Genomic DNA, 57,671 nt, shown 5'->3' with positions numbered 1-57,671 from the left:
AAGTCAGACCCCAAAAATTTTGATCTTAAAAATGTAGTTCTAGCCACAGACCTAAGTGCACAAAGCGTTGCAGCTTATAAAAAGGCATTAGATATTTTTGATACTTTGGGCAGCTCTATCCAATTGGTTTATGTGAACAGACCACATCATAATTTTATAAGTACAAGAGAATTTAAGGAATTAACTCGCGAGTTTGCAAAAGCTGGCGGGACAGATCAGGTAGAATTTATAGCTGGTTATACTGTTGAAGATGGCCTATTTGAATATGCACATGATGTAAAATCTGATTGTGTGGCCGTAAGCACGCATGCTAGAAAAGGAATCTCACACTTCTTTAAAGGTAGTATATCTGAAGATGTCGCAAATCACTCAAAACTACCAGTGATGAGCTTTAAAATTTAGTAAATAAAGACCTTTCATATTATGGCGGCTATCAATACTATAATTGATAGCCGCTTTAAGCTTCTCTAAACATTAAAAAAGGAGCTAGCAATCTAGACAATTTATCACATCGACTGTCATACGTATTGGATTCTAGATAATTATTGATGTCATCAAGATCGTCAGTAGTTTTAACTATACTGAATTTGCTGTTATATTTTTTGAAAATGAGATTATCTGTTTTTTTATTAAAAACCTCGTAGATATTTTTATGTCTACTATCCTCTACAATCCTAGCATATAATGGATCAATCACTGCTTTATTACCTTCTAATATTTGAAGATATTTACCTGCAATATGTAAAAAAATACCATAAATATTATTTGCATTGTTAAAGCTACTACTCTGATTAAAAAGCGCTTCCATATCGTTCTTATTTAAGGAAGTAGTCTCATCACTAAAATAACATATAGTATAATAATTGCTCTCCATGTAAGTGGTTTTAAAAATCCAAAATAGACAATTATAAAAATAATAAATTATTTAAATTATTTGGACAAAAATTACTTTTATCGTAATTTAATTCTTAATTCTTAATTTTTTATGAATTAATCAAACCTTAGGATATAACCTATTTTGAAATTCTATCTTGTGTCTTTAAATTTCAACTATGTATTCACTAGCCATTGTAGGTTTAGGCCCGAGAGGATTATATGCACTTGAGAGTTTATTTGTAACGCTTTCGCGAAAGCGTCATAAAATCATTCCTAAAGTAGCTTTAATAGAATCCCAAACAGAGATAGGTTGCGGTAGCGCCTGGAGTATCCATCAACCTGATGCAAATACTATAAACATTTCTGACAGAGACCTCGTTGAGCTTCCTGAACGTGAAATAATAAACGGAAATGGATATCTTATCACTGCTTTTCCTTCTTTTATTGACTGGGTGCGCGATAATTACAATCATGAACTAGATGATAACAAAGACACCTATTTTGAGCGGAATGTCATGGGACGTTACTTGCATCAACGGGCTAGAACTATAATTGACCCTTTGATTAAACAAGACGTTGTAACGCTTATTAATGCTAGAGCAACAAGTTTAAAAATTGTAAATAAAATTACTGAAATCGATTTTGAAAACGATCAACACCAATCAATACATGTAAAACATACCCTATTAACCACTGGCCATTTACCTGAAGAAAAATCCAAACAAGACGAAGAATTTAGTCATCATGCTAACCAATTCAGCGACGTTTTTTTTATTCACAATCCTTATTCTAAAAAGGCTTATAACCAGTATAACCAATTACATTACGTTGCTATCAAAGGAATGGGATTAAGCATGATAGATATCGTTCATTTATGTGTTGCACGATTAAACGGTGAGTTTAAAACTTCAAATCAAGAACCATTTTTATCTTATGATCACCATTCTAAGTCAGATTTAAAGATATATCCGTTCTCGTTAGATGGGCTACCTGTAATTCCAAAACCTTTAGGAAAAAAAGTAGATCAACATTTTAATGTTGAAAAAGAAGTTATAGATAATTTAAAAAAGAAATTGCAAACATTGCAAGAAAGTCCGCAGTATCTCAAAATTGAGAATATACTAGCTCCTATTGCAGATATTATTCAGATAATTTATGAACGATTGGAGTATGATGATTCAAATAAAGATATTCATTCTCTAATACTCGACTGGCTGATGGGTAAAAAGGTGGATAGCTCTATATGGCTGGATAAAGAGTTAAGTACGGTTGATTATTTAAAACAAGCTTGTTTAATGGCTTGTGGCAATCAACCATTTACACTAGATTATACCATAGGCCAGGTATGGAGACAGCTACAACCAACACTTTATTCCATTTTCACTCATTCTAATTTGCCACCAGATTTACAAAGCGAGTTCATAAAGATCGATGAGTTTACTAAACGTTACTCCTATGGTCCACCAGTAGAACGAGTTTTACAATTAATCGCTTTATCAGAGTGTGGTATACTAGATTTCGGTTTAGCCTCTAACCCGACGATTATAGAAGATAAAAATGGGTGGATATTGAAAAATAAATCTACTGAAAAGAAGGTGCATGCCATGGTAAATGGTGTATTGGCCAGTCCAAACGTTAAAAAAATCAACGATCCATTAATCAATAGCTTGTTCTCTAGCAACTATCTAGAACCTTTTCATAAAGAACTTGGAATTAAAACAAATGAAAATGGATACGCTCTTACTGAGACAGAATCTACAATAGATATAGCAGTACTAGGTAGAAATGCAAAAGGATCAGTTTATGGTGTAGATGCGATTCTTGAATGCTTTAGTACAGAGACTGAAAAATGGTCCAATCATTTTGTTAATACTCATTTGTTGGAATAGTATGATTTCATTAAAATAAAAAAGCCAGTAATCATATTACTGGCTTTTTATTTAATCTGAAAATATTATTAATCTACTATATCTTCTAATCCTTTTATCGTTTGTAGTGTATTTTCTATTCCACTTAATTGATTGCGGACTACGTCCTTATACTCGTGCAAATAATCTTGGTTTTCTAACACATCCTTGTATTCTTGAACGGCAGCTTTATCTCCGCGTATGCATTCTTCTAAAATAGCTTCATCATTTTTACCAGTAAATGCTGTCTTGAAATCCATCCACGTGCGATGTGCTGCTGCTGTGGCACTTCCTTTTTCTACTGGTGTAGCATTTAAAAGTCTTAATGATGCGTCTAATTCATTTGCATATTGACTACGATGTGCTGCTTGTCGCATAAAATAAGTTTTCAAATTGTCACTCTTCACATCAGTGAGTGCATTTTTATAACCTTGTTCTGCATCATAATTTTTCTCAAGTAAAGCATTTAATGCATTTACAGTGGCATCATGTGATTTTCTGTGAGCTTCTTCTCTTGTAGTTTCCATAGTGGTTAATTTTATTTAGTTAGTGATTCGTTTAGTTGGCGTTTCATCTCTTTGACCTCTTTATTGCGCTTATGTTCCATATAGTAGTTGTAAGCTTGAAAAGCGAGCTGCGCGACGGTCAATACTTTAAAGAACTTTTTCATAGTTTTTATTTTAAAGATATTAACGAATTGTAATAAAATAAATGACTTTAGCACTATTTAACGACTTAATTATAATGGATTCACAAAAAAAGCTTGTTTACATTATTTTTTATGAATTAAATTAACAAATAAATCACTTTATAGGGAACTTTTCTCTAATATGACTCAATGATAAATTATGAATACTACCTATATGAGTATGGTGCTTTGATGTATCTGGAACATACGTTCCGTTTTCCACCTGCTCACCTATAGTTTTATACGCTTCTCTGAAAGATGTTCCATCTACCACTAGGTTATTAATATTATCTACAGTAAATAGATATTGATATTTCTCATCACTAAGGTCAATTTCCTTTACTATAATTTTCTTTATAGAGTAATTAAAGATTTCTAGAATATCATTTAATTCTATAAAAGAAGCGATCACATTCTCTTTGAGCAATTGAAAATCTCTGTGATAACCACTAGGTAAATTGTTTGTTATCAGTAACATTTCAGTTTGTAAAGCTTGTATTTTATTGCACTTACCACGTATCAATTCAAAGACATCTGGATTCTTTTTATGCGGCATGATGCTACTACCTGTCGTTAACTCATCTGGAAAACTTATAAACCCAAAATTCTGACTCATATACAAACAGATGTCCATCGCAAATCTAGAAAGTGTATTAGCCACGTTTGATAAAGAAGCAGCTATACTTCGTTCATTTTTACCTCTAGTGAGTTGTGCAGCAACTACATTATACTTTAACGCTGCAAAACCCATTTCTTGGGTAGTGAATTCTCTATCAATAGGAAAAGAACTTCCATAACCTGCAGCACTTCCTAACGGATTTTGATCTACAATACGCATCGTAGCGTCTAGAACATACACATCATCCACCAGCAACTCTGCATAAGAAGAGAACCACAAACCAAATGATGATGGCATCGCCACCTGTAAATGAGTGTAACCTGGCAACAATTGATTTTTATGTGTGTCGGCTAAATCTAATAATGTATCAAACAATGTCTTTACACTAGTTCTAGTTTGTCCGAGTGCCTCTTTATAATACAATTGTAACGCCACTAGAACTTGATCATTTCTAGATCTAGCCGTGTGAATCTTCTTCCCTACTTCTCCCAGTTGTAGAGTCAGTTCGTGTTCTATTTTAGAATGTACATCTTCAAACTGATCATCAATAATAAAAGTGCCTTCTTCTATTTGTAATGCAATCGCATCCAGTCCAGATTCTAATTGTTTTAACTCTTCGCTAGAAATGATATTAATCTTTGCAAGCATTCTAGCATGTGCGCGAGATGCTATTACATCATAAGGAGCTATATGTAGATCAATCTCGCGATCATTACCAACTGTAAATTGTTCCATTTTTTTATCTATTGCAATTCCTTTATCCCAAAGTTTCATAATTCTATCTTTAAAAAATACTCGTTAATAAATTGATGTATATATCGATGCCTTCTTCAATCTCTTCTAGATATATAAATTCATCTGCGCTGTGAGATCTCGTACTATCGCCAGGTCCTAATTTTAAAGAAGGACAACTTAAACACGCCTGATCTGATAAAGTAGGTGATCCATAAGTGGTTCTTCCCATCGCTATTCCTGCTTGCACCAACTCATGTTCTACAGGAATAGAAGAAGAATTTAATCGCAAACCTCGTGCAATAATTTCATCACAAGGCGACTGTTCTTTCAGTATTTCTGCGATCTCTTGATTGCTGTATTTATCATTGACTCTTACATCAATGACCAGTTCTACCTCTGACGGCACAGCATTATGCTGCACGCCAGCTTTAATTTGCGTAACCGTCATTTTTACATCACCTAATGCCTCAGATGATTTGTCAAACTTAAAATCTTGAAACCATTTTAAAACTTCTATAGAATTGTAAATCGCATTATTATCATTAGGGTGAGCCGCGTGTCCTGGCGTCCCTTTTATTTTAGCATCAAAAACGACCAATCCTTTTTCAGCGACTGCTAGATTCATTAAAGTAGGCTCGCCTACAATAGCAACATCTATATGTGGTATGATATCTAGCATACTATTTAAACCATTTGGGCCGCTACTTTCCTCTTCGGCGCTAGCGACTATGACTAGGTTATATTTTAGATCTTTTTGCTTATAAAAATGAGTAAACGTAGCGATTAAAGAAACCAGACAACCACCTGCGTCATTACTGCCTAGACCGTATAATTTACCATCTTCAACTATTGCTTTAAAAGGGTCTTTTGTGTAGGCTTTATTGGGTTGTACCGTATCGTGATGTGAGTTCAACAATAACGTAGGTTTCCCTTTTTCAAAATATTTGTTAGTCGCCCATATATTATGATGGTCTCTTTTAAATGGAATCTCATGATTATTGAACCATGATTCTATCATTACAGCAGTTCCTTCTTCTTCACTAGAAAACGATTGTGTTTCAATCATTTTTTTCAACAATTCTAGAGCCTCTTTTTTTAAATTTTGATGTTTCATAAGTTCGATATTGTAGTGAATAAACTGTTTGAATTTTGAAGCATATCTGGCAATCCTACACATACTTTTTGCACACCATTTTGAATAGCATGAAAACAATTTTGCATTTTAGGAAGCATTCCGTCGGCAATAATCCCTTGAGATTTTAAATCTTGATAATTTTCTAAATTGATATTCTTAATTACAGAATCTTCATCTGTAATATTCTGTAAGACTCCTTTTTTCTCAAAACAGTAATACAGTTCTGTTTCATAGTTTTTGGCTAGTTCGATAGCGAGTTCAGCCGCGAGAGTATCTGCATTTGTATTTAATAATTGACCATGTCCGTCGTGCGTTATGGCGCAAAATACTGGAGTACGCTTTCGCGAAAGCAACACCTCAACAATCTCTGTATCTACCTTTACAACATCTCCAACATAACCAAAATCTACCTCTTCTACATCTCGTTTTTTAGACAAAATAGTATTCCCATCAGCTCCTGTAAATCCTATAGCATTGCACTGTTTGGCTTGCAATTTTGCCACGATAGTTTTATTCACCTTACCAGCATAAACCATAGTGGCAATGTCCAGTGTTTCTGAATCGGTGATGCGGCGACCATCTATCATTTTTACTTCAAGATTCATTTTTTGAGCTAATTCTGTAGCTACTTTTCCACCTCCATGAATAAGAACTTTCAGCCCTTTTATCGCAGTAAATGTGGTTAAGAAATCATCTAGTGCTTGCTGGTCATTGATAATGTGCCCACCTATTTTTATAACTTTAAGTTGTTCCATTATTCTATGTTTTCTAAAATATTTTTTAAAACCACTTGAGCCGCATAGGTTCTATTATTAGCCTGGTGGATGACGATAGAGTTCTCACTATCTAGCACAGCATCTTCTACCACAACATTTCTTCTTACAGGAAGACAGTGCATAAATTTTGCTTTACCTAATTTTCCCTGAGTCATCATCCAGCTCGAGTCTTGACTTAAAACATTACCATAATCAGTATAACTGCTCCAGTTTTTCACATAGACAAAGTCGGCTTCTTTCAAAGCTTCTTCCTGATCATAAATCACCGGTGTATCTTTTACAATCGCATCAGATAATTCATATCCCTGCGGATGTGTAATCGTAAGATCTACGTTTGCCATTTGCATCACTTCAATAAATGAGTTTGCAACCGCTTGTGGCAATGCTTTAGGATGTGGCGCCCAAGAAATGACCACTTTGGGTTTTTTCTTGGTTTTCAATTCTTCCAGAGTAATAACATCTGCAAGAGCTTGTAAAGGATGAGCTGTTGCACTTTCCATATTTACAATAGGTACAGACGCATATTTTATAAAACCATTTAGGACTACTTCTTGAGCATCCTTTTCTTTATCCACTAAAGAAGGAAAAGCTCTTACCGCAATCACATCTGCATATTGAGAGATGACCTGAGCAGCTTCTTTTACATGTTCAGAAGTGTCTGCATTCATCACCGTTCCATCATCAAATTCTAGTTTCCAAGAATCATTCACATTTAATATTTGCACTTCTAACCCTAGATTCTTTGCTGCCTTTTCTGTGCTTAATCGCGTTCTTAAACTCGCATTAAAAAACAACATCACTAGAGTTTTGTTCTTACCTAGATGTTGAAAATCATATGGTGTTTGTTTTATTGCAATTGCCTCATCTACTAGTTGAGCAAGGTCTTTTATATCTTTAAGTTCAGTGTATTTCTTCATAATTCAGCTTTTAAAGCGTCAAAGAATAAATCGATATGAGATTCTTTAATCGTTAATGGCGGCAAAATTCTTATCACGTTAGGATTCTTTGCACTACCAGTAAAAATGTGATGATTAAAAAGAATGTTCTTTCTTATTGTCGCAATAGGAAAATCAAATTCTAGTCCTAACATTAATCCGCGTCCTTTTACATTTTTAACCTGCGGTAATTCTTGAGCTCTTTTTAAGAAGTGAGCAGATACTGCTTTTGCATTATCCATTAATTGCTCCTTTTCTATAACATCTAGCACCGTAGAAACTGCGATACATGCCAGATGATTACCGCCAAAAGTCGTACCCAGCAATCCATAAGAAGCCTTAATTTGTGGATGGATCAAAATACCACCTACAGGAAACCCATTTCCCATACCTTTTGCCATTGAAATAATATCTGGTTCTAGTCCATGTTTTTGAAATGCAAAAAAGTCACCAGTTCTACCAAAACCAGATTGCACCTCATCTGCAATAAAAGAAGTATTGTACTGACGACACAAAGCTTGTAAACCTTGATAAAACACAGTAGTATCTTCATCTAGACCACCTACTCCTTGAATACATTCTACAATTACCGCGCAAACATTATTCTTATCTAGTGCTTTTTCTACAGCTTCCAGATCTCCTAATTCAATAATTTCTACTTCTTGTTGTGCATTTAATGGTGCGATAATTTTTGCATTATCTGTAGCCGCCACCGCTGCAGATGTACGACCATGAAAACCATTTTTAAAAGCGATTACTTTATGCTTTCCATTATGAAAAGAAGCTAGTTTTAATGCGTTTTCATTTGCCTCTGCGCCAGAATTACACATGAATAGTTGGTAGTCTTTACAACCAGAAAAGTCAACTAATTTATGAGCAAGCGCTTCTTGCAATGGGTTTTGAACCGCATTACTGTAAAAGCCTATTTCAGAAACCTGTTCACTTATATTATTTACATATTCTGGATGAGAATGACCTATAGAAATAACCGCATGACCACCATATAAATCTAGATACTCGACATCATTATGATCATAAACATAAACATCTTGTGCACGCACTGGCGTCACATCAAAAAGTGGATAAACATCAAATAAACTCATATCTGTTTTTCTTTAATCGTATTAATTTTTTGAAAAGAAGCTATCATTCCTTGAATAAGCGAACTGCTCAATCCTTTATGTTCCATCTCGTTTAAACCTTCTATGGTGCAACCTTTGGGCGTGGTAACTTTATCGATCTCTTGTTCTGGGTGATTGCCTGTTGTTATTAATAAACTTGCAGCACCTTCGGCAGTATGCATTGCTAATAATTGTGCCTCGCTAGCGTCAAAACCTAACTGAATAGCGGCTTGTGTACTCGCTCTTATTAATCGCATCCAGAAAGCTATTCCACTAGCACATACCACGGTTGCAGCTTGCATTTGTGTTTCTGGAATAACTAGGGTGGTTCCCAAACGATTAAAAATAGCCTGAGCTACTTTTATTCTACGAGTCCCTTTTTCATTATGACACAGACAGGTCATCGATTTACCAACCGCGATCGCTGTATTGGGCATTGCTCTAATCACATGCTGATCTGAACCTACAATTGCCTCTATTTTATCAACGGTAAAACCAGTTATCGTCGATATCAACACATGGTTCTCGTTAAATAAATCTTTAGTTGTTTCTAGAATATCCGTAAAATGTGCTGGCTGTACCGCAAAAATGATAATGTCAGATTTCTTGATTGCTTCTTCATTATCTGCAGTTAAAAACACGCCAGAATAATCTTGAAAAAACTCTAGATCTTCTAGATTTCTTTTAGTTAAATACAATGTGGTGATTGCATTATTATGAATCAATCCCTTTGCGATGGAGCGGCCTAAATTACCAGTTCCTATAATAGCTATTTTCATGATTTTGAGTTTAAAAAAAGTTGGCTTTAAGTTGTAAACCTTGATCTTCTAGAAAACCGAACATCAAATTCATATTCTGTACTGCCTGTCCCGACGCTCCTTTCAATAAGTTATCGATGACACTCGTTATCAATAAAATGTCATTATGCTTATGTAGTTGAATAAGACACTTATTAGTATTAACTACTTGCTTTAAATGCACTTCTTTATCGGACACAAATACAAATGGCGAGTCTTTATAGTAGTCCTTATAAAGGTCTTTTATTTTTTCTAGTGATAGGTCTATTTTAGTATAAGCTGTCGCAAAAATTCCTCTACTGAAATCACCACGATTAGGCACAAATAACACATTAGAATTAAAATCTTGTTGTGACTGTTTTAAAGTCTGATTTATTTCTCCTAGATGCTGATGCGTAAAAGCTTTATAGTGTGAGAAATTATTATCTCTCCAAGTGAAATGCGTCGTAGGTGACAGACTTGTGCCTGCACCAGTTGCACCAGTAACCGCATTTACATGCACATCTTCTTTTATCAATTGTTGTGCTGCTAGTGGTAAAATGGCAAGTTGTATCGCTGTTGCAAAACATCCTGGATTTGCCACATGAGTAGCTTTTTTAATCTCTTCTTTTTGATACTCGCACAGTCCATATGTGAACTCGCTTTCGCGAAAGCGTGCATATTCTATCAACCTAAAATCATTACTTAAATCGATAATTTTTGTATTCTTTGAAAATTGATGCTTCTCTAAAAAAGATTTTGAATTGCCATGACCTAGACATAAAAACAAAACGTCCACATTGTTATTTAACTGGCTTGTAAACACCAAATCTGTAGTACCCAAAAGATCTTGATGAACATCGCTTACGGCATTACCAGCGTTTGAGGTTGAGTATATAAAATCTATGACTACCTCATCATGGTGAATTAAAAGTCTTATTAATTCTCCTGCTGTGTAACCTGCACCACCTATTATTCCTGCTTTAATCATGATTCTTGATGTATCTGGTTATAAATCTTATTGCTGTTTCCTATGATCTTGATAAAACCTTTGGCCTCACTTGCTGTCCATGCTTTATTCTCTTCTCCATAAGTACCGAATTTTGCATTCATTAAATCGTTTGCCGATTCTATACCGTCCAGAGTAAAGTGATAAGGTTGTAAAGTGACATAAACATCTCCAGTAACTTTGGCCTGACTACTTTCTAAGAAAGCCTCCATGTCACGCATTACAGGATCGAGGTACTGACCTTCATGCAGGTGCATACCGTAAAAACTAGACAGATAATCTTTGTGCTGTAACTGCCATTTAGTAAGTGTATGCTTTTCTAATAAATGATGTGCTTTGATAGTAATCAACGCTGCTGCGGCTTCAAAACCGACTCTACCTTTCATACCTACTATGGTATCGCCTACATGTATATCTCTACCTATAGCATATGAAGAAGCAAGATCATTGAGTTGTTGTATAGCCAGTTCTGAAGATTGCTCTTTCCCATTTACAGCAATTAACTCTCCTTTTTTAAAGGTCAATTTTACTTGTTCCTTTCCTTCTTTTTGAAGTTGTGATGGATAAGCTTCTTCTGGTAAAGCCTTGAGCGAGGTCAGAGTTTCTGCTCCACCGACACTAGTTCCCCACAGTCCTTTATTGACAGAATATTGAGACTTTTCCCAAGACATGGCTATTCCATTTTCTATTAGATAATCTATCTCTTGTTTACGTGATAGTTTACCATCTCTTATAGGTGTAATAATTTCTATATGTGGCGCTAGCGTTTGAAAAATCATATCAAAACGCACTTGATCATTTCCGGCGCCAGTACTTCCATGAGCGATAAATTGTGCATCTATGGTTTTTGCATATTCTATAATCTCAATGGCTTGCACAATACGCTCTGCACTTACCGATAGCGGATACGTATTGTTCTTCAACACGTTTCCATAAATCAAATACTTAACGACTTTATCATAAAAAGTGCTGACAGCGTCTATGGCTTTAAAAGTGCTCACGCCCATTTTATAAGCGTTAGATTCTATAGTTTTAAGGTCTTCTTGAGTAAAACCACCTGTATTCACACACACGGCATGCACTTCATAACCTAGATCTTGTGAAAGGTATACTGCACAATATGAGGTGTCAAGTCCGCCACTATAGGCTATTACTAATTTTTTATTATTGTTCATTTTGATCTTTTTTGAGGATAAGCGTTTGCTTAATTTGTTTTAATCTGTTGAAAACAGACTTTTTAATAGGTTTCTTTTCTTCGGTTGTTTTCTTAGAAGGATCATAGATCATTCCTGTACACAAACACATTTTTTGTTCTGTGCGTTGTAAGATGTCATAGTTCTTACAAGTCTGGCAACCGTTCCAGAATTGCTGGTCGTCTGTTAATTCAGAAAAAGTAACTGGCTTATAACCTAGGTCGCTATTCATTTTCATAACAGCAAGTCCAGTGGTGATGCTGAATATCTTTGCATCAGGAAACTTTTCTTTAGATAGTAAAAAGATGCGTTCTTTAATTTGTTTGGCCAGTCCTAGATTTCTATAATCTGGATGTACAATAAGGCCTGAGTTTGCGACAAACTTGCCGTGTCCCCATTTCTCTATGTAACAAAAACCTGCAAATTTTCCGTTATCCAGTGCGATTACCGCGTTTCCATTTTCCATTTTGGTAGTGACATATTCTGGCGTACGTTTTGCGATTCCTGTACCGCGTACTTTGGCAGCGTCGGCTATGGTATCACAAATGATATGCGCATATTTTGAATGCGATTTATGAGCAATAACAATTTCCATTGAGATTGATTTTATAAATTAAATAGTGTAAAGTGTAGTTGTGAAAAGAAGAACCGGACGCACCTAAATTCCCAAAAAGAAAGACCCCTTACGGGCGTCGGCGTCGTAAAGTAGGACGCACAGAAAAACCGTTCCTAGAAGGAGCAGTTAAAAAAGTAGTAAATAATAATGGAAGTGAATTCAATGTAAAAAAATAAAAATTATATCTAAATGCTAAGTGAGATTAAGCACAGCGGCGTCGCAACGTGTAGCGCACCGGTAATGATATATTTTTATTTCTAGATAAATTCATGCGGTAAAAGTAAGTATTTATTTGGACTAGCGATCAATTACTTACACAAACTTCTAAAATTTAGCATATTAGTAATTTGAGTGAGAATTGCTTGTTTTAATCTCAATTGAACAAGGATTTAATAATAAATTCTCATTTGAAAATATATTGCATCTTTTACATCTCAAAACGTAGACTTATTTGAAATAATGCCACTCAATTTCTTCAAAAAACTATCTTCGCGGCATGTGGATGTATTTAGGCTTACTTGCCGCTTTATTTTTAGGATTACACAATCTATGTAAGAAGCATGCTGTGCGTGGTAATGAGGTGTTCCCTGTTTTATTAGGCACATTGATCGCAGGTTTTTTATTAATCTTACCTTTTTACATTGGTTCTATCTATGCGCCTGAAGCAACTAAAGAAATAGGTTTTTATGTAGAATCTATACCATGGACGACGCATGGTTACATTATCATTAAATCTATGATAATGGCTGCTTCCTGGATACTGGCCTATCAAGCACTTAAACATTTACCACTCACCATTGTGACACCGATAAGGTCTGCAGGTCCATTTTTCACATTTATAGGTGCTATTTTTATATATAAAGAAGCCCCAAATAATTATCAATGGATAGGCTTCTTCTTAATCATATTATCGGTATTATTATATTCTAGAATAGGTAAAAAAGAAGGCATCCATTTTAAAAGTAATAAATGGGTTTTTGCGATTATAGGCGCCACATTTTTAGGAGCGTCAAGTGGATTATACGATAAGTTCTTAATACAAAGTTTAATGCTCAATCCGCAAACGCTACAATTTTGGTTCTGCTTTTACACTATTATAATCTTACTGATTATCTTATCCATCACATGGTTTCCATATGCACAAAAACGTAAAGATTTTAAATTTAGGTGGTCTATCCCTGCAGTTGGTATATTATTACAAACTGCAGACTATTTTTATTTCAAAGCACTGCAAGATCCCGACGCCATGATTATGCTACTGTCCGCAATAAAACGCAGTCAAATCATCATTGCGGTAGTTATAGGCGGTTTAATTTTTAAGGAACAAAATAAACGTCAAAAACTCATACCACTAGCAGGCATCATGATAGGTGTTTTTTTAATTCTATATTCTTAAGAATTGCTAGAAAGAGTAAACGACACCTAACCTATTACCAGAAAAGGTGAAATTTAGAGAAGTTAGATTATCCTTAGAGTCAGAATTATATTTTTGATCATACTTTTTATCTAAGTATTTATCGATACTCTCTACTACAAAGTAGCTTAAAACCCAACTTAAAAAAACATCACTTGCCCAGTGCTGTTCTTCATAGATACGTGTTAATCCAGGAGTCACACCGATGGCATATATAGGTCCTTTAATCCACCAACTATCAAATTGCTTTGCAATAACGTGTGCATTTGTAAAAGTGAGTACTGCATGTCCAGACGGAAAAGATCGATAACCAGCAGATCCACCAAATGGTTTAAAGTGATTTTTACCTAGATTAGTCTGTGGTCTAGCTCTTCCTGTTACTGACTTAGTTAATTGTTGTAAAAACCCTGTAGCAGTCGCTGATGATAATAGTAAAACTCCAGTTCTTCTTAATTTCTCATTGCGTGTAAACAAACCAGTTAGGTAAACTGCACCTGTAGCACCATAGTTATTTTGTGGACTACCAGCATACCATCCATAATCCAATATCAAATTAGGCACATTTTCTTTATGTTCTACAAAATAACGCCTTGATTGATCATCAATTGAATAAAGTCCCAACGTCACAGCTGTTGTCGCACCTAGTTTGTAAAAATCATCTTGTTGCCAGTAGATAGGTCTAGAGTACGCATATCCTACACCTTGAAAAACATTACCCATATCATAGGTAAAATCTCTCCATAAGGACTGATTTTCAGTGTTAAAACTATTACCATTAGATTGACCTTGAGAGACCCAAACACATAGAAAACACAAGCAATATATCAATTTTTTCATTTTGCAAAAATACTATAAAATCCACTTAACAACTTTTTAGGAACAACTATTGTATCTTTGTTATATGTTTTTAAAGATGGTTAAAAATATAGGTGTATTTATGATGGCGGTAATGGTATTATGCTCTACCCTATCATTCAGTGTGCATAAACATTTTTGCGGCCCGTTTTTAAAAGATGTTTCAATGATTATTCCATCCCATGGTTGTGGTATGGAGACTAATAACACGACGGAATCTTGTGCCGTGGTACTAGAAAAAAGTTGTTGTAATGATGTTGTGGAATTAGTAAAAGGGCAAGATGATTTAAAATTATCATGGGATCATTTTAATTTAGACCAGCAACAATTTATACTTCTATTTACTCATTCTTACATCTACTCGATCACTGGCGATGATCTTGTGGACACACCTTTTACATCTTACTCGCCGCCTCTGGTCACAAGGGACATACCAGTGTTGCACCAGTCTTTTCTTATCTAAGTAAAGTTGTTTTCTCAATTGCCATTAGGCATTAATTAAGAATACTAACTTTATTTTACTACACTATGAAACATATTATTATGGTGGCTTTGATAGTTTTCGCTTTCGCGAAAGCGTATGCTCAAGGTCCACCCATTACAGCAGATAAACCTATCATGCTAGGAGGCAATAGCTTCACCATGAAAACCCTAACTGAAATCAGAAACACCGAGCGTGGAACAGCCGTTTATGTTCCCGTAATGCTGCATTATTTACCTACTGCAAATTCACTAATCGCTTTGCACGTACCTTATGTCAACTATGACTTGAGTGACACTAGTGGCAGTGGACTAGCGGACATGAAAATTATGGGGAAATATCAATTTTACCGTAAAGATGGTACTGGAAGAACATTCCGTATGGTAGCAAAGACCTTACAAACTTTACCTACCGGTCAGGAAATTGATGTGATGGATATTTCTACAGGAAAGTACTCTGGATATTACGGTATTGTATCAGGTTTAGAAACTTTGAAATACGGTATTTCTACAGAGATAGGTTACAACTGGATGCCAGACGGCAGCTTAGATGAATTCAGAACTAAACTAGGTTTTGGCCTTCCATTATTAAAACCTCAGTATCCTAATAAGCAACTTAATCTATATTTTGAATACAACAGTGTATGGCTACATGAGCGCGATTGGTACCAGTTATTATATGCTCAAGGGATACAATATGCTCGTAAGAATATCACCTTTGATCTAGCGGTTCAATTACCTCTTATTCAAGATATAGCAGATGATCGCGCACTGAACTATTCTGTTTTTGTGGGAACGCGATATACTTTTTAATCACAAATAAACACAACAAATATCAACATGGATACTGCTATAACAGTCTCCTAATGAATAACATTAAAACAAGATGAAACAAATAACAATTATATTAAGCATAATGATAAGTCTACTTGCTTTAACCCAAGTAGATGCACAATCTAATAAAGATAGAGATCAATTTGAGGTACAGGTAGACGGTTTAGGCTGTCCATTCTGTGCTTATGGCCTAGAGAAAAAGTTTAAAGAATTTAAAGGGATTAAAGACATTGCAATTGATATAGAAACAGGAGATTTCTCATTCACTTATCCAGCAGCAAAAGAGTTAACTATGGAAGCTGTTGTAGCTCAAGTAGTAAAAGCGGGATACACACCTAACGACGCAAAAATCACACGCGCAAGTGGTACAGTTGAAACTAACAAAGAAGCTGAAAAAGAAACAGTCAATGAGGTGACTACATCTAAAATTTACGTCAATGGTATGTGCGGTATGTGCAAGGCACGTATAGAAAAAGCAACAACTGCTGTTGATGGTGTTGCTACAGCTATATGGAACGTAGACACAAAAATACTAACTGTAAGTTATGACCAGAATCAGACTAGTGAAAAAAATATTGAGAGCGCTGCGGCTGGTGTAGGTCATGACACTAATGGGACTAGAGCTACAGATACTAGTTATGATAACTTGCACCCATGTTGCAAATACGAAAGAGCAAACTAATGAGAACATTAATATACATTATCGTGGCTGCGGCCACGATAATCTCATGTACAGATAAAGCTGCTGTTCCACAAGACTGGCAATTTGAAAAAGTAATCGAACTGGACGGTATCAACCCTATAGGTATTGCTATGGATGGTAATGATATCTTTCTAAGTGATGGAGACCATAATCGCGTGGTTAAGGTAGATGAAGATGGAAGTGTTTTATTTGAGATGGAAGGCTTTAAAAGACCGATGCATATAGATTTTGGAGAATCAGACTTTAAAATCACAGATAAGGTAACTACTTCATTACTTAAGGAAAGAGCTCTTTTTGTACCAGAATATGGACGTGACTCCATCGCAGTAATGCGAGATAACAAAATGGATTACTTAGTACTACAAGAGTCATTAGACGCACCAGCAGCGATAAGCGTTTTTGAAGATGAAATCGCTATTGCAGATTTCTATCCTAATCGGGTACTTTATTATGATGGTAAAGAATGGATAAGTATAGGTACAGAAGGCAAAGAGCTAGGACAGCTCTACTACCCTACAGATGTGCAGATCACAGAAAACTACATCTACATAGCAGATGCTTATAATCATAGAGCACAGGTATTTGACAAAACAGGAAAAGCAATAGCCATAATAGGAGCTGATCAAAAAATAAATGCCGCAACAGGAATTTATGTAACTGATAATGAAGTATTGCTTACAGATTTTGAAAATGGACGTGTTCTCATTTTTGATATGAAACATCAATTAAAACAAATCATAGAAACTAACATCGATAAACCTACAGATATCTTTGTTCAAGACGGTTTGATGTATATTACTAATTATCGTAAAGGTCAATTGATCAAATATATACTTAAAGATATAACCTATGAATAAGCTCTTTTTCTTATCTATAACATGTATTTTAATACTAAGTAGCTGTGAAAAGAAGAAGCAAACAGATTATACAGTAAAGAATACTGGTGCTTTAATGAACATCATGTCTGGGAATCTAGTGGCAACTGCGTCACTAGATTCCATTCAAGAATTACCTCATCTCTATGCTCTAGGTGCTTTAGAAAATTTGAAAGGTGAAGTTCAAGTATTCGATAGTGAATCTTATGTAAGTAAAGAATCTGATGATAACCGTGTCACTATAGAATCTCATTTTAATCATCAGGCAGCCTTATTAGTTTATGCGCAAGTTGAAAACTGGACTACAGCAATTGATCTTGATGGATTCTTTGATAACAATCAATTAGAGCAGCAATTAGAAATACACGCTATAAAGAATGCCATAGATACAGAAAAACCATTTCCTTTTCTTTTAAAAGGTACTGTTGATCTATTAGACTGGCATGTGATTAATTGGATAGATGGCGACCTAGTACACAATCATAAAAAACATAAAGAATCAGGTGCTTATGGTACGATTGAAAACCAAGAAGTAGAAATTATAGGTTTTTATTCAAAAAAGCACAAAGCTGTATTTACTCATCACACAACTTTTTTACACATGCACTTTAGAACTATAAGTCCAACCGTTATCGCTGGTCACATAGATGGATTAAAAGGTTCTAATTTATCTCTTTATTTACCTAAAAAATGATGAAACATATTTACCACATAGAAGGCATGACCTGCAATGGTTGCCGTGCTGATGTTGAGAATAAATTAAATAACATTGATGATGTGGATCATGCAACGGTTACACTAGAAAATGAGCAGGCTGTGATAAACATGGCCTCTCATATAAGTTTAGACACATTCCAGCATGCACTTAGTCCTAAGTATCATATAAGTCTGATGGAGGAAAAAAATATATTTGAGAATTCCGCTTTCGCGAAAGCGGAACCAAAACAATCAAAGTTACAACAACTGAAGCCTCTATTTTTAATTCTAGGGTATATCACAATTGCTACACTTTTATTGAACTATAGCAGAGAGAACTGGAATGAAGCGATGCTCGATTTTATGGGATTATTCTTTATTGTCTTTAGTTTTTTTAAAATACTGGACTTAAAAGGTTTTCCAGACAGTTTTAAAATGTACGATCCACTAGCCAAATTAATTCCTGGATATGCTTGGGCATACCCATTTATAGAAACAGCGCTAGGTTTAATGTTTCTAATAAGATTTCAAGTTGACCTTGCGTTACTTATCACCTTAGTAGTCTTAAGTATTACAACTGGTGGCGTAACTAAAACCTTACTAGATAAGAAGTCCATTCAATGTGCATGTTTAGGAACGGCTTTAAAATTACCGATGACTGAGGCTACGTTTATTGAAAATGCAATAATGATTATTATGGCTACAATAATGCTGATAAGCTAATATCATTCTAATTTAAAAAGCCCGAAATCAATAATGATTTCGGGCTTTTTTATTTGATTTAAATAATATTTATAAAGTACCTCTTCTTGCCTGTTGTCTTTCAATAGCCTCAAATAAGGCTTTAAAATTACCTACTCCAAAGGATTGGGCACCTTTACGCTGGATTACTTCAATAAACATGGTAGGTCTATCTAATACGTTATTAGTAAATAACTGTAACAGGTAACCTTCATCATCTCTATCGATAAGAATACCATGTTTTTTAAGTAATTCTATATCCTCATCGATCTCACCTACTCGTTCTAAAATATCGTCATAATAAGTATCTGGAACATAAAGAAACTCAACACCACGTTCTCTCATTGCGCTTACTGTCGCAACTATATCATCTGTGGCCACTGCAATATGTTGAACTCCAGGACCATTGTAGAAATCTAAATATTCTTCTATCTGAGATTTTTTCTTTCCTTCGGCAGGTTCATTGATAGGGAATTTAACACGACCATTACCGTTACTCATTACCTTACTCATAAGAGCAGTATACTCTGTAGCGATATCATCATCTGCAAAAGAAATGATTTGAGCAAATCCCATAACTTCACCATAGAACTTACACCATTTATTCATCTCATCCCATCCTACATTACCAACCATATGGTCGATAAATTTTAAACCTACAGGCTCAGGATTGTAATGAGATTCCCATTTTTCATATCCTGGTAAGAAGACTCCATTATAATTTTTGCGTTCTACAAATATGTGAACAGTTTCTCCGTAGGTATAAATACCCGAGCGCACTACTTCACCAAATTCATCTTTTTCAACGGTAGGCTCTAAGTAAGGTTTTGCACCACGTTTAGTTGTTTCTTCAAAGGCGCTTCTAGCATCATCTACCCATAAAGCAACTACTTTAACGCCATCTCCATGAACATTGATATGTTCATTGAGCTCTCCACCTTTTTGTAATGGAGTGGTAAGGACAAGTTTAATTTTGCCTTGTGTTAATACGTAGGATACGCGATCCTTAAGACCAGTTTCTAGGCCAGCATAAGCAAATGATTGGAATCCAAACGCACTTTTATAATAATGTGCTGCTTGCTTTGCATTTCCTACATATAATTCTACGTAATCTGTACCTAGTAATGGAAGAAAATCTTCGGCTTCACTGAAAAGTTTTTTAAGTGAATATTCTGTATTTGCTAGGTTAGTTAAGTTTTTTATTTCTTTAGACATAATAATTTTTAATTGTAAATAATGTTATAATAATTAAGGTATAGAGAACTTATATTATTACCACATTGCCCTTACATGAGAAGCTATTTTATATGAATAATCGATCATTGTATCTAAGATTTAGAACTTAAAAAGTTGCCATTTAAGAAGACTAGGTAAATATACAGATTTGAATATAACTAATGTATTATGACAAGTTTTTTATGGTGATTCACTCACAACCAGTCACAAAAAAAGCCGCTCTTTTAGAGCGGCTTTTAAATTATAAAATATAGAGACTATAATCCCATTTCTGTTTTAACAGCTTCAGTAATATTTGCAGAATCTTCAGCAAATAATACAGAACTAACAGATACGACAATTTTAAATCCTTTTGCCTTTGCTACCTTTTCTATAGCTGCATTCAGTTTATCATATATAGGTTGCATCAATTCATTTCGTCTAGTTGCTAATTTTAATTCGGCACCTTGCTTTTCTGTATTTAAAGAACCTTCTAGCTGTTGCGCCATTTTAATGATTTCTTGTCTTCTTTCTTCAGTCACTCCTTCTGATTGTGCTTCTTGTTGTAAAGCTTGAAATCTTGCATTAGCATTGGTTTCGGCTTTTGTAATATCTGCCTGAAGGTTACTGGTGTAATTTTTTAATTGTGTTTCTGCAGCGCTTACCTCTGGCATTTTAGACAATAAAAACTCTGCATCAACATAACCTGTTTGTGCAAATGAGAAAGATGAAGCTATAAAAGCTACTAGTAATAATAATTTTTTCATGATTGTATTTTAACGGGCACAAGATAATTAAAATGTTCCCTATTGTTTATATAATTTTCAAATTCCAATAACTAAGCCAAAGTTAGTCAAGGTTACCTTTTCACTGCAAAAAAACCTGTCGTCTCTGTAGGAACACCGTTAACTTCATATTTTAACTGATACCAGTAAGTGCTAGACGGCAATGGATTACCATTATAAGTGGCGTCCCATCCTATTCCATCTGGCGCTAGTTGTTTTAACAATTTACCATACCTATCAAAAATATAAATACCCGTGACTGTGACATCAGCACTATTGATATCTATTCTCCAGAAATCGTGATAACCGTCATTATTAGGTGTCATATAATCTGGTATCACAAATAAAGGCTCTTCAGGTTCTGGGATGACCACTACCGGATTGATGGTCAATTCAAAACTTATCTCATCGTCACAACCAGACGCATTAATATCATAAGCATATAGAGTTACTGGATAAGTTATAAAATCTGTAATGTCGATAACATCACCAGTAGCATACGAACTACCTAATCCATTAGGTTGCGTATAGAACAACTGATTACCACTTAAATTATTCCCGCCGATACTAGGAAAAGTATAAGATCCTGTTGCAATTTGAGAACCTATAGGATTTAATTCTGGTACTGGTATGAGATTTATAGTTAATGTTTCTGTGATGGAATTATTTGTGGTTAGTCCAGTATCTGTAACCGTACATTCATAAACTGTAGTAACAGCTGGCATTACTGTTAAAGACATCGCAGTAGACAGCACAGTGGTCGCTCCTTGTTCTCGCCATTCATAATTATAAGAACCTTGGGCAGTCGCAGGACTCACCGTTGCAGTTAATGTAGTAGACTCACCAGCGCAAAAATCATTTCCTGTAGCACTAATTGTTAAACTAAGCATAGGCGGATCCATTATACCTAGAATAAAACTCTCTTCATCACTACAACTACCGTTATCATCATAAATGTATAGAGCGATAGGCAATACTGCAAAATCTGCTGCGGTTACTACATCACCTGGGTTATACATGATTCCATTTCCATTGGGTTGTGTATAATATGCCTCAGCTCCTGTTAAACCTGTTCCTGTTATGGCCGGAAATGTAAAACTACCTGTCACGTTTTGATCTACTAGATCATCTATATCAATAACTGGTAGTACATTAAAATCTGTCATATCAAATCCCATATCCGTTCCGTTCTCTACACCAGAGTCATTTACAGTTACAGAAACTGTAGTCGCAACATTAACAGTTACGGTAATAGATGACGTGTTAGGATAACTTGTTCCCTGTGTATCTGACCAGTTAAAGCTATAATTACCATAAGGAGTTGCAGGAACCGTTGTAGCAGTCAATGTGACCATATCACCGTCGCATACATCTTGAATTCCTCCAGGAGTAATGGTAACTTGAGCATCAACAAATTCTATATCAAACTGCTCAATGAGCTCACAACCATTTGCATCAATTCCATATACAAATATTGTTGCTGGATTAGTTGTAAATAATGATGGATCAACTACATCACCGGCATTCCAAGGCGTGCCTGTATGTGCTGGATTATCATAAAATGCAGCATTTGCAGGAATATTAGTTCCTGTTATTGCTGGTAATGTATAATTACCATGCGCGATAACATTTGCAATAGGATTCCACGATGGTATTGGGTTTACAGTAACTGTAATACTAGAGGTCGCTATATTATCTGGTGCGACACGTCCCGAGTCTGTAATAGTACATTCGTAAGTGGTTGTGGCCGAGATATTAATAGGTAAAATAGCACTAGTACCTACTACACCTGCCTGACCTTGTATACGCCATTCATAAGAGTACACGCCTAATGGAGTTAAAGGGTTTGCAGTAGTGTTAAGAATTGTATTGGCATTTTGACAATATTCTGGATCAGTATTCCCGTTTGAATCTTCTATATCTAAACTAATCGAACAAATAACATCAGACGCGACCTCAGCAGCACCAAATATATCTGAACTTACTAAGTTAGGGCAGTTTGCGGTAGTTTGAGCTGTATTAATATCAATAAAACGCGTATCATTTCCACCTGTCGCTACTAATTCAAAAGTTGGATTTATCGCACAAGGATTTGCGGTAATTATAGTTACTACCCCAAAAACATTATTAAATCCAGATACACCAGGAATTGTCCCTACCAGACTAGAATTACTCGGATTTACGACATCTATAAGAGCGAGATCATTACCGTCTGCACTTAGATAAAGATTACCATTGAAATAAGTCAAATCTCCAGCACTAGGAAAACCCGTATCACCTATATATGTAGCTGTCATACTTGCAATATCAAACCTAAAAAGTCCACCAGGCGAATTAGTATGGACACCTAATAAAGTACCTGGTCCTTCCTTAACTAGAGAATCAACTCTGAAGTTACCAGTAAAACCTACAACGTTTAAAATCCCTAATGAAGTCACTGCCCCATTGGATACATTGATTAAAAATAATTCGTCATTACGTATACCGTACAAAGTATCATCAGTATCACCTTGTGCTATATCAAAGAAAGAAGAAGAATAACTAGCCACTACTGTGGAACTACAGTTACCTAAATCTGCCAGTACGATGTCACCATTTGCTAGACATAAATAAGAAGTATTTACTGATTGCGCTTTCGCGAAAGCGAAAATAAACAAACATAACAAGCTTAAAATCAGTTGCTTTTTCAAGAAAATATAATTTTGCCGCAAAAATATAATAATTATTGACCAAGAACTGACTTATCTTTAGATTATCGTTATGTAATCGTTAAAAAACCAATATTCTACCTTCCCTATATTATATTGCCGAACAAAATAATTCAACATGAAAAAATATCTATTTTTTATTGCTATCCTTTTTAGTATTGTAGCTACCGCTCAGCATGAAATTGTATACAACCTTGAAAAAGGAAAGTCATATCCACAAAATCAAATGGTGACTAGTGAGCAACAGCAAGTTGTTAATGGGATGCCTCAAGAAATCACAACCATTATCACAACAGAAACTGACTATATGGTAACAGATATCAAGGACGGTATTTATTATATAGATATTGTAATTAAAAAAATGTCAAGCGAAACCAAATCACCTATGGGGACTGAATTAATATCATCTGATGGTCCTGCGTCTAACTCGATGAATACTATTTTTAAAAATATGATTAAACAACCTATCAAAATAACCATGAATAGGCATGGTGAGATTTTGAGCTTTGATAATAGTAGTCAAATGGAAGGTTTAACTGATGATGTAGAAATGCCTCAAATGCAATTATTACAAGTAGAAGCAGCTTTAAAAAAAGAAATGGATGCAGAAAAACAGAGCTCTAACTACCAGCAATTAACCGCTATTTTACCTAAAGAAAAAGTCGCTGTAGGTGATTCTTGGTTTCAAACCATAACGGTGAACTCTATAGCTTCTTTTGAGGCTACTAGCAGCTTTCAATTAGAAAGCGTATCCGAGGATTCTTATATGATAAGCTCTACGGCTATTTTAAAAACTCCAGATAATTCAAGTACTAATCTTAATGGTATGGAAGCTAACTACAGTCTTTCTGGTCCTAGTTCTGGAACTTACACGATAGACAAAGAAACAGGTTGGATTACTAATGCATCTATAAAACAAGAATTAGATGGTAACATTGTTATTAAGAAATCGGATACGATGCCACAAGAAATGAAAATGACTATGAAAACACAAACAATTACAATTATTGAATAATCGTAATATCTCTAATAAAAAAAGCCCCTTAAGCATATTTTCTTAAGGGGCATTTTTATGATTTATTTTTTTCTACGGCGATTTGCGATTTTATCACCACGTGTTTTGGGTTTCTTATATTTTTTTGCAATTTCCCTACGATAGCTACCACCTAAATTCACTTTTTTATTCTTCTCGCTTTTCTCATGAAAAGATGCTCCACGTTCTTCTTCAATGATTTTATGAGGATTGAAAATCTCACGCACGACTGGCTTCTCTTCAGGTGTTTTTTGAGTTGAAATCTCAACTTCTTCTGGGAAAGGAATTTCTGGAATTTTATAATCCATTAATGCCTCGATAGCTTCTTTATCTTCTCTTTCTTTCTCTGTGTAGAACAAGATAGTTTTACCTTTTTCCTCTGCACGTCCACTACGACCTATACGGTGCATATAATTTTCTGGAAATGAAGGAACATCTATATTTATTACGTGTGATATTTTATCTAAATCTAATCCACGCGCCATAACGTCTGTCGCTATCAATATACGACGTTCTCCAGTATCAAAAAGTTCAATAGAGCGCAATCTGTAATTCTGCGTTTTATTAGAATGTATAACTGCAATTTCATCACCATATCGTTCTAGCATGTACTCTTGTAGACGATCTGCACTTTTTTTATTACCAGCAAAAACCAGTACTTTTCTAAATTCCTCCTCATCTGTAAGAAGGTCCATCAAAAGATTAGCTTTAGTATAAAAGTTCTCTACTGGATAACAAGTTTGCTCTATATTCTCTAATCTCGTACCACTTACTGCTACAGATACTTTTTCTGGATTAAAGAAATAAGATTTTATAAAATCCTCTATTTGATCCGTCATAGTAGCACTGAACATAATGTTCTGACGCTTTACAGGTAAATGATCAAAGATATTAGTTAACTGAAATCTAAAACCTAGATCTAGCATCACATCCACCTCATCAATAACTACCTTCTTACAATTCTTTAATCGCACCGTTTGTGCAACAATTAAATCATATAAACGTCCAGGAGTTGCTACAATAATATCCACTCCATCTGTTACCGCTTTCTTTTGTGTATTGATGTTAGTACCACCATAAACACCTAATACTCTTACATTGATATAAGCAGCATAAGCTTCAATTTGCTCAACAACTTGAACAACTAGTTCTCTAGTAGGAACTAGAATAAGCATTCTAGGATCTAAAGTGTCTGCATATTTTAATTCATGAAGCAATGGCAACATATAGCCCAGTGTTTTACCAGTACCAGTTTGTGCAATACCTATCATATCTCTACCCGATAAAATAACCGGAAAAGCCTGCTCTTGAATAGGTGTCATTGTTGTAAAACCTAAATCTTTAATACCATTGCGCAATGGTGTTCCCAGATTTAGTTCCTCAAAATTCTTCATGAAAATGATTTTTGCAAAGGTAATGGAAATGACTCAGGTAACATGCTGTTAAACAATTGGTTTTTCAGGGCTAGCAACAATCTTAAACTTACTTATTTACCCAGTCATTAATCTAACTAATCTACCAGAAACACAGCTCTTTAATATTTAAGAGCATCTACTATCTTATCTTTGCAGTCATGCATGATAATAATTTACATAAACATGGATATGATCTCGACTTGCTGTCAGAATCATATCCAGATCTGAAGTCTCATTTCATTACAAAAGAAGATGGCTATATAAGTATAGACTTCACTAATCCAGCCTCTGTACTTGCTTTAAACAGCGCATTACTCAAGGAGCATTATGGTGTTAATCACTGGGAATTACCAGTCGATTATTTGAGTCCGCCGATACCTAGCCGTGTAGATTACATACTGCATCTAGCAGATTTAGTAGGAGAAAAAAACATCACAGGTTTAGACATAGGTACTGGAGCTAATATGATTTACCCTATTCTAGGAACTGCTATTTTCAATTGGAAAATGGTAGGTAGTGAAGTTGATCCTGAAAGCTATGATTTTGCAACATCCTTGCAAGAGAAAATTACCATGCCTAAATCACGTAAAATTTCTAACATCAAATTGAGATTTCAAGAAGACCGTGGTTCTATATTAAAGAATATCATTAAGCCTCAAGAGCTTTATGACTTTACTATGTGTAATCCACCTTTTTACGGTAGCGAAGATGAAGCTATTAAGGCCAACCAGCGCAAAAATAAAAACCTAGGCAACGACGTGAGTGATCGCAATTTTGCCGGTAAATCTCACGAATTATGGTGTAATGGTGGCGAGGCATTATTTGTAAAAAGACTGATCAAAGAAAGTGTTGCTTTCAAAGCACAAGTGGGCTGGTTTACCAGTTTAATATCTCGTAAAGAAAACTTACCTAAACTTGAAAAACAACTTACCAAATTAAAGGCTACCTATAAGATAGTGCCTATGAATAGCGGGAATAAAAAGAGTCGCTTTATTGCTTGGAAGTTTGAGAACTAGATTCTTCTTGTTTTAATTGAGCTTCTTTTTCGGTATTATTTTTAAAGTTATCACAGCCGGTACATACACAGCTTAAACATTTTGAAGTCTTGTTTTCATTATTCATATCACCAATGGTTTTAAGGTTTATAAAATCGATATTTAAGCTGCTTTAGGATCTTTAAGCGCATTTATTCCACCTATTAAATCACGTACATCAATAACATTGTGACCTTTTAAAATACTAGCCGCAATCATACTGCGATATCCATTTACACAATATAAAATATATCTTGCCTGCTTATCCATGGCTTTGGCTTCAGTATTTAATTCATGTAAGGATAGATGTTTAGCTCCTTTTATATGATTTAATTGATAATCTCTCTTATGACGTACATCTATTAAAACAGTGTCTTGTTCTTTAATAATTTTCAAAAACTCGTCATTAACAATGCGCGAAGTTTTAGTTATAGGCCTTCCAGAATCTAACCATGTATTGAAACCTCCGAGAAGAACACCTATACAATTATTGAATCCTGCTCGAGATAATTTCATTAAAACATCTATCGCCGTGCCATCATCACAAACTAATAAAATAGGTTGATTCAAATTAGGGATTACTGCAGTTAAGCAACTAGTGAAAGTACCATTCAACCCTATATTTATACTACCAGGTATGGCTGCGTCTGCATAATGATCTGCACGACGAGTATCTATGATAATCGCCTGATTTTTAACCGCACTAATCACAAAGTCTTTAACGTCTATTTGTAATTCATCTAAAGGGTTAAATTTTCCATCTAGACCTGATGATTTATGATATTCCTCCATTTATTTACAATTTGTTAGGTTGATAAGATGACGCTTTCGCGAAAGCGTAATTCTAAAACTAATCGTCGCTACACATCATTTACCGTAATACTTTCTTTAAAATCAATAAGAAACTGTGTGATTTTATCACCCTTTACATGATCCATTACAACAATTTTAAACCACTCTGGATGGTTATGATTATCTGGAACAAGTCCGTATTTAACAGCTATCATAGGTGTAACAAAATCACGATGGATGGTAATAATATTGCTATCCTCAAAATGAATGAGTTTTACATCAAGCTCTAACAAATGATTTTTTAATCGCGTCGTGCGAGCAGCTAGCGCCAGCATGCGCTCTGCCCAATCATATGGTCCATAATTCATTAAAATTTTATAAATACTTATGGCGTTTGCGCCACTGCGACTACCTACAAGTGTACAATCCATACCTGCTACATACTGTGCACTATCGGTAAGACTATATTTGAGTAATCCTTTTCTGATTACAAAAATTCCAGTACCATAAGGCGCCTGTAACATCTTATGTGCATCTAGTGTAAATGAATCAATACAATCATCATTAAAGGTCAATGGTTGATCTGGATTTGTAAATGGCAAGAAAAAGCCACCATATGCTCCGTCTACATGAACTTTAACCGTAATGGAAGGATACTGTGCGATAACAGCCATATAGTCATCCAATGAATCTACAGAACCGAACATAGTCGTCATCATGTTACAAACCAGTATCAGCTTATCAACACCTTGTGATTTTAATACCTCTAATCGGTTTTTAAGATCTGTTGACTCGATGGCTCTAGTTTCTGAATCAACCTTAACTTTAGCAAGTTTAATATTTAACAGATTGCTTGCTTTATCCATACTATAATGAGCATCTTCACTACATAAAATAGCTATAGAACTATAGTCTTTTTCTAATGCATAAGTCTCATTAAATAAGTTGCGATATACCCATATGGCTTGAATATTACCTTCTGTACCACCTGAGGAGACATAGCCATCAATAGTATCTGACTGTGCTTTGAGAATATCTTCGGCAATAATTTTAATAACCTCAGCTTCTAATCGCTGCGTCCCAGAAAAATAAGGCTCTGATAAATCTGTATCCGTATGTACACCTATATGATTGGGATTATTAATAAGTGTTTTAAGAAATGTAGAGCCATCGAGCACTTGAGAATCTGGTGCAAATTCTTGCTTATCTAGATGCGATGCCGGCACACCCATTTTTAAACTATCATAATAATTAATATTTTGAGATAATGCCTCTAAAATGTGCTGATCAATAGTTTCTTTAGAAAGACGCTTCCAATTATTATAAACCTGATTATAAGTCACTTATATTATATTTAATAGATGAGCCGCTAAATTATTTAAATTTAGAATCACAAGTAATGATAATTATCATTTTTGTTCAAGTAAAACATATATTTTTAAATACTCTATGCAACAAAATCTGGCAACTAAGTCCATACGACCTTTTATAGGCTGCAATGATTATGCAGAATCTATTGCTTTTTATAAAGCCTTAGGATTTCAAGTGACTTCCGTAGCGACTAACATGAGTGTTTGTCAACTAGGAAATTGTAGTTTCTATCTTCAAGATTCTCAGGTTAAAGATTGGATAGACAACACGATGTTATTTCTTGAGGTTAATGATCCAGCAGGCTTTTTAAGTTACTTGAAATCTCTAGATTTAAAGAAACAATTCCCTACCGTTCAACTTAAAGGAATGGTGGAGTATGATTGGGGACAAGAGTTCTTTCTTCATGACCCTAGTAATATATTGTGGCATATAGGAGCTTTCAAAGAGTAATGAAATAAAACTTTTCCGACTTTAGTAAAAAGACTATTATGTTTGGATTATTTAAAAAGAAAAGTGAGTTAGAGAAATTACAGGATGAGTATAAAAAACTCATGGGAGATTTTCACAGACTATCAACTTCAGATCGATCTGCTGCAGATGCTGCTTTTGCCAAAGCTGAAGAAATTGGCAAAAAAATGGATGCTTTGAAGTAAGTCCTGAGTTTTTTAGTCCTCATAGGGAAGTCTCTTTTTGAAATCCGTCACACTAAATTTTTTCAGCGTCTGCTTTAACTAAGACGTTGGGTAATACTATCTACTGTCTTTTGTTTCCATCACTAGTAGATTCTGAAACGAGTTCAGAATGATAGGTTAAATACTTATAATTTTATTTTCAAATTGAGTTCTGAAATTTAAAAACTCACAGCTTACGAATTCAAAGACTACATCTACATCTGTTCAGGAACTTCTATTCCTAACAATCCACAAGCAGATTTTATTACCGCTGCCGTTTTAAAACATAATAGTAAACGGAATTGCTTCATATCTACATTTGATTCCTCTACGATTTTAGGAACGTTCTGATAGAATGAATTAAATTCTTTAACCAATTCGTATACATAATTTGCTACTAGCGCAGGACTATAATTTCTGGCTGCAGCTTCAATAGTTTCTGGATATTGTTGTAATAACTTAATGACAGCAGCATCTTTATCTGTTAATGCTAAGTCTGTTGCTACTTTTAAATCGCCTTGTTCAAATCCAGATTTCTTTAAGATAGACTTAATACGTGCATGTGTGTATTGAATAAAAGGTCCCGTGTTTCCTTGAAAATCTACCGACTCTTTAGGATCAAACATCATGCTTTTCTTAGGGTCAACTTTAAGCATGAAATACTTTAATGCTCCTAGTCCAATCATTTTATAAAGATCTTCCTTATCGGCATCGCTCATTCCTTCTAGCTTGCCTTGTTCTTGTGCAATCTCACGAGCAGTATCTGTCATTTCTTCCATGAGCTCGTCTGCATCTACCACAGTTCCTTCACGAGATTTCATTTTACCAGACGGCAACTCTACCATTCCGTAACTTAAATGATAAAGGTTATCTGCCCAATCATATCCTAGTTTCTTAAGAATTAAGAAAAGCACCTTAAAATGATAATCTTGCTCATTACCTACAGTATACACCATAGAGTTGATATCGTGATCTTTTACACGTTGTATAGCTGTTCCTATATCTTGAGTCATGTAAACCGCAGTTCCATCAGAACGTAAAACAATTTTACGATCCAGTCCTTCATCAGTCAAATCAATCCATACAGAACCATCTGGATCTTTTTCAAACACGCCTTTATCTAGACCTATTTGAACTACATCCTTACCAAGTAAATAGGTATTACTTTCATAGTATAAACTATCAAAATCAACACCTAGGTTTTTATAAGTAGTTTCAAAACCATCATATACCCAACCGTTCATTTTATTCCATAAAGCAACTACAGCTTCATCACCTTGCTCCCATTTGCGGAGCATTTCTTGAGCTGCAATTAATGACGGCGCTTCTTTTTTAGCTTCTTCTTCGGTTTTGCCGGCAGCTATTAAGTCAGCAATTTCCTTTTTATATTCTTGATCAAATTTTACATAATAATTTCCAACTAGTTTATCTCCTTTCAATCCTGTAGATTCTGGAGTTTCTCCTTTACCATATTGTTCCCAAGCCAGCATGGATTTACAAATGTGGATACCACGATCATTGATGATTTGGGTTTTATTCACTTTACGTCCTGTAGCCTCTACTATTTGAGCTACAGAGTAACCTAATAAATTATTACGCACGTGTCCTAAATGCAGTGGCTTATTAGTATTAGGTGAACTGTACTCTACCATCACACCTGACTTTGTTTTATCTACTGGTGATTTACCATAATCAGATTGAGATAAGATATCATTAAAGTCTTTTAGATAAACTTCATGAGCTACGGTGATATTTAAAAAACCTTTAATCACTTCGTAAGATGTAATCAAGTCTGTTTTTGCTAGCTCTGCGCCTATTTGTTCACCTATGACAGCAGGATTACCTTTGATATGTCTTAACATAGGAAATACCATTACCGTAAGGTCTCCGTTTTGATCTTTTCGCGTAAGCGTAATCTCCACATTTTCTAATCTTACAGAAAATAATTGTTCAACAGTGTTTTTTACAGCAGTTTCCAGTTGATTGTTAAGCGTCATGGTTACAAATTTAAGCTTGCAAAGATAAGGATTATGAAAGGCTTAAGGAACTTTTGAGACTATTAGAATATGCTGTATAATGTATCTTATAACGACCCAGAAACAAGACGCCTTATTGAAAATGACGTAGGCAAAGTTTTAAGCTTGCGCCAAAGGTGGAAACTCAACGGCAGTGGTTCTCCTAAATTACATATTACATCTTCTAGCATACAGATTCATAACTTGCTAGTCGTTGATAACAGTTTTAATGTGTGCAATATCGAATTAAGAGAAAAAGGAATCATAGTCAGATTTCGTTCTAGATTGCAGACCTATGCCCTACCTATTCCCTATTATAAGCTTAACGTTTATAAAGGTCGTGCCGAAGAATATAGTATTTACAGAGATAATTATTTTGTTAAGATAAAAGCAAACCGCAAACCTATTCATGATTTTTTCAAAAAAGTAAGTCAGCAAAAAGGTGATACTGGATTTGAATATGTAGATGATTTGTAAACCCTATATTTCACTTATGAAAAAATGCTTTTATCCATTTCTGGTTTTTCTATTATTGATCTCTTGTATTACTAATGATAATGACAGGCAACCAGAACCAGAATCTATTGAATTCTATAAAGGAATGGACCTTTCATTTTTACCTGAAATAGAGTCAGATGGAGTAGTTTTTAAAGATGAGAATAGTCAAGATATCGTTGATAATTATGCTTACCTAAAAAGTCGCGGTGTTAATTTAGTACGTATACGTTTATGGATTAATAATACAAGCGGACTTTACAACCTCAATTTTGTAAAAGATCAAGCGTTGAAGGCTAAAGCGCAAGGCATGGATTTTTTACTAGACTTTCATTACTCAGATAATTGGGCAGATCCAGGATCACAAGATATACCTATGGTATGGGCAACACAGAACATTACCTCAATGACCGAAAGCATTAAAAATTATTCGCAAAATGTTTTACAAGAGCTAGTTCTTCAAGACACTCCACCAGCGATAGTACAGATAGGTAATGAAACTAATAATGGGATGTTATGGCCATTGGGCCAAATATATTCTTCTGGTGGTGAAAATTGGGATAACTATATTCAACTCACTAAAGCCGCTATTGAAGGAGTATTACTAGCTTCTCCAGAATCTCAAATCATGATTCATCATGCAGGTATAGAAGGCGCTGATTATTTTTACGAGCAATTAGTGTTTCATAATGTAAATTTTGACATTGCTGGTTTAAGTTATTATCCCTGGTGGCATAATAATGATATCGATTTTATTGAGAATCAACTACAATCATTTGCTATCGGTATTTCTCAAAAGATTATGATTGTTGAAACAGCCTATCCATTTACTCTGAACTGGGATGACAATACTAATAATATTGTAGGGTTACAAGATCAACTCATCGCTTCATATCCTGCAACACCAGTTGGGCAAAGAACCTTTATGTTACGTATTCATAATATGATGAAAAACTTACCTAACGATAAGGGTTTAGGTTACTGCTACTGGGCACCAGATTGGGTAGCACATCATACTGGCAGTTCTTCTCAGACAAGCGGTAGTAGTTGGGAAAATATTGCTTTATTCAACTTTAATTATGAAGCTAATACGGCTTTAGAAATTTATGAATTAGATTAATTTTTAATTTTTACATATTTAAACCCTTCACTTATTGAATCTCCTAATTTCTGAATAGAAATTTGATACTTATTCTCCATAAACTCTACATATCTTTCATTTACCGCCGGAAGTGGTAAGTCATAGGTTCCGTATAGGAAACTATTATTTAAGGGTGAGTGATATTGCAACTCATTTTTTGTAACTTTTTTAAAATCATTAGGATAAATAGACTTAGGCGCTGGCTGAATCAATAAATTCAATGCATGTAAATTATAATTTCTTATCATTAAATCGTTATCTGTAAGTCTATTTTGCAGTCCCGTAAAAGTTGCGATTATTAACCCGACAAACAAAAAGGTTAAGATTAAGAAATTAACTGTTTTGTGACTCAGTTTAAACATTAATAATCCCGATAGAACCGCGGAAGGAACCAGTAAAGGAATAAAAAACCTAAATTGTGGAGAAGTGACAAACAATACAACTACGTGAAATAGAAAAACTATAAGAACGCATTTAATAGCCGGCTTTACTTTTTTAGTGAAAAGAAATATAAATGAAATTAATATACTCATTAGTAAAATTTTATTGAGCAAACCTTCCAATCCTGAATGAAAAAACCAAGATTGGCTAAGTTCAAAAGCGTTCATTTCAGTAATCACTTTTGGAGAGACACCAAAAGCTTGTGCTTTAGTTATACCATTGTAAAAATTACTTACGCTTAGAGGCAACTCCCATACTGTCTCTGTAACAATCCCATAATCTAAGGGAAATAACGGAAGACCGGTGACAACTAAATTTTTTCCTATAAATAAACTTAGAAAAAGTAGTCCAACAAGCATCCAGCTTACGTTCTTTTTAACCTGATAATATTTTAACCATATCATAATTACTAAAATAAATAGTAACACCATGATGACTTTAAAATAAATAATCTGACAACAAAAGAACGTCAAAATGATAAATTCTTTTTCATCCCAATGATGCCATAATTTCAAGAATTTATAAATGAGTATATAAGTTAAAACATAAACAGCTGTATCTGGACTAGGAGCACTTATAAACGTAAAGCAAATCAAGGATAAAACAACCAATCCCTTACGATAGTATTTCAAAATATGGTTATCATTAATGTCACTCTCCAAACTCCAAACTACACCTATCAATAAATAGAAAGCACTTAAATCATTAAATCTATCATATACACTATCAAAATTAAGAGCCGCTTCTAATATGTGGAAACCACTTTGTTGGGCAAGGTAGACATGTAAATTAGCTAGCCCCTTTACAAGACCATATTTATCTAACCACTTTATCGTTTGAATATAATAACTTTCATTGTCAATTACGTAAGCTGGCAACGATGTGCAATAAACAATTGCCAATAGTGTAAAAAGCAAGGTTAACTTATTGAGAAAAGAAAGCTTGAGAATATTATTTTTAGATATTTTCAATTGCTCATAAACTTCAGCTCTATTATAAAAAAACACAACAGTTGATAAAAAAATCAATGAAAATGACCATAAACCAGCTAATGGTAGAAAAAACATCCAGAGGCTAGAAAAAATCGTGATTGTAACCAATCCTAATAGAACTATATCTAAAGGTAACTTAACCTTTATTGACAATAGTTTACTAGTCCCTATTCCAAGAGGAAATAAAATTATTATCAAAAGAAAAAAATATAGAAGTATTATTATCACTGTTGGATCAATTTATTAATCTTCTAAACTAAACCTTATTAAAGAAATCAGAAAGAGAAAAGTTTCATACAACTGTAACAAATCTCTTTTTCAAAGTACTAACATTTAAAACCAATTATTCAAGAACTGTTTATTATGATACTAAGCCTTAAAAATGTTTCTAAAACTTACCCTAATGGCGTAAAAGCGTTAGATAATGTAACTATTAATATTAACGCAGGAATGTTCGGCCTACTAGGTCCTAATGGTGCTGGTAAATCCTCTATGATGCGTACCATTGCTACATTGCAATCACCAGATTCTGGAAGCATACACCTAGACGGATTAGATATTTTAAATAATAAAATTGAATTCAGGAAGACACTGGGATATTTACCTCAAGAATTTGGTGTATACCCTAAAATGAGCGCTCATGATTTACTTCATTATTTTGCAAGTCTTAAAGGTATCACTAGCAAGGCAGAACGTAACGCTATCGTTGACAAAGCACTTGAAGTAACTAATTTAAGTGACGTACGCAATAAACATGTAGCAGGTTATTCTGGTGGGATGAAACAACGTTTCGGTATCGCACAATTACTATTAAACGATCCTAAATTAATTATTGTTGATGAGCCTACAGCAGGGCTTGACCCAGCAGAAAGACATCGTTTTCTTAATGTTTTAAGAGAAATAGGAACTAATCACATTGTTATATTCTCTACACATATTGTAGATGATGTAAAAGAACTTTGTACTGATATGGCAATTCTCAATGGCGGTAAAATACTAGCACAAGCAACACCTAAACAAATGACTGCTGCACTTGCTGGTAAAATATGGACCACTACTGTAGAACGAGATGGAATTGAACAAATGCAACAAGATTTTAATGTGATTTCTTCTAACTATAATGAAGATAATAAACTTAATGTACGTGTTTACGGAGAGGTTTCTCCTGGTGACGCTTTCGCGAAAGCTGACCCTACACTAGAAGACGTATACTTTACAACTTTGAGTAATGACAAGTTTATTGCTGCAACTGAAATCGCTTAATCATGTTCTCAACGATATATACACACGAAGTAAAAACCTGGTTTAAGAAACCTCTTTTTTACATATACGCAGGCGTTCTATTTCTATTATCATTATTAATATCTGCACTTGCAGTAGGTGTCTTTGATAGCGATAATGTGACTGTAACAAGTGCCATTAAATTAAATGGAGCGGTAGGTATCTATAGTCTTTTAGGCTTTTTTGCTATACTTACTTATCTATTAATCCCTTCAATTATAGGAGGAACAATACAGCGTGACTTTAAGAACAACATGCACAATGTGCTTTATTCTTACCCATTAACTAAATGGAATTATTTACTAGCAAAGTTTAGTGCTGGTATGACGATGACCTTATTAATCATCATTGCTAGTTTAATAGGAATCACCTTAGGTTTTTATTTACCAGGTGCCAATGAAGAGTTAGTTGGTCCTTTTAAAATCATGAACTATCTACAGCCGTTTTTAGTTTATATTATTCCTAATGTGTTCTTTTATGGTGCTATTGTATTTGCCATTACTGCATTTTTAAGAAATGTCAATATAGGCTTTATGTTTGTATTGGTAATGATCATATTGCAATTTGCTGCAGGATCTAGTGTCCCTACTATGGATGACTCTTACTGGGTAGAATTACTAGAGCCTACTGGTGATAGTGCCACTTATAGTCAGATTAAATACTGGACTCCAGAAGAACAAAGCACTCAATTAATACCTATTACCGGAACCTTACTTTACAACAGGTTAATCTGGTTAGGCATATCGTTACTCGTTTTTATCGGTGTTTTATTTGCGTTTAACTTTTCACAAAACCCGACGAGTCTATCACTGGCAAAAACCAAAGCACAGCGTGTCACTAAAAAGAACTTTGGAACAATAACTAAAGTTGTTATGCCACCAGCTACTCAAGATTTATCTTTCTTTGGACAGCTTAAAACGGCATGGATTATTGCAAAATCTGATATCGCATACATTGTTAAAGGATGGCCTTTTATAATTATAGCTTCAGTTGCATTTGCGTTCTCATTATTGACTATGTTAATTACCGGACAGCAGTACGGAACTGATATTTTGCCTAAAACTTGGGTAATGCTTCAATTTGCAGGTGGTATCTTCAGTACTTTTGCTTACCTATTGATATACTTATATACTGGATTAATAATGGATCGCGCAAAAGCAGCTCATATTAATCAATTAGTAGATGCTACACCTACCAGAAATTGGACCATGTTATTATCGAAGTTTATAGCTATGGTAGTCATGGTAGCAACCATTTTATTGATCGTGATCTTGAGTGGTATTATCATTCAGGCGTATAACGGTTTCTTTGAGTTTGAGTTACCTCTATATCTTTTTGATCTTTATGTAATCAATATCTGGGATTTCATTCCTTGGATTATGATGTCTTTACTAATTCACACACTGATTAAAAATAAATGGGTTGGTTTAATAGTATTATTAGTTCTTGCCATAGGTATTCCTCCACTATTAGGAGCTATAGGTGTAGAACAAGGACAGTTTATATTTAATCAAGGTGCTGGTTCACCTAGTCCTAGTGACATGAACGGATATGGAAGTGGACTAGCTCGTTATTTCACATATAGAGTCTATTGGATGCTGTTAGGTATTGCATTATTTGCACTTGCGGTATTATTCTACCGTCGTGGTATGGGAACTTCTATGAAAGAACGTATTGCATTTGCAAAAGCACGATTGTCAAAATCAATCATCGCTGTAATGGCCGTTTCATTACTAGGATTCTTTGCAATAGGTGGTTATATGTGGAAAGTTAATAATATTGATAACGAGCAAATCTCTGGTAAAGAACAAGAGGAGCTACAGGTAAATTATGAAAAGGACTTAAGTAAATATGCTAAAGCACCTCAACCTCGTTTAGTTGCAGTAAATACCTTTATGGATATCTTTCCAGACACTCGTGATTTTAAAGCTGGAGCTACTTACACACTAGTTAACCAAACTGATGTTGCTATTGACACCTTACATGTTAATTATCCAGATAGACCTACAGAAATTACTCTAGATCTAGAAAGTGATATCGTCAAAGATTTTGAGGATTACAATTACCGCATGTATCAATTTAAAAAGGCGCTACAACCAGGTGATACTTTAATCATGAAGTTTGAGACTGAGAATAAGCCGAATACTTTCTTTGACAATAACTCGCCGGTGGTGGATAATGGTACTTTTATTAATAACAGTATTTTCCCATCCATTGGATATAGTGATCAATTTGAAATACGCAATACTCAAGTACGTAAAAAGTATGATCTAGAACCTAAAGATCGTCTTCCAGCACCAGATGCTCCAGGCGCAAGAGATAATAATTACATAGGTGGTAATAGTGACTGGATAGATTTTGAAGCAACGGTTAGTACTTCAAGTGATCAAATCGCCATTGCACCAGGATATCTCATTAAAGAATGGGAAGAAGATGGACGTAAATATTATAACTATAAAATGGATTCTAAAATCCTCAATTTCTATGCTTTCTTAAGCGGCCGTTATGATGTTAAGAGAGACGAGCATGATGGTGTGAAATTAGAAATATATTACCATCCAGATCATGACTATAATGTCGACCGTATGATGAGTGGTTTAAAAGAAGGACTAGATTATTATAACGATAATTACACACCATATCAGCATAGACAGGCTCGTATTATCGAGTTCCCAAGAACTGGTGGTGGTTTTGCACAAGCATTCCCAAATACGATTCCTTTTAGTGAGGCGATAGGTTTTATAGCAGATGTTGATGATGAGGATAATGACGCCGTTGATTACCCATTTAGTATAACTGCTCACGAGCTCGCACACCAGTGGTGGGCACATCAAGTGATAGGTGCAAATGCAAAAGGAGCAACGTTACTCTCTGAAAGTTTATCTGAGTATAGCTCTCTTAAAGTCCTTGAGAAAGCAAACGGTAAAGAGCAAATGCGCAAATTCCTTAAAGATGCGATGGATGGTTACCTACTAGGTAGAACTGTAGAGAAAATTAAAGAGAATCCATTGATGTATAATGAAAATCAGCAGTATATCCATTATCAAAAAGGATCACTTGTATTATATGCCATGAGTGACTATCTAGGTGATGAGAAATTTAATGCGGTCATAAAAAGATTTGCAGAAAAGCATCAATTTAAAGGAGCTCCTTATCCAGTTGCAACAGAGTTTGTAAATGATATTAAAGCAGTAACGCCAGACTCATTACAATATCTAGTAACTGATATGTTTGAAACCATTACCTTGTATAATAATAAGGTAAAAGACGCTACCTATCAAGAGTTACCAGATGGTAAATATCTTGTAACACTAGATGCTCAAGTAATCAAATATCGTTCTAATGAGAAAGGTAAATCTGTTTATAAAAATATCTCTGGTGACAGCCTAACTTTTACACCTGAAGGTAAAACCAAAGCACTACAGTCATTACCACTTGCAGACTATATTGAGGTAGGAGTTTTTGGTGAAGTAGACGAGGACACTGGAGTAGAAAAAGTTCTTTACTTGAAAAAGTTAAAAGTGACTGAGATCTCCAACAATTTTGACATCATCGTTGATGCTAAACCTGTGGAAGCTGGTATCGATCCTTATAATAAGCTGATTGATAGAAATAGCGACGACAACAGGTCAAAACTATCAGAAAAAAAATCTAGCACTACTGCAAAAGAATAAAGTTTTTATTGATTAGAGTAGGTTACCACTTACCATTTTAGAATTGTGTTGCAGCAATTTTAAGATGGTAAGTTTTTTTGTGCCAAACGCTTTTAACAAATCCATATAGAATTACCATACAATTGCTCCTTATCTTTAAGAAATGAAAGTTCTACTCACAGGTGCAAATGGTTACATAGGTATAAGATTACTATATGAATTACTCAAACAAGATCATGAAGTAATCTGTGCGGTGCGCAGTGCAGCACGACTATCGGTTCCACAAGAGATTAAAGATCAAATTAAAATAATAGAAATTGATTTTTTAAATTTAAAACCTCATCAAGAGCTTCCACAAAATATTGATGTTGCTTACTATCTTATTCATTCAATGAGCAGTAGTACAGAAAGTTTTGACACGATGGAAGCAGAAAGTGCGATGAATTTTGTGCAACTTATTAATAGTACTAGCTGTAAGCAAATCATTTATTTATCAGGTATAGTTAATGAAGATAAACTTAGTAAACACTTGCTTTCGCGAAAGCGTGTTGAAGATCTTCTCTACACAGCAACAGCTGCAGTGACAGTACTAAGAGCAGGAATTATAGTAGGTAGTGGAAGTTCGTCTTTTGAGATCGTGCGTGACCTATGCGAAAAACTGCCTTTAATGATAACACCTAAATGGGTCAACACTAAAACGCACCCTATTGCTATACGTAATGTGATGAGCTATTTAACAGGCGTTTTAGGACGTGAAGACTGCTATAATTACAGTTATGACATAGGTGGTAAAGATGTTCTGACATACAAGGAGATGATGACTCGTTATGCCAAGATGCGTAAAATTAAACTATACATCATCACCGTTCCCATCATGACTCCTAAGCTTAGTTCTTATTGGTTATATTTTGTTACCAGCACTTCTTATAAACTAGCACAAAACCTGGTTAACAGCATGGCGATTGAGGTAGTTGCGCAACCTAATGATTTGAGAGAAAAACTAGGCATCCAACTTTACAGTTATGAGGAAGCACTAGATATGGCATTTGCTAAAATCGAGCAAAATCAAGTAGCTAGTAGTTGGAAAGACTCCATGGTAAGTGGTCGATTTAAACTTAACCTCAATAAATACAAACAAGTCCCTAGCTATGGTTGTTTAAAAGACGCTCAACAGTTAAAAACTGATGATCCAGATGCTGCGCTAGAACGCATATGGTCTATAGGTGGTAAGAACGGATATTACTATGCTACTTTTTTATGGAAAATAAGAGGTTATGTAGATAAACTTATGGGTGGTGTAGGTTTACGTCGTGGTCGTACAAATGCAAATACCATCTATGCAGGAGATTCTTTAGATTTTTGGAGAGTCCTAGTAGCAGATAAGAAAGAGAAAAGATTACTTCTATTTGCAGAAATGCGCGTTCCTGGAGAAGCCTGGCTTGAGTTTGAAATAGATGAAGATGATATAATACATCAAACTGCAACTTTCAGACCGCGAGGTATATGGGGAAGATTATACTGGTATTCTATGCTACCGTTTCACTACTTTATTTTTGCAGGAATGATCAGGCGTATTGCAAAAGGATAAAATAAAAAGGGCAGAATTTACTTCTACCCTTTTTCTATACCGATTGAGTCTTAATTACGATTTTGGTAAAAATACCTCAGCCATCATACATCTCACGGATCCACCACCTAAGGTTTCAATAGTTTCAATAGATGGATGCAATATCTCATTATATTTTTCTAGTTTTTTGATCTGGTCTGCAGTTAGCGATTGGTAAGCTTGATCACTCATAATTAGTAACCTATCACCTGCCTCGTTATGAACTTGCATCATATTACCAGCAAATGCGTTTACTTGATTTTCAGTTATCGCTATGACTTCTTTTCCATCTTCTTTAAGATGTTTTAATACATTCTTACGCTCAGATTTATCATCTATACTGTCTAAACAAATGACCGCATAATTCTCTCCTAGCGCCATCATCACATTAGTATGATAGATGGGTAGTCGTTTATCTGCAACTGTTTGGTAAGCTGTAAAGACTACAGGTGTATATTCAAAATCCTCACAAAACTCTATAAATAATTCTTCGTCTGCACGTGGAGATATACTACAATAAGCCTTTTTATTTACTCGATCCAGTAATAAACTACCTGTTCCTTCTAGAAAAAAGCCTTCATCCTCTGCACTAGTATAGTCTATGATGTTTGTAATACTAAATCCTTCTTTCTCTAGCGTGTCTAAAACTTCTGGTCTGCGTTCCAGACGTCGGTTTTCTGCAAACATGGGATAAAGGGCTACATCACCATTTTGATGTGTAGAAATCCAATTATTAGGAAAAATTGAATCTGGCGTATCATTCTTTTCATCGTCTGAAATAATGATCACATGGATCCCTTTGTTTCTTAACGCAGTTGTAAAAGCATCAAACTCTCCTTGAGCCTGGTTATTTGCAATATCATTTTTAATACGTTGGTGCGCCTCTTGATCTTGGTAATAATTATTTACAGCTGTTTGCTCATTTAAACGGAACTGTACCGGTCTTACCATAAAAACCGTATCTGTAATTTGTTTCATTAATCTCTTATTAGTGGTAAAGTAGAACATCTTAACAAGCCTTCTTGTTTAGAAATTTCGGCATATGGAACTTCTTCTACAGTTATTCCATGACTGCGCAACCATGTGTTTAATCGTGTAAAATTCTTTTCAGAAATAACGACATCTGGTGCTATAGAAAAAATATTAGAATTCATGTAATACATTTCTTCTTGTGTAATCTCAAAACAGTTTTCTTTACCAAAAAAATCGACTAAATATTGATATTCTTCTTCTTGTAAAAAACCATTCTTATGAATAATGCATTTTCCGTTACCTACCGGCTGGAAACAGCAATCCAAATGTAATGCGTTGTTATAAGGGTCTAGGTTGTCTTTTCTCAAATTGAAGGAAACGACTTTTTTATTAGGAAAGGTTTTTTTCAACCAGTCTATAGCTTCAACGTTGGTGCGCGCAATGATATAATCTGCATAGTCCTCACCACGATAAGTCCCTACAAAGATATATTCACCATGCAGCATGACATCACCACCTTCAATATGTACTTCTTCTGGTGGTCTAATAACCTTATCAGGATTTATTTGATCAATGATATACTGTATTGCTTCTATTTCTTCCTCACGGTCTGGTAATATATTTGCCTTAACAAAAACATCATTTATTACAAAGCCTATATCTCTTGTAAATATCTGGTTACAATCCTCAATGTGTGTTGGTCTATAGACTTTAACATCATACTTTTGAAAAACGGCATTTACCGCTTCCATCTCGATCACCATGTCTTCATTTGTAGGATAGGTTCCTGCTAGGATGTGCTCGCGTGATTTAGGGTCATAAGCATCCTCTAATGCAGGCACAGGACCGTTGCTTGCAGCTGTTCCTAGTATAACGGCACGCAATCGTGACGTCTCATCAATTACATTAAGATTTAATTTATTCATATTGCGAATTTAATAATATAACAACCACTTTTTTACGAGATCGACAATGAGTTTATCAACTTTATTATCCAATAAAAAACTCCCTAACACAACGCGCTAGAGAGTTTATAAATATTATGATTTAAGATATTATCTTTCAGATACTTCTTTAAATGATCTAGAGTTCTCACCCGTATACACCTGACGTGGACGACCGATAGGCTCTTTATTTTCACGCATTTCTTTCCATTGCGCAATCCAACCTGGTAAGCGACCTAATGCAAACATCACTGTAAACATTTCTACAGGAATACCCATAGCACGATAGATAATCCCAGAATAGAAGTCAACGTTAGGGTACAGCTTACGATCTACAAAGTAAGGATCTTCTAGAGCTTCTTTTTCTAGACCTTTTGCGATATCTAATATAGGGTCATCTACACCTAATGAATTAAGAACCTCATCTGCAGCAACTTTTATAATTTTTGCTCGCGGATCAAAATTCTTATATACTCTGTGTCCGAATCCCATTAAACGGAATGGATCATTTTTATCTTTTGCTTTGGCCATGTACTTTTTAGTATCACCACCATCTTCTTTAATTCCTTCTAGCATCTCAAGAACTGCCTGATTTGCTCCTCCATGAAGTGGACCCCATAAGGCGTTAATTCCAGCACTTAAACTTGCAAAAAGTCCTGCATGTGAAGAACCAACGATACGCACTGTACTTGTAGAACAGTTTTGCTCATGGTCTGCATGAAGGATTAATAATTTATCTAACGCTTGAGAAACGATAGGATCAACAACATACTCAGAATTAGGTTTCTTAAACATCATTTTAAGAATGTTATCTACATAACCCAAACTATCATCGCCATAATCAAGCGGTTGTCCAGTACGTTTTCTTAATGCCCATGCCACAAGAACAGGGAATTTACCCATAATCTTAACAATCGCATTATACATATCTTCTTCACTATCTACATTCACAGATGTAGGGTTAAATGCTATTAACGCACTTGTAAGTGAAGAAAGCACACCCATAGGATGAGCAGACTTAGGAAAACCATCTAGAATTTTCTTTACGTCCTCATCAACATGAGAATTTGCCTTTATGTCTGTATGAAATTTATCTAATTGCTCTTGTGTAGGCAATTGTCCAAAAATCAATAGATATGCTACTTCTAAGAAATCTGCTTTATCAGCTAGTTCTTCAATGGAATACCCACGGTATCTAAGAATACCTTCTTCTCCATTAAGAAAAGTTATAGCACTCTCACAACTTCCTGTGTTCTTATATCCAGGATCTATTGTGGTAATACCACCTGTTGCACCTCTTAAAGCCTTAATATCTATGGCTTTTTCATTTTCTGTTCCAGTGATTATTGGGAATTCATATTTATTCCCATCGATTTCTAAGATAGCTTTTTCTGACATTATTATATTTTGGATTTAACTCCTTCAAAAATAATACATAGACCGTTAAGTTGTCGTTAATCGAGACTAGATATTTAACAGATTTAAGAAAATATTTTACTTTTCTATATCGATTTCGACAATTAACTATGATTTGGCAGATATTTATTTGTTAGTGGGATGTTTTCAATACGCTTTCGCGAAAGCGTAATTACAATCACAAAACAAAACGACGACCAATAATGATCGCCGTTTCAACTGTCTGATAGTTCCCAAAAACTTATTCAAACATTATTTTACAATGATTTGCAGAGTAGCGCTCTCATCTAAAGTTGAGACTTTAACTAAATACATTCCACTACTTAAATTTGATTGAGGTTTAATGGTAAGGCTGTTATTAAATGTAGCCTCTTGATCGTGTATCAATTGCCCAAGTGTATTATATAAACTTACCTGAACTTCTTTACCATTTAATAAATCGCTTTGAATAGTAAACTGACCGCTACTAACTGGATTAGGAAATAATCTAAGGTCAGCCTGTAGATTTATATCGTTACTACTTAATGTAACATTTTCAAAAACGATTTCAAATCTGTTGATATCATTACTTGCTGCATCACCTGGCAAAACATCAAAATCAATAGAGTTAGCACCTTCTACAAGATCTGTACGGTTTGTGGTGTAGTGATCTATTAGTACTGGTTTTACTCCTACTAATCCGTCGATTAACACTTGCATGGTGTACTGAGTTGCTCTAAATCGATCAGTTAGTAAGGTCATATGATCTCCTACAACGGGCATTATATTTTTATCAATACTCAATAGATTTCCATTATTGACTATCGCAAGAGTTTCATCTTGATTATAAAACTTTACAGCATCGCTTTGATCTATTTGAGGATTATTTGCACTATTTATTCTTCTTACAGTTTGGTCAACAATAGTTTGGGTACTGCGATTCACCAGACTTATAAGAACACTTGAATTGTTTTGTGGCTGATTGAAAATATTATTTAAATCTTCACTCACTTTTTTATGAGATTCTTTAAAAGTAATATTTGCTGCACCAGTCGCTTGAATAAAAATAGACTGTCCAGGTTGTAAATACTTATTTGCATTACTAGCAAAAGGTATAGGATCACCGTTAAGTGTACTCATGTCAATAGTAGCGTATGCTCCTCTTGTGTTTAAATTAGGATCCCAATAGTATGCAAAATTCACATTAACACCAGAAGTTGATACATCATTAAGAACAGTTTTAAAGTCAACATTTGCTTGGTATGGATTTGCTATCATTATAAAATCTCCATTACTGGTAGCTAGTGAACTATTAAAGTCACCTAAATGCAAATTACCTTTTGCTCTTAGTGTTGTATTGGTAGCTGCAGGAGCATTTTGAGTAATATCAACCGTCCTATCTCCTCTTACCATTAAACGATATGCAGTACCTACTTGTAACTTATCTACATCTGTGTTGGGTTGAGATGCCCAAACAGAATTTACGGCATCATAAGTAAACATAGATGGATTACCTGATGCTGTTAGATCAAATCCGTTTGCACCAGTAAGTGATCCTGTTATATGTGTACCTAATCCAGCTATCGCTGATCCATTTTCTTGCCAGTTTTCATAAATTGAATTAGTTGAATTAACAGACGAAGCTATTAACCTAAAAGCTCTTTTTGCAGGAACATATCGCTCTACCTGTACAACTCCATTAATAGTAGCACTACTGGCATCATCTAATTGAGCAGTTCTATTGACATCACTACGGAAAACGATATTCCCATTAGTATTTATAGTAGTACTAGCAGGCGTAAATACATTATGTATATTCATTACTGCAGTTATTGATATTGTATTTGAACCTGTCATCGATACTTGACCTATGTCGATAATTCCATCACCTGATATAGACTGTGCACCAGAACCTGAAAAAATAAGCTGCCCATCAGTTGCACCTATATATCCATCAGTTGAAAAATCACCTAAGACAGTGAGGCTATTATTAAGGAATAAACTATTTGCATTCCCTATAACTTGAAAATTATTAATTTGAGAATCCGTACCAATAATAGCTAAGCCATTTATTACTTGCGCGTTTAGAGAGCCGGTATCTGCGTTAGGTGCAAAAGGTGTCCATCCATTATCATAAATTAAAGTAGGCTCTTCAATAGCTATATTAAACGTTTGAGCATTCATTAATGTATTAGCATTACCTAACACAGTAAAGTCAAAGCTATCTGTAAGCACCATTTCAGTTGAATCGTGATTATAGACAATTCTATCATTATTAAGATCTGATTGTGTAAAAGTATCTCCTAAATTAAGAGCAACACTACTTAATTCTAGACCACCTTGTTTAGGTAATCGCGTAACTACGTAAATCATATTTGCGTTAGTCGTACCTGTTTGTTGAGTTCTAAGTAGAGTCTGATCGATTATTGAAGTTGCTCCATATGCCGTAGTTAATAGATTGTTTCTATTATTATCGATATCATTTACATATTGCAGTCTTCCACAAACAGTAACACTGAATTCATTAAAAGTACCACCTGTACCAGAAGTTCTATCTGTTGCCAACAAAACCCATTCTCCTTGAGCACTTAGCCCGTTAAATCTTGAAAAAGCCTGTCCAGGTCTTAAATTCCCGGTTAAAGCACCTGTATAACCAGGATTACAAGCAAAAGCTGCAGTTCCTTGATCACTAACAATCAAATCAAAATCTCTACCGGCAGCACATTCTCTATTATATACCTCTGAAAAACGGCCTGACGGTGAGCTTAACTGCATTTTGATATGTCCAGTATCATTATGATCTGCACGCATGTAAAAGCTTAAATTAGTAATCTCAATATCGTCGGGAACATTTACACGTGCACTTACTGCGTTAACATCTGTCTCCCAGATATTATCATTGTTTTCAAAGTATTCATTATCATAGACATTACAGACATCTTGAGCTGTCTGGAATGCAGCTATTGATGCTATTGATCCGGTAGCACAACCATTTGAAGGTGTTATCCTCCAATAATATATTTGAGAAGGATTAAGTGATGTAGTCTGTAATGATGTCTCATTAATAACTGTTGAACTTTCTATAATTGAAGAGAAATCAGACGTTGATGAAACCTCTACTAAATAGCTTGAAGCACTAGGTAAGTCTTGCCATTCTAATATAGGATTTGCGACCTGATTACCAGCACCATTTAATGGAGATAGGATTACAACCTCGCCTACACCATTATCAAATACTTTTAAGTTAAACTCTTCATCAATGGTAGCAGAGTTTGCAGTCGCAACTACTCTAAAGTTGTATAAATCTGCGTCTACTTGATCTGTTCCTGTTACTACTGCATTTACCGCTGTAGAGCTAGATGCAGAAGAAGGACTAAAAGACGCTGTAAGTCCAGATGGTAATTGTAAAGCACTAAATGTCACTACTTCATTAAATCCAGGTGCTGCATTATAGTTAAAACTAAAACTTGCGTCAGAAGGCTGACATGTAGAGATATCAACCGATGGTGCTGATAATTCAAATGTACCTTCTTTAATTTCAAAATCGTTCTCTGAAATATTGAAGAAGTAGTTACCAACTGCTTCTACCATTACACGAGCCTGACTAGTTTTAATTCCAGTAGGTAAATTAAGTGTATAACTTCCATCATTTGGAGTACTGTTAACAAGAACTATTGGGTACGTATATCCACCATCTAAAGAAAGAGATAATTTAACTTGTGTTGCATAAGTTGAAGAATTAGTACCATTTACAGCCCATAATATCGTTCTACTCTCACCTTCATACCATGTCTCGCCTCCACTAGGCGCATTTACCTCTACCGGTCCATTTGCTCCTACAGTTATAGTAAGACCAGCATAATCAGTTTGTCCACCATTAGGGTTATTATCTCTAATAGTACAAAAGAATCTCATATCTCTCTCAACACTAGGTAAAGTTTCCCAAGTTGGATCTACACCATTTACCAAGTCATCAAGGTTAGGAAAATATCTAGTAGGACTAGTCGTCGCAAACTTAGACCTAAACATAGGACCAGTTGAGTTAGTAGGCAATGGAGGCTGTGTTGCACCAGTATTTGCTGCCGTTCCTGTATCCAATTGTTCCCAATTATAAGTATAAATTTCTCCAGTGTCTGGAGTTGTTGATGAGCTAGCTGTCAATTTAAACGGTGTCGATTTAGGAATAATTTTAGACCCATCATTTACCGCTGCTGGAGCTGTAAGATTACCGTTTAACGTCAAATCAATTTCAGTATCACACGTGTCCCCATCAGAATTACCTTGCATCTGAAATAGACTAATTAAATGAAAATAAGCATCACTATTCTCTTGAACATTAGGCGCACATATACCAGCATATCCCATGATAGTACTAGCGCTACCAGATTCATATGGTGAAGACGATGGGGAACCACCAAAACAACCATTATAGAAAGTATGTTCAGCACTAAATTGATGGCCTATTTCATGACATACATAATCAATATCAAAAGGATCAAACTCTGGTGTCACAATTCCAGTAACTCCTTGTCCTTTAGTACTTGCACAAGGACTTTGACCTGCAATTCCACCACCACCGGTAGAAAAGACATGACCTATGTCATAACTAGTAGTCCCGATCCTATTATTGATGTTACTAGTATTTGTCCCTAACATCTGAGAACCACTATAATTATCATAAGGATCTGCAAAACCTTGATTATTTTGATCATTGAAATAAATCAACCTATCATTATTTGCAACTAGTGTAAATCTAATTGACATTTCTTGCTCATAAACACTATTAACACGTGCTAGAGTAACTATAATAGCCGCAAGAGCATCTGCCCTAGCATCTCCATTGGCCGCATTACCATCATCGTGATATGAAGTATACTCTGATGTTGTAGCAATTGCAATTTGATAAGTTTTAAAAGTCAAGTCTCTAAAGGCCTTTGTTTGAAATTCACTTATTTCTGGCATATTAGCATTATTAACTAATTCATCAGTATGACATTCAAAACTTAAATCCGTTCGCACTAAGTCACGACGGTTGTACACCATGATATCATCAGGCGTCACTTTAGAAAAAGGATCCATATATAGAATACTTTCTCCTGTAATTACACCTCTAAATCCTTGAGGCGTTACCGTAAAATATATTTTATTTAATGATGTGCTAGAGTAACCGTAGTAAGAATGGATATCAGGAAAATCAGTCATTAACTGTGATTCCATCGCTCCAGCATCATATACATTAAATGTTTCGAATTGGTCATTACCTATCGGAAAATCTACCGCGATTGAAGCGCCACCTGAAAATCGATCTACAGCGCCTTCCAATTTTTGAACTAACACATCTGGATTGATATGGTATAAATTATAACTAGCAGGTTTTATCGGCCTTTGAGCATCTGTTAAAGACGGTAATCCGTCTTTAGAAAAGTTTTCCCATATCACGCCTTGACTATAAGACAATGATACAGAAAGAAATACAAGAATAAGTACTATTTTTTTCATGTTTAATCGTTTTTGGGAAGCACAAGTATGCGACACTAAAACGATAAAAACAACATTTAGACGATAAAAATTAATTTTAAAGGGTTTTTATTGCATTTCATCGATATAAAAAAGCCACTTATAACAAGTGGCTTTAAAATATTTGCTTTCGCGAAAGCGTACTAGTATTCTGTCGATAACTAAAAAGCGTTACGTGCAGGATAATATGCACTTTCTTGTAGTTCTTCCTCTATACGTAATAACTGATTGTATTTTGCCATGCGATCAGAACGAGATGCGCTACCTGTTTTAATCTGACCAGTGGACAAGGCTACTGCTAAATCAGCGATAGTATTATCTTCAGTTTCTCCACTACGGTGAGACATTACCGATGTGTAGCCAGCTTTATGAGCCATTGTCACTGCAGCGATAGTTTCAGTAAGTGTTCCTATTTGATTCACTTTAATAAGAATAGAATTAGCAATACCTTCTTTAATTCCTCTAGAAAGTCGCTCTACATTAGTAACAAATAAATCGTCACCAACTAGTTGAACTTTATCGCCTGCAAGATCTGTTAGGATTTTCCAGCCTTCCCAATCGTTTTCATCCATTCCATCTTCTATAGAAATAATTGGGTATTTTGTAGCCAGAGAAGCAAGATATTCTGCCTGCTCTTTACTAGACCTTATAACACCTTTATCTCCTTCAAATTTTGTGTAATCATACTTACCATCGACAAAAAATTCTGCAGCAGCACAATCTAATGCAATCATAACATCTTTACCTGCAGTGTAACCGGCATTATCAATAGCTTTAATAATAGTATCTAAAGCATCTTCAGTTCCATCTAAAGTTGGAGCAAATCCACCTTCATCACCTACGGCTGTACTTAGACCTCTTTCATGTAAAACTTTTTTCAAATGATGAAATATCTCAGTTCCCATTTGTAGAGCATGGCTAAAACTCTCAGCCTCTACTGGCATTACCATAAATTCTTGAAAAGCTATCGGTGCATCACTATGAGAACCACCATTGATAATATTCATCATAGGCACAGGTAATGTACATGCACTCATACCACCTATATATTTATATAAAGGCTGATTTAATTCAGCTGCAGCAGCTTTAGCACATGCGAGAGATACTCCTAATATGGCATTTGCACCAAGTTTTGCTTTGTTAGGCGTACCATCAAGGTCGATCATTAATTGATCAATATGCTGTTGATCAAAAACAGAAGTACCCATTAATTCAAGCGAAATTACTGTGTTAACGTTATTTACAGCATTACCAACACCTTTACCCATATAAGATTTACCGCCATCTCTTAATTCTACAGCCTCATGCTCACCTGTAGAAGCACCTGAAGGTACAGCAGCTCTTCCCATAATACCGTTAGAAGTAATTACATCAACCTCTACCGTTGGGTTTCCTCTTGAATCAAAAATTTGTCTTGCGTGTACGTCAATTATTGTGCTCATGCTATATGTTTTTTAGTTGTTTTAATTAAATCAATGAATTGGTCAAATAAATACGTTGCATCATTAGGGCCTGGACCAGCTTCTGGATGATATTGAACGGAGAAACAAGGTTTGTTTTTAATTTGTATACCTGCAACAGTATCGTCATTTAAATGCAGGTGTGTTATCTCAATGTCGCTATTTGCAATTGCTTGAGACTTATTAATGGCAAAACCATGATTTTGAGATGTGATCTCGCCTTTTCCAGTAATTAAATTTTTAATTGGGTGATTGATTCCTCTATGACCGTTATGCATTTTATAAGTAGACACACCCATCGCGAGTGCAATCACCTGATGACCCAGACAAATTCCAAACAGTGGATTATTAGATTCTATAATTTGTTTTGCTGATTCTATAGCCTTAACTAAAGGTTCCGGATCACCAGGACCATTAGATATAAAATAACCATCTGGATTAAATGCAGCCATCTCTTCATAAGAAGAATTGTATGGAAACACTTTTATATAAACGTCTCTCGATGCTAAATTACGAAGGATATTACTTTTTATTCCTAGATCAAGTGCTGCAACCTTAAATGTTGAATTTTTATCACCATAAAAGTAAGGCTCTTTACAAGATACTTTTGAAGCTAACTCCAAACCTTTCATGGAAGGAACATTATTTAATTTAGATTTTAAAGCTTCTAAATCATCCACATCAGTAGAGATAATGGCATTTTGTGCACCATGATCTCTAATATAACGAACCAAAGCTCTAGTGTCAACATCAGATAGTATTACAAGTTTCTTTTCCTCTAAATATTTAAATAAATCTGATTGGGCAGCAGGCCTAGAAAACTCTTCAGAAAAATTCTTACATATCAAACCTGCTATTTTAACAGAATTAGATTCAGCATCATCATTAGTAACGCCATAGTTACCGATATGCGCATTAGTTGTCACCATAATCTGACCAGTATATGATGGATCAGTAAAAACTTCTTGATAGCCTGACATTCCAGTATTAAAACAAATCTCTCCAGTAGCAGTACCACCTTCACCAATTGCTTTACCATGGAATATTGTACCATCTGCTAAAAGTATAACAGCGTCTTTTTTATTCAAATAACTCATAATAGAAATTGTTTTTCAAAAATAATTTAAAAAAAAAGGACCAATGCGAAAGCATTGATCCTTTTATCTACATATTATCAAAGATATTACTCTTCTTCATTAGTATTGTCTGTTGAAGTTTCAACTGGGGCAGCAGTAGAAGATTTACTACGACGACTACGTCTAGTATTTTTCTTCTTACCTTCGTTAGGGCTGTAAATTTCATTAAAATCTACAAGCTCAATCATTGCCATATCAGCATTATCTCCTAAACGATTACCCAACTTAATAATACGAGTATATCCACCTGGACGATCAGCTACCTTAGAAGAAACGTCTCTGAATAACTCAGTTACAGCTTCTTTACTTCTAAGCTTAGCAAATACTAAACGACGATTATGAGTTGTATCTTCTTTAGATTTAGTAATTAGCGGCTCTACAAACTGCTTTACAGCTTTAGCCTTTGCTACAGTAGTATTAATACGCTTGTGTTCAATTAATGAACAAGCCATATTTGCCAGCATTGCCTTACGGTGTGCTGTCTTTCTACCTAAATGATTAAATTTCTTTCCGTGTCTCATCTTATTTTGTTTCTTTAACTAGCCTAAACTAGTCACGGTCAAGTTTATATTTTGATAAATCCATACCGAAGTTAAGTCCTTTAACGTTCACAAGTTCTTCAAGCTCAGTTAAAGATTTCTTACCGAAGTTTCTGAATTTCATCAAATCATTCTTATTGTAAGAAACTAAATCACCTAGTGTTTCAACTTCAGCAGCTTTAAGACAATTTAATGCACGTACAGAAAGTTCCATATCTACAAGTTTAGTCTTAAGCAATTGTCTCATGTGAAGGCTTTCTTCATCATAAGTCTCTGTTTGTGCAATCTCATCAGCTTCAAGAGTGATTCTCTCATCAGAGAACAACATGAAGTGATGGATAAGTGTTTTAGCAGCCTCAGTTAAAGCCTGCTTTGGGTGTATACTACCATCAGTAGATATTTCAAAAACTAGTTTTTCATAATCAGTTTTTTGTTCTACACGATAGTTTTCAATACTATATTTTACATTCTTTATAGGAGTAAAGATAGAATCAATAGCTATTGTACCAATAGCTGCATTAGAGTTTTTATTCTCTTCAGCTGGAACATATCCTCTACCCTTCTCAATAGTTAGTTCCAAATTAAGACTAACAGATGATTCTGTATTACAGATAACCATTTCAGGATTCAAAACCTGAAAACCTGAAATATACTTCTGCATATCTCCAGCGGTAAAGGTATCCTTTCCTGAGAAAGAAACATTTACAACCTCACTATCAACTTCATCAATCTGACGTCTGAATCTAATCTGCTTGAAATTTAAAATGATTTCAGTAACATCTTCAACTACTCCTTCGATTGTTGAGAATTCGTGATCCACACCTTCTATACGTATAGAAGTAATAGCAAACCCTTCAAGTGATGAAAGTAATACTCTACGAAGAGCATTTCCCACAGTAAGACCATATCCTGGCTCTAAAGGTCTGAATTCGAATTTACCTTCAAAATCAGTAGAATCAATCATGATTACTTTATCCGGCTTTTGGAAATTTAATATTGCCATAAGATTACTTTGTGGATTAATTATTATTTAGAGTACAATTCAACAATCAACTGTTCTTTAATGTTTTCAGGAATTTGCATTCTTTCAGGTACACTAACGAAAGTTCCAGACATGCTTGATTTATTGAATGTAATGAAATCGTAAACATGCTCGTTACTGGATAAGGACTGATCAATAGCACTTAAAGATTTTGATTTTTCACGAACAGCGACAACATCACCAGGCTTCAATTGATAAGAAGGGATATTAACTAACTCTCCATTAACAGTAATATGTCTGTGTGAAACTAACTGACGTGCTCCACGACGAGTTTTTGCAACACCCATTCTGTAAACAACATTATCTAAACGTGACTCACATAACTGAAGTAATACCTCACCAGTAATACCAGTACTACGAACAGCCTTTTCAAACATTAAACGGAATTGCTTCTCTAGCACTCCATAAGTATACTTAGCTTTCTGTTTTTCTTTAAGCTGAACCGCATACTCTGATTCTTTTCCACGGCGTCTTGCATTACCGTGCATACCTGGAGGATAATTTTTCTTCTCCAAAGCTTTACTAGGGCCAAAAATTGGTTCTCTGAATCGACGTGCAATTTTTGCCTTAGGACCTCTATATCTTGCCATTTTACAAAATTTATTGAATGATGTACTGTGAATTCAGGTCAATATCCTTCGACAGCCACATAACCACTCGTTATTAATAATTAATTAAACTCTACGACGTTTAGGTGGACGACAACCATTGTGTGGTAATGGAGTAACGTCAATAATTTCAGTTACTTCTATTCCTGAATTGTGAATACTACGAATAGCACTTTCACGACCATTACCTGGACCTTTAACGTAAGCCTTTACCTTACGAAGACCAGCTTCATGTGCAACTTTGGATGCATCTTCAGCAGCCAATTGAGCTGCATAAGGAGTGTTTTTCTTAGAACCACGGAAACCCATCTTACCTGCAGATGACCATGAAATAACTTCTCCTTTTTTATTTGTCAAAGAAACCAATATGTTATTGAAAGAAGATGAAATATGAACTTCACCAACTGATTCAACAATTACTTTACGCTTTTTTGATACTGTTTTAGACTTTGCCATATCAATACTTATTATTTAGTTGCCTTTTTCTTGTTAGCAACAGTCTTACGTTTACCTTTACGAGTACGTGAGTTGTTCTTAGTTCTTTGACCTCTAAGTGGAAGCCCAGATCTGTGGCGAATACCACGATAGCAACCAATATCCATTAGACGCTTAATATTAAGCTGTGTCTCAGATCTTAATTCACCTTCTATAGTGAATTCACCTATGGCTGCACGAATCTTACCAATTTCATCATCATTCCAATCTGTCACCTTTTTATCTAAGCCAACACCCGTATCGATAAGAACTTGTTTTGCACGATTACGTCCGATACCGTATATGTAAGTCAATGAGACTTCTCCACGTTTATTTTTAGGTATATCTACCCCTGCAATTCTAGCCATAGCTTAACCTTGTCTTTGTTTAAATTTTGGATTCTTTTTGTTGATTACATAAAGACGACCTTTACGGCGTACAATTTTACAATCAGCACTTCTCTTTTTAATCGATGCTCTTACTTTCATATTAGTACCTATAAGTGATCCTTGCTTTCGTTAAATCGTAAGGACTCATTTCTAATTTTACTTTATCTCCTGGAAGCAACTTAATGTAATGCATACGCATCTTTCCAGATATGTGTGCCGTTACTACGTGCCCGTTTTCTAATTCTACCCTAAACATTGCGTTAGACAATGCCTCTATAATGGAACCGTCTTGTTCTATTGCCGACTGTTTTGCCATTACGCTACTGCTTTTCTATTTTTACCTGTTTTAATTAAGCCATCATAATGACGATTTAACAAGTATGAATTTATTTGTTGCATAGTATCTATCGCTACTCCTACCATAATTAATAATGATGTACCTCCATAAAATAATGCCCATTGCTGTGTTACTCCCATAAGAGAAACAAAAGCTGGAAATATCGCTACTAAAGCAAGGAAAATGGATCCAGGCAAAGTAATTTGAGACATAATTTTATCTAAATAATCCGCAGTTTCTGTTCCAGGTCTAATTCCTGCAATAAAACCACCATTTCTTTTTAAATCATCGGCCATCTTATTAGTAGGGACAGTTATTGCGGTGTAAAAATAAGTAAATATTATAATTAATAATGCAAAAACTAAATTATACCAAAAACCAAAAATATCACCGAAAGCAGTTTGAACTGTTGTAGCCCAAGAAGTATCTAGCTGACCTAAAGCTGCTGGAACAAACATAATTGCTTGAGCGAATATAATAGGCATTACACCAGATGCATTTAACTTTAAAGGAATAAACTGCCTAGATCCTTGTTCATTTTTTTCATAACCGCCTGATGCAGCTCGTCTTGCGTATTGTACTGGAATCTTACGAACAGCCATTACAAGCATAATACATAGCAAAATTACAACAAACCAAACTAATAACTCAACCAAAACTAACATCACACCACCAGTACCCGTGACTCTAGCAGCAAATTCTTGTACGAACGCCTGAGGTAATGTAGCTATAATACCAACCATAATTAACAGCGATATACCATTTCCAATACCCTTGTCAGTAATTTTTTCTCCTAACCACATCGCAAAAACGCAACCAGTAACAAGAATAATAGTACTACTAACAAGAAAAAGATTCATATTATCAGGCATCAAATAGGCATCACTAGGAACACCTAAAGTGCCAAGACTTAAAAGATAACTTGGAGCCTGAATTAAACAAATACCAATAGTTAACCATCTAGTAATTTGATTAATCTTCTTTTGACCACTAGCACCTTCTTTTTGTAGCTTCTGTAAATAAGGAATTGCAATCCCCATAAGCTGCACAACAATACTAGCCGATATATACGGCATTATACCTAAAGCAAACACTGACGCATTTGAAAAAGCACCACCGGTAAAAGCGTTAAGGACGAAACCAATACCACCACCCTCGAAATTTTCAGAGAAACTAGCTAGTTTACTTGAATCTATTCCTGGAAGAACTACTTGTGCACCAAAACG

General features: G+C 35.0%; 52 protein-coding genes (2 of these 52 running past the window's edge). 18 read left to right on the top strand and 34 right to left on the bottom strand.

Annotated features, from left to right (window positions below):
• Positions 1-402: the 3' portion of a universal stress protein gene (locus ACJJVI_RS01500; protein WP_348021509.1), read on the top strand. Its footprint begins 417 nt before the window's first position; 402 of the gene's 819 nt are visible here — the last part of the coding sequence; its start codon lies beyond the left edge, outside the window; it ends in the stop codon at positions 400-402.
• Positions 403-457: 55 nt separating this feature from the next.
• On the opposite strand, the gene ACJJVI_RS01495 is transcribed toward ACJJVI_RS01500, so the two are convergent.
• Positions 458-874 (bottom strand): BLUF domain-containing protein, encoded by a 417-nt coding sequence (locus ACJJVI_RS01495; protein ID WP_405349929.1) that lies wholly within the window; start codon positions 872-874, stop codon positions 458-460.
• A gap of 178 nt (positions 875-1,052) precedes the next feature.
• On the opposite strand from ACJJVI_RS01495, the gene ACJJVI_RS01490 reads away from it, so the two are divergent.
• Positions 1,053-2,765 (top strand): FAD/NAD(P)-binding protein, encoded by a 1,713-nt coding sequence (locus ACJJVI_RS01490; RefSeq protein WP_405349927.1) that lies wholly within the window; start codon positions 1,053-1,055, stop codon positions 2,763-2,765.
• Positions 2,766-2,833: 68 nt separating this feature from the next.
• On the opposite strand, the gene ACJJVI_RS01485 is transcribed toward ACJJVI_RS01490, so the two are convergent.
• The 10 genes from ACJJVI_RS01485 to ACJJVI_RS01440 form a co-directional block, all read right to left on the bottom strand.
• Positions 2,834-3,310, bottom strand: a complete 477-nt coding sequence (locus ACJJVI_RS01485) for a PA2169 family four-helix-bundle protein (RefSeq protein WP_036580449.1) — start codon at positions 3,308-3,310, stop codon at positions 2,834-2,836.
• 276 nt (positions 3,311-3,586) lie between these two features.
• Positions 3,587-4,864, bottom strand: coding sequence for an argininosuccinate lyase (gene argH, locus ACJJVI_RS01480; RefSeq protein WP_405349925.1), 1,278 nt, complete (start codon positions 4,862-4,864; stop codon positions 3,587-3,589).
• A gap of 10 nt (positions 4,865-4,874) precedes the next feature.
• Positions 4,875-5,939: a M20 family metallo-hydrolase gene (locus tag ACJJVI_RS01475; RefSeq protein WP_405349923.1), complete on the bottom strand. Its 1,065-nt coding sequence runs from the start codon at positions 5,937-5,939 to the stop codon at positions 4,875-4,877.
• Positions 5,936-6,715 (bottom strand): acetylglutamate kinase, encoded by a 780-nt coding sequence (gene argB / locus ACJJVI_RS01470; RefSeq protein WP_405349921.1) that lies wholly within the window; start codon positions 6,713-6,715, stop codon positions 5,936-5,938. Before argB ends, ACJJVI_RS01475 begins: the two co-directional genes overlap by 4 nt.
• Positions 6,715-7,653: an N-acetylornithine carbamoyltransferase gene (locus ACJJVI_RS01465; protein ID WP_405349919.1), complete on the bottom strand. Its 939-nt coding sequence runs from the start codon at positions 7,651-7,653 to the stop codon at positions 6,715-6,717. The genes argB and ACJJVI_RS01465 overlap by 1 nt, the downstream gene beginning before the upstream one ends.
• Positions 7,650-8,774, bottom strand: coding sequence for an aspartate aminotransferase family protein (locus ACJJVI_RS01460; RefSeq protein WP_405349917.1), 1,125 nt, complete (start codon positions 8,772-8,774; stop codon positions 7,650-7,652). Before ACJJVI_RS01460 ends, ACJJVI_RS01465 begins: the two co-directional genes overlap by 4 nt.
• Positions 8,771-9,571, bottom strand: coding sequence for a pyrroline-5-carboxylate reductase (proC, locus tag ACJJVI_RS01455; protein ID WP_042247998.1), 801 nt, complete (start codon positions 9,569-9,571; stop codon positions 8,771-8,773). The genes ACJJVI_RS01460 and proC overlap by 4 nt, the downstream gene beginning before the upstream one ends.
• A 10-nt stretch (positions 9,572-9,581) precedes the next feature.
• Positions 9,582-10,559, bottom strand: a complete 978-nt coding sequence (gene argC / locus ACJJVI_RS01450) for an N-acetyl-gamma-glutamyl-phosphate reductase (RefSeq protein WP_405349914.1) — start codon at positions 10,557-10,559, stop codon at positions 9,582-9,584.
• On the bottom strand, positions 10,556-11,752 hold the full coding sequence (locus ACJJVI_RS01445) for an argininosuccinate synthase (protein ID WP_042247992.1): 1,197 nt from the start codon (positions 11,750-11,752) through the stop codon (positions 10,556-10,558). The genes argC and ACJJVI_RS01445 overlap by 4 nt, the downstream gene beginning before the upstream one ends.
• On the bottom strand, positions 11,742-12,365 hold the full coding sequence (locus ACJJVI_RS01440) for a GNAT family N-acetyltransferase (RefSeq protein ID WP_006795763.1): 624 nt from the start codon (positions 12,363-12,365) through the stop codon (positions 11,742-11,744). The genes ACJJVI_RS01445 and ACJJVI_RS01440 overlap by 11 nt, the downstream gene beginning before the upstream one ends.
• A gap of 517 nt (positions 12,366-12,882) precedes the next feature.
• Between ACJJVI_RS01440 and ACJJVI_RS01435 the strand changes: the two genes are divergently transcribed.
• A complete protein-coding gene (locus ACJJVI_RS01435; RefSeq protein ID WP_397300951.1) occupies positions 12,883-13,782 on the top strand; it encodes an EamA family transporter in 900 nt (299 codons plus the stop codon).
• 6 nt (positions 13,783-13,788) lie between these two features.
• Here ACJJVI_RS01435 and ACJJVI_RS01430 read toward each other — a convergent pair whose 3' ends face one another.
• Positions 13,789-14,637: a phosphatase PAP2 family protein gene (locus tag ACJJVI_RS01430; protein WP_042270860.1), complete on the bottom strand. Its 849-nt coding sequence runs from the start codon at positions 14,635-14,637 to the stop codon at positions 13,789-13,791.
• A 64-nt stretch (positions 14,638-14,701) separates the two neighbouring features.
• Here ACJJVI_RS01430 and ACJJVI_RS01425 point away from each other — a divergent pair, with 64 nt between their 5' ends.
• The 6 genes from ACJJVI_RS01425 (at position 14,702) to ACJJVI_RS01400 (ending at position 18,966) form a co-directional block, all read left to right on the top strand.
• Positions 14,702-15,118 carry an HYC_CC_PP family protein gene (locus ACJJVI_RS01425; RefSeq protein WP_405349911.1) on the top strand — a complete coding sequence of 139 codons (417 nt, stop codon included), beginning with the start codon at positions 14,702-14,704 and terminating at the stop codon, positions 15,116-15,118.
• A 65-nt stretch (positions 15,119-15,183) separates the two neighbouring features.
• Positions 15,184-15,948, top strand: coding sequence for a hypothetical protein (locus ACJJVI_RS01420; RefSeq protein WP_348021498.1), 765 nt, complete (start codon positions 15,184-15,186; stop codon positions 15,946-15,948).
• A 73-nt stretch (positions 15,949-16,021) separates the two neighbouring features.
• A complete protein-coding gene (locus ACJJVI_RS01415) occupies positions 16,022-16,651 on the top strand; it encodes a heavy-metal-associated domain-containing protein (RefSeq protein WP_405349910.1) in 630 nt (209 codons plus the stop codon).
• Positions 16,651-17,529 (top strand): hypothetical protein, encoded by an 879-nt coding sequence (locus tag ACJJVI_RS01410; RefSeq protein WP_405349908.1) that lies wholly within the window; start codon positions 16,651-16,653, stop codon positions 17,527-17,529. Before ACJJVI_RS01415 ends, ACJJVI_RS01410 begins: the two co-directional genes overlap by 1 nt.
• A complete protein-coding gene (locus ACJJVI_RS01405; RefSeq protein WP_405349906.1) occupies positions 17,522-18,241 on the top strand; it encodes a decarboxylase in 720 nt (239 codons plus the stop codon). The genes ACJJVI_RS01410 and ACJJVI_RS01405 overlap by 8 nt, the downstream gene beginning before the upstream one ends.
• Entirely contained in the window at positions 18,241-18,966 is a 726-nt protein-coding gene (locus ACJJVI_RS01400) for a heavy-metal-associated domain-containing protein (protein ID WP_405349904.1), read from the top strand. The genes ACJJVI_RS01405 and ACJJVI_RS01400 overlap by 1 nt, the downstream gene beginning before the upstream one ends.
• Before the next feature lie 69 nt (positions 18,967-19,035).
• Here ACJJVI_RS01400 and hppD read toward each other — a convergent pair whose 3' ends face one another.
• The 3 genes from hppD to ACJJVI_RS01385 all read right to left on the bottom strand — a co-directional run bounded on the left by hppD (position 19,036) and on the right by ACJJVI_RS01385 (position 23,674).
• A complete protein-coding gene (gene hppD, locus ACJJVI_RS01395; RefSeq protein WP_036580409.1) occupies positions 19,036-20,199 on the bottom strand; it encodes a 4-hydroxyphenylpyruvate dioxygenase in 1,164 nt (387 codons plus the stop codon).
• A 278-nt stretch (positions 20,200-20,477) separates the two neighbouring features.
• Entirely contained in the window at positions 20,478-20,966 is a 489-nt protein-coding gene (locus ACJJVI_RS01390) for an OmpH family outer membrane protein (protein WP_042247975.1), read from the bottom strand.
• 92 nt (positions 20,967-21,058) lie between these two features.
• Positions 21,059-23,674, bottom strand: coding sequence for a T9SS type B sorting domain-containing protein (locus ACJJVI_RS01385; protein ID WP_405349902.1), 2,616 nt, complete (start codon positions 23,672-23,674; stop codon positions 21,059-21,061).
• A gap of 136 nt (positions 23,675-23,810) precedes the next feature.
• On the opposite strand from ACJJVI_RS01385, the gene ACJJVI_RS01380 reads away from it, so the two are divergent.
• Positions 23,811-24,707 carry a DUF6263 family protein gene (locus ACJJVI_RS01380; protein WP_405349900.1) on the top strand — a complete coding sequence of 299 codons (897 nt, stop codon included), beginning with the start codon at positions 23,811-23,813 and terminating at the stop codon, positions 24,705-24,707.
• Positions 24,708-24,769: 62 nt separating this feature from the next.
• Here the strand turns inward: ACJJVI_RS01380 and ACJJVI_RS01375 are convergent, their stop codons facing one another.
• Positions 24,770-26,119 carry a DEAD/DEAH box helicase gene (locus ACJJVI_RS01375; RefSeq protein ID WP_405349898.1) on the bottom strand — a complete coding sequence of 450 codons (1,350 nt, stop codon included), beginning with the start codon at positions 26,117-26,119 and terminating at the stop codon, positions 24,770-24,772.
• Positions 26,120-26,298: 179 nt separating this feature from the next.
• Between ACJJVI_RS01375 and rlmF the strand changes: the two genes are divergently transcribed.
• Positions 26,299-27,156, top strand: a complete 858-nt coding sequence (gene rlmF, locus ACJJVI_RS01370; protein ID WP_405349896.1) for a 23S rRNA (adenine(1618)-N(6))-methyltransferase RlmF — start codon at positions 26,299-26,301, stop codon at positions 27,154-27,156.
• Between the two features lie 141 nt (positions 27,157-27,297).
• On the opposite strand, the gene ACJJVI_RS01365 is transcribed toward rlmF, so the two are convergent.
• Positions 27,298-27,966: a rhodanese-like domain-containing protein gene (locus ACJJVI_RS01365; RefSeq protein WP_405349894.1), complete on the bottom strand. Its 669-nt coding sequence runs from the start codon at positions 27,964-27,966 to the stop codon at positions 27,298-27,300.
• A 68-nt stretch (positions 27,967-28,034) separates the two neighbouring features.
• Positions 28,035-29,309: a pyridoxal-dependent decarboxylase gene (locus tag ACJJVI_RS01360; RefSeq protein WP_405349892.1), complete on the bottom strand. Its 1,275-nt coding sequence runs from the start codon at positions 29,307-29,309 to the stop codon at positions 28,035-28,037.
• A gap of 106 nt (positions 29,310-29,415) precedes the next feature.
• Here ACJJVI_RS01360 and ACJJVI_RS01355 point away from each other — a divergent pair, with 106 nt between their 5' ends.
• Positions 29,416-29,787: a glyoxalase gene (locus ACJJVI_RS01355; protein ID WP_405349890.1), complete on the top strand. Its 372-nt coding sequence runs from the start codon at positions 29,416-29,418 to the stop codon at positions 29,785-29,787.
• 38 nt (positions 29,788-29,825) lie between these two features.
• Entirely contained in the window at positions 29,826-29,990 is a 165-nt protein-coding gene (locus ACJJVI_RS01350) for a Lacal_2735 family protein (protein WP_036580395.1), read from the top strand.
• 233 nt (positions 29,991-30,223) lie between these two features.
• On the opposite strand, the gene argS is transcribed toward ACJJVI_RS01350, so the two are convergent.
• A complete protein-coding gene (argS, locus tag ACJJVI_RS01345) occupies positions 30,224-32,005 on the bottom strand; it encodes an arginine--tRNA ligase (RefSeq protein WP_405349888.1) in 1,782 nt (593 codons plus the stop codon).
• Positions 32,006-32,074: 69 nt separating this feature from the next.
• On the opposite strand from argS, the gene ACJJVI_RS01340 reads away from it, so the two are divergent.
• Positions 32,075-32,500 (top strand): hypothetical protein, encoded by a 426-nt coding sequence (locus tag ACJJVI_RS01340; protein ID WP_405349886.1) that lies wholly within the window; start codon positions 32,075-32,077, stop codon positions 32,498-32,500.
• A 16-nt stretch (positions 32,501-32,516) separates the two neighbouring features.
• Entirely contained in the window at positions 32,517-33,638 is a 1,122-nt protein-coding gene (locus tag ACJJVI_RS01335; protein ID WP_405349884.1) for an arabinogalactan endo-beta-1,4-galactanase, read from the top strand.
• Here ACJJVI_RS01335 and ACJJVI_RS01330 read toward each other — a convergent pair.
• A complete protein-coding gene (locus ACJJVI_RS01330; RefSeq protein WP_405349882.1) occupies positions 33,635-35,320 on the bottom strand; it encodes an LIC_10190 family membrane protein in 1,686 nt (561 codons plus the stop codon). The genes ACJJVI_RS01335 and ACJJVI_RS01330 overlap by 4 nt on opposite strands.
• 135 nt (positions 35,321-35,455) lie before the next feature.
• Between ACJJVI_RS01330 and ACJJVI_RS01325 the strand changes: the two genes are divergently transcribed.
• From ACJJVI_RS01325 to ACJJVI_RS01315, 3 genes are all read left to right on the top strand, one after another.
• The gene (locus ACJJVI_RS01325) at positions 35,456-36,355 is read left to right on the top strand and encodes an ABC transporter ATP-binding protein (RefSeq protein ID WP_036580384.1); all 900 of its coding nucleotides are present in this window, start codon (positions 35,456-35,458) and stop codon (positions 36,353-36,355) included.
• A 2-nt stretch (positions 36,356-36,357) separates the two neighbouring features.
• Entirely contained in the window at positions 36,358-40,047 is a 3,690-nt protein-coding gene (locus ACJJVI_RS01320; protein ID WP_405349880.1) for an ABC transporter permease/M1 family aminopeptidase, read from the top strand.
• A 142-nt stretch (positions 40,048-40,189) separates the two neighbouring features.
• Positions 40,190-41,614 carry an SDR family oxidoreductase gene (locus ACJJVI_RS01315; protein WP_405349878.1) on the top strand — a complete coding sequence of 475 codons (1,425 nt, stop codon included), beginning with the start codon at positions 40,190-40,192 and terminating at the stop codon, positions 41,612-41,614.
• A gap of 54 nt (positions 41,615-41,668) precedes the next feature.
• Here the strand turns inward: ACJJVI_RS01315 and ctlX are convergent, their stop codons facing one another.
• From ctlX to secY, 14 genes are all read right to left on the bottom strand, one after another.
• On the bottom strand, positions 41,669-42,610 hold the full coding sequence (gene ctlX, locus ACJJVI_RS01310) for a citrulline utilization hydrolase CtlX (RefSeq protein ID WP_042270842.1): 942 nt from the start codon (positions 42,608-42,610) through the stop codon (positions 41,669-41,671).
• Complete coding sequence (locus ACJJVI_RS01305) at positions 42,610-43,530, bottom strand: dimethylarginine dimethylaminohydrolase family protein (protein WP_036580372.1); 921 nt, start codon at positions 43,528-43,530, stop codon at positions 42,610-42,612. The genes ctlX and ACJJVI_RS01305 overlap by 1 nt, the downstream gene beginning before the upstream one ends.
• Positions 43,531-43,659: 129 nt before the next feature.
• Entirely contained in the window at positions 43,660-44,946 is a 1,287-nt protein-coding gene (locus ACJJVI_RS01300) for a citrate synthase (protein WP_036580371.1), read from the bottom strand.
• 270 nt (positions 44,947-45,216) lie between these two features.
• Entirely contained in the window at positions 45,217-50,442 is a 5,226-nt protein-coding gene (locus ACJJVI_RS01295; RefSeq protein WP_405349874.1) for a reprolysin-like metallopeptidase, read from the bottom strand.
• Positions 50,443-50,621: 179 nt separating this feature from the next.
• Positions 50,622-51,902: a phosphopyruvate hydratase gene (gene eno / locus ACJJVI_RS01290; protein WP_036580366.1), complete on the bottom strand. Its 1,281-nt coding sequence runs from the start codon at positions 51,900-51,902 to the stop codon at positions 50,622-50,624.
• Complete coding sequence (gene carA / locus ACJJVI_RS01285) at positions 51,899-53,017, bottom strand: glutamine-hydrolyzing carbamoyl-phosphate synthase small subunit (RefSeq protein ID WP_405349870.1); 1,119 nt, start codon at positions 53,015-53,017, stop codon at positions 51,899-51,901. Before carA ends, eno begins: the two co-directional genes overlap by 4 nt.
• An 86-nt stretch (positions 53,018-53,103) precedes the next feature.
• A complete protein-coding gene (gene rplQ, locus ACJJVI_RS01280) occupies positions 53,104-53,577 on the bottom strand; it encodes a 50S ribosomal protein L17 (RefSeq protein ID WP_036580362.1) in 474 nt (157 codons plus the stop codon).
• Positions 53,578-53,605: 28 nt separating this feature from the next.
• The gene (locus tag ACJJVI_RS01275) at positions 53,606-54,598 is read right to left on the bottom strand and encodes a DNA-directed RNA polymerase subunit alpha (RefSeq protein ID WP_042295431.1); all 993 of its coding nucleotides are present in this window, start codon (positions 54,596-54,598) and stop codon (positions 53,606-53,608) included.
• A 23-nt stretch (positions 54,599-54,621) separates the two neighbouring features.
• Entirely contained in the window at positions 54,622-55,227 is a 606-nt protein-coding gene (rpsD, locus tag ACJJVI_RS01270) for a 30S ribosomal protein S4 (RefSeq protein WP_042247937.1), read from the bottom strand.
• An 84-nt stretch (positions 55,228-55,311) separates the two neighbouring features.
• Complete coding sequence (rpsK, locus tag ACJJVI_RS01265) at positions 55,312-55,701, bottom strand: 30S ribosomal protein S11 (protein ID WP_036580357.1); 390 nt, start codon at positions 55,699-55,701, stop codon at positions 55,312-55,314.
• Between the two features lie 11 nt (positions 55,702-55,712).
• A complete protein-coding gene (gene rpsM / locus ACJJVI_RS01260) occupies positions 55,713-56,087 on the bottom strand; it encodes a 30S ribosomal protein S13 (RefSeq protein WP_036580355.1) in 375 nt (124 codons plus the stop codon).
• Between the two features lie 3 nt (positions 56,088-56,090).
• Positions 56,091-56,207: a type B 50S ribosomal protein L36 gene (ykgO, locus tag ACJJVI_RS01255; RefSeq protein WP_015361145.1), complete on the bottom strand. Its 117-nt coding sequence runs from the start codon at positions 56,205-56,207 to the stop codon at positions 56,091-56,093.
• A 1-nt stretch (position 56,208) separates the two neighbouring features.
• Positions 56,209-56,424: a translation initiation factor IF-1 gene (infA, locus tag ACJJVI_RS01250; RefSeq protein WP_015361146.1), complete on the bottom strand. Its 216-nt coding sequence runs from the start codon at positions 56,422-56,424 to the stop codon at positions 56,209-56,211.
• On the bottom strand, positions 56,424-57,671 hold the 3' portion of the coding sequence (secY, locus tag ACJJVI_RS01245; protein WP_036580349.1) for a preprotein translocase subunit SecY. Its footprint extends 90 nt past the window's final position; only the last 1,248 of its 1,338 coding nucleotides appear in the window; the start codon falls outside the window, past its right edge; the stop codon is at positions 56,424-56,426. Before secY ends, infA begins: the two co-directional genes overlap by 1 nt.

The organism is Nonlabens sp. Asnod3-H03, from assembly GCF_045063665.1.
Taxonomy (GTDB): Bacteria; Bacteroidota; Bacteroidia; order Flavobacteriales; family Flavobacteriaceae; genus Nonlabens; species Nonlabens ulvanivorans.
The sequence above is the reverse complement of the archived record's forward strand: the minus strand, read 5'-3'. Positions and strand labels throughout refer to the sequence as shown.

Coding starts and splice junctions, on each gene's coding strand:
- rplQ (WP_036580362.1), bottom strand. CDS start 53,577: ATGAGACACGGAAAGAAATTTAATCATTTAGGTAGAAAGACAGCACAC.
- ACJJVI_RS01475 (WP_405349923.1), bottom strand. CDS start 5,939: ATGAAACATCAAAATTTAAAAAAAGAGGCTCTAGAATTGTTGAAAAAA.
- proC (WP_042247998.1), bottom strand. CDS start 9,571: ATGAAAATAGCTATTATAGGAACTGGTAATTTAGGCCGCTCCATCGCA.
- ACJJVI_RS01375 (WP_405349898.1), bottom strand. CDS start 26,119: ATGAAGAATTTTGAGGAACTAAATCTGGGAACACCATTGCGCAATGGT.
- carA (WP_405349870.1), bottom strand. CDS start 53,017: ATGAGTTATTTGAATAAAAAAGACGCTGTTATACTTTTAGCAGATGGT.
- hppD (WP_036580409.1), bottom strand. CDS start 20,199: ATGTCTAAAGAAATAAAAAACTTAACTAACCTAGCAAATACAGAATAT.
- ykgO (WP_015361145.1), bottom strand. CDS start 56,207: ATGAAAGTAAGAGCATCGATTAAAAAGAGAAGTGCTGATTGTAAAATT.
- rlmF (WP_405349896.1), top strand. CDS start 26,299: ATGCATGATAATAATTTACATAAACATGGATATGATCTCGACTTGCTG.
- rpsK (WP_036580357.1), bottom strand. CDS start 55,701: ATGGCAAAGTCTAAAACAGTATCAAAAAAGCGTAAAGTAATTGTTGAA.
- ACJJVI_RS01275 (WP_042295431.1), bottom strand. CDS start 54,598: ATGGCAATATTAAATTTCCAAAAGCCGGATAAAGTAATCATGATTGAT.
- ACJJVI_RS01435 (WP_397300951.1), top strand. CDS start 12,883: ATGTGGATGTATTTAGGCTTACTTGCCGCTTTATTTTTAGGATTACAC.
- ACJJVI_RS01380 (WP_405349900.1), top strand. CDS start 23,811: ATGAAAAAATATCTATTTTTTATTGCTATCCTTTTTAGTATTGTAGCT.
- ACJJVI_RS01350 (WP_036580395.1), top strand. CDS start 29,826: ATGTTTGGATTATTTAAAAAGAAAAGTGAGTTAGAGAAATTACAGGAT.
- ACJJVI_RS01400 (WP_405349904.1), top strand. CDS start 18,241: ATGAAACATATTTACCACATAGAAGGCATGACCTGCAATGGTTGCCGT.
- ACJJVI_RS01490 (WP_405349927.1), top strand. CDS start 1,053: ATGTATTCACTAGCCATTGTAGGTTTAGGCCCGAGAGGATTATATGCA.
- argH (WP_405349925.1), bottom strand. CDS start 4,864: ATGAAACTTTGGGATAAAGGAATTGCAATAGATAAAAAAATGGAACAA.
- ACJJVI_RS01300 (WP_036580371.1), bottom strand. CDS start 44,946: ATGTCAGAAAAAGCTATCTTAGAAATCGATGGGAATAAATATGAATTC.
- ACJJVI_RS01425 (WP_405349911.1), top strand. CDS start 14,702: ATGTTTTTAAAGATGGTTAAAAATATAGGTGTATTTATGATGGCGGTA.
- ACJJVI_RS01355 (WP_405349890.1), top strand. CDS start 29,416: ATGCAACAAAATCTGGCAACTAAGTCCATACGACCTTTTATAGGCTGC.
- ACJJVI_RS01465 (WP_405349919.1), bottom strand. CDS start 7,653: ATGAAGAAATACACTGAACTTAAAGATATAAAAGACCTTGCTCAACTA.
- ACJJVI_RS01365 (WP_405349894.1), bottom strand. CDS start 27,966: ATGGAGGAATATCATAAATCATCAGGTCTAGATGGAAAATTTAACCCT.
- ACJJVI_RS01305 (WP_036580372.1), bottom strand. CDS start 43,530: ATGAATAAATTAAATCTTAATGTAATTGATGAGACGTCACGATTGCGT.
- ACJJVI_RS01295 (WP_405349874.1), bottom strand. CDS start 50,442: ATGAAAAAAATAGTACTTATTCTTGTATTTCTTTCTGTATCATTGTCT.
- ACJJVI_RS01485 (WP_036580449.1), bottom strand. CDS start 3,310: ATGGAAACTACAAGAGAAGAAGCTCACAGAAAATCACATGATGCCACT.
- rpsD (WP_042247937.1), bottom strand. CDS start 55,227: ATGGCAAGATATAGAGGTCCTAAGGCAAAAATTGCACGTCGATTCAGA.
- argS (WP_405349888.1), bottom strand. CDS start 32,005: ATGACGCTTAACAATCAACTGGAAACTGCTGTAAAAAACACTGTTGAA.
- ACJJVI_RS01335 (WP_405349884.1), top strand. CDS start 32,517: ATGAAAAAATGCTTTTATCCATTTCTGGTTTTTCTATTATTGATCTCT.
- ACJJVI_RS01325 (WP_036580384.1), top strand. CDS start 35,456: ATGATACTAAGCCTTAAAAATGTTTCTAAAACTTACCCTAATGGCGTA.
- ACJJVI_RS01415 (WP_405349910.1), top strand. CDS start 16,022: ATGAAACAAATAACAATTATATTAAGCATAATGATAAGTCTACTTGCT.
- ctlX (WP_042270842.1), bottom strand. CDS start 42,610: ATGAAACAAATTACAGATACGGTTTTTATGGTAAGACCGGTACAGTTC.
- ACJJVI_RS01340 (WP_405349886.1), top strand. CDS start 32,075: ATGCTGTATAATGTATCTTATAACGACCCAGAAACAAGACGCCTTATT.
- ACJJVI_RS01420 (WP_348021498.1), top strand. CDS start 15,184: ATGAAACATATTATTATGGTGGCTTTGATAGTTTTCGCTTTCGCGAAA.
- ACJJVI_RS01495 (WP_405349929.1), bottom strand. CDS start 874: ATGGAGAGCAATTATTATACTATATGTTATTTTAGTGATGAGACTACT.
- ACJJVI_RS01315 (WP_405349878.1), top strand. CDS start 40,190: ATGAAAGTTCTACTCACAGGTGCAAATGGTTACATAGGTATAAGATTA.
- ACJJVI_RS01440 (WP_006795763.1), bottom strand. CDS start 12,365: ATGGAAATTGTTATTGCTCATAAATCGCATTCAAAATATGCGCATATC.
- ACJJVI_RS01430 (WP_042270860.1), bottom strand. CDS start 14,637: ATGAAAAAATTGATATATTGCTTGTGTTTTCTATGTGTTTGGGTCTCT.
- ACJJVI_RS01460 (WP_405349917.1), bottom strand. CDS start 8,774: ATGAGTTTATTTGATGTTTATCCACTTTTTGATGTGACGCCAGTGCGT.
- ACJJVI_RS01405 (WP_405349906.1), top strand. CDS start 17,522: ATGAATAAGCTCTTTTTCTTATCTATAACATGTATTTTAATACTAAGT.
- eno (WP_036580366.1), bottom strand. CDS start 51,902: ATGAGCACAATAATTGACGTACACGCAAGACAAATTTTTGATTCAAGA.
- argC (WP_405349914.1), bottom strand. CDS start 10,559: ATGATTAAAGCAGGAATAATAGGTGGTGCAGGTTACACAGCAGGAGAA.
- ACJJVI_RS01390 (WP_042247975.1), bottom strand. CDS start 20,966: ATGAAAAAATTATTATTACTAGTAGCTTTTATAGCTTCATCTTTCTCA.
- rpsM (WP_036580355.1), bottom strand. CDS start 56,087: ATGGCTAGAATTGCAGGGGTAGATATACCTAAAAATAAACGTGGAGAA.
- argB (WP_405349921.1), bottom strand. CDS start 6,715: ATGGAACAACTTAAAGTTATAAAAATAGGTGGGCACATTATCAATGAC.
- ACJJVI_RS01320 (WP_405349880.1), top strand. CDS start 36,358: ATGTTCTCAACGATATATACACACGAAGTAAAAACCTGGTTTAAGAAA.
- infA (WP_015361146.1), bottom strand. CDS start 56,424: ATGGCAAAACAGTCGGCAATAGAACAAGACGGTTCCATTATAGAGGCA.
- ACJJVI_RS01445 (WP_042247992.1), bottom strand. CDS start 11,752: ATGAACAATAATAAAAAATTAGTAATAGCCTATAGTGGCGGACTTGAC.
- ACJJVI_RS01410 (WP_405349908.1), top strand. CDS start 16,651: ATGAGAACATTAATATACATTATCGTGGCTGCGGCCACGATAATCTCA.